Origin of the sequence: Methanolacinia paynteri (assembly GCF_000784355.1) — an archaeon.
Classification (GTDB): Archaea; Halobacteriota; Methanomicrobia; order Methanomicrobiales; family Methanomicrobiaceae; genus Methanolacinia; species Methanolacinia paynteri.
This window is the reverse complement of the sequence record NZ_KN360930.1, coordinates 57,672-112,469: the sequence shown is the minus strand read 5'-3', so window position 1 is coordinate 112,469 and position 54,798 is coordinate 57,672. Positions and strand designations below refer to the sequence as shown.

At 45.6% G+C, this 54,798-nt stretch carries 66 protein-coding genes and 2 tRNA genes (2 of these 68 running past the window's edge); 48 read left to right on the top strand and 20 right to left on the bottom strand.

The window, feature by feature from the left end:
• A protein-coding gene (locus METPAY_RS06780) for a hypothetical protein (protein ID WP_048150537.1) crosses the window boundary here: on the bottom strand, positions 1 to 780 show its 5' portion. The gene continues 228 nt to the left of window position 1, outside the view; the window shows 780 of its 1,008 coding nt (coding positions 1–780); it begins with the start codon at positions 778 to 780; its stop codon lies beyond the left edge, outside the window.
• A gap of 101 nt (positions 781 to 881) precedes the next feature.
• Here METPAY_RS06780 and METPAY_RS06775 point away from each other — a divergent pair, with 101 nt between their 5' ends.
• A complete protein-coding gene (locus METPAY_RS06775; protein ID WP_048150534.1) occupies positions 882 to 1,238 on the top strand; it encodes a hypothetical protein in 357 nt (118 codons plus the stop codon).
• Positions 1,239 to 1,269: 31 nt separating this feature from the next.
• Here the strand turns inward: METPAY_RS06775 and METPAY_RS06770 are convergent, their stop codons facing one another.
• Both METPAY_RS06770 and METPAY_RS06765 read right to left on the bottom strand, forming a co-directional pair.
• A complete protein-coding gene (locus METPAY_RS06770; protein WP_048150532.1) occupies positions 1,270 to 2,253 on the bottom strand; it encodes a hypothetical protein in 984 nt (327 codons plus the stop codon).
• A 109-nt stretch (positions 2,254 to 2,362) separates the two neighbouring features.
• Positions 2,363 to 2,434 (bottom strand) — tRNA-His (locus METPAY_RS06765).
• 177 nt (positions 2,435 to 2,611) lie between these two features.
• Between METPAY_RS06765 and infB the strand changes: the two genes are divergently transcribed.
• A complete protein-coding gene (gene infB / locus METPAY_RS06760; protein WP_048150529.1) occupies positions 2,612 to 4,426 on the top strand; it encodes a translation initiation factor IF-2 in 1,815 nt (604 codons plus the stop codon).
• A 54-nt stretch (positions 4,427 to 4,480) separates the two neighbouring features.
• Complete coding sequence (locus tag METPAY_RS06755) at positions 4,481 to 4,888, top strand: 30S ribosomal protein S6e (protein ID WP_048150526.1); 408 nt, start codon at positions 4,481 to 4,483, stop codon at positions 4,886 to 4,888.
• A gap of 6 nt (positions 4,889 to 4,894) precedes the next feature.
• Here the strand turns inward: METPAY_RS06755 and METPAY_RS06750 are convergent, their stop codons facing one another.
• From METPAY_RS06750 to hypB, 4 genes are all read right to left on the bottom strand, one after another.
• Complete coding sequence (locus METPAY_RS06750; protein WP_048150523.1) at positions 4,895 to 5,359, bottom strand: DUF2240 family protein; 465 nt, start codon at positions 5,357 to 5,359, stop codon at positions 4,895 to 4,897.
• 3 nt (positions 5,360 to 5,362) lie between these two features.
• The gene (locus tag METPAY_RS06745; protein WP_245611551.1) at positions 5,363 to 5,731 is read right to left on the bottom strand and encodes a hypothetical protein; all 369 of its coding nucleotides are present in this window, start codon (positions 5,729 to 5,731) and stop codon (positions 5,363 to 5,365) included.
• Between the two features lie 214 nt (positions 5,732 to 5,945).
• Positions 5,946 to 6,323, bottom strand: coding sequence for a 30S ribosomal protein S8e (locus METPAY_RS06740; protein ID WP_013330098.1), 378 nt, complete (start codon positions 6,321 to 6,323; stop codon positions 5,946 to 5,948).
• Positions 6,324 to 6,453: 130 nt separating this feature from the next.
• Positions 6,454 to 7,101: a hydrogenase nickel incorporation protein HypB gene (hypB, locus tag METPAY_RS06735; protein WP_048150518.1), complete on the bottom strand. Its 648-nt coding sequence runs from the start codon at positions 7,099 to 7,101 to the stop codon at positions 6,454 to 6,456.
• A 10-nt stretch (positions 7,102 to 7,111) separates the two neighbouring features.
• Here hypB and METPAY_RS06730 point away from each other — a divergent pair, with 10 nt between their 5' ends.
• From METPAY_RS06730 to METPAY_RS06710, 4 genes are all read left to right on the top strand, one after another.
• Complete coding sequence (locus tag METPAY_RS06730) at positions 7,112 to 7,426, top strand: signal recognition particle subunit SRP19/SEC65 family protein (protein WP_013330100.1); 315 nt, start codon at positions 7,112 to 7,114, stop codon at positions 7,424 to 7,426.
• A 6-nt stretch (positions 7,427 to 7,432) separates the two neighbouring features.
• Positions 7,433 to 8,080 carry a histidinol phosphate phosphatase domain-containing protein gene (locus tag METPAY_RS06725; RefSeq protein WP_048150516.1) on the top strand — a complete coding sequence of 216 codons (648 nt, stop codon included), beginning with the start codon at positions 7,433 to 7,435 and terminating at the stop codon, positions 8,078 to 8,080.
• Positions 8,081 to 8,415: 335 nt separating this feature from the next.
• On the top strand, positions 8,416 to 9,423 hold the full coding sequence (locus tag METPAY_RS06715) for a transcription initiation factor IIB (protein ID WP_013330103.1): 1,008 nt from the start codon (positions 8,416 to 8,418) through the stop codon (positions 9,421 to 9,423).
• A gap of 26 nt (positions 9,424 to 9,449) precedes the next feature.
• Positions 9,450 to 9,521: transfer RNA gene (locus METPAY_RS06710), tRNA-Ala, on the top strand.
• Here the strand turns inward: METPAY_RS06710 and METPAY_RS14650 are convergent.
• Complete coding sequence (locus METPAY_RS14650; protein WP_157199021.1) at positions 9,503 to 9,718, bottom strand: hypothetical protein; 216 nt, start codon at positions 9,716 to 9,718, stop codon at positions 9,503 to 9,505. The genes METPAY_RS06710 and METPAY_RS14650 overlap by 19 nt on opposite strands.
• Positions 9,719 to 10,322: 604 nt before the next feature.
• On the opposite strand from METPAY_RS14650, the gene METPAY_RS06705 reads away from it, so the two are divergent.
• The 6 genes from METPAY_RS06705 to METPAY_RS06680 all read left to right on the top strand — a co-directional run bounded on the left by METPAY_RS06705 (position 10,323) and on the right by METPAY_RS06680 (position 16,813).
• A complete protein-coding gene (locus tag METPAY_RS06705) occupies positions 10,323 to 11,501 on the top strand; it encodes a radical SAM protein (RefSeq protein WP_211251522.1) in 1,179 nt (392 codons plus the stop codon).
• Positions 11,458 to 12,366 (top strand): SPL family radical SAM protein, encoded by a 909-nt coding sequence (locus tag METPAY_RS06700; RefSeq protein WP_084600716.1) that lies wholly within the window; start codon positions 11,458 to 11,460, stop codon positions 12,364 to 12,366. Before METPAY_RS06705 ends, METPAY_RS06700 begins: the two co-directional genes overlap by 44 nt.
• Positions 12,363 to 13,802, top strand: a complete 1,440-nt coding sequence (locus tag METPAY_RS06695; protein WP_048150508.1) for a B12-binding domain-containing radical SAM protein — start codon at positions 12,363 to 12,365, stop codon at positions 13,800 to 13,802. Before METPAY_RS06700 ends, METPAY_RS06695 begins: the two co-directional genes overlap by 4 nt.
• A gap of 52 nt (positions 13,803 to 13,854) precedes the next feature.
• On the top strand, positions 13,855 to 14,658 hold the full coding sequence (locus METPAY_RS06690; RefSeq protein ID WP_157199020.1) for a hypothetical protein: 804 nt from the start codon (positions 13,855 to 13,857) through the stop codon (positions 14,656 to 14,658).
• Positions 14,659 to 15,585: a radical SAM protein gene (locus METPAY_RS06685; RefSeq protein ID WP_084600715.1), complete on the top strand. Its 927-nt coding sequence runs from the start codon at positions 14,659 to 14,661 to the stop codon at positions 15,583 to 15,585.
• Positions 15,586 to 15,661: 76 nt separating this feature from the next.
• On the top strand, positions 15,662 to 16,813 hold the full coding sequence (locus METPAY_RS06680) for a radical SAM/SPASM domain-containing protein (protein ID WP_211251521.1): 1,152 nt from the start codon (positions 15,662 to 15,664) through the stop codon (positions 16,811 to 16,813).
• Here METPAY_RS06680 and METPAY_RS06675 read toward each other — a convergent pair.
• Positions 16,810 to 17,670 carry a hypothetical protein gene (locus METPAY_RS06675; protein WP_048150495.1) on the bottom strand — a complete coding sequence of 287 codons (861 nt, stop codon included), beginning with the start codon at positions 17,668 to 17,670 and terminating at the stop codon, positions 16,810 to 16,812. The genes METPAY_RS06680 and METPAY_RS06675 overlap by 4 nt on opposite strands.
• Positions 17,671 to 18,011: 341 nt before the next feature.
• On the opposite strand from METPAY_RS06675, the gene METPAY_RS06670 reads away from it, so the two are divergent.
• Positions 18,012 to 18,410, top strand: a complete 399-nt coding sequence (locus METPAY_RS06670) for a hypothetical protein (protein WP_048150492.1) — start codon at positions 18,012 to 18,014, stop codon at positions 18,408 to 18,410.
• Positions 18,411 to 19,226: 816 nt separating this feature from the next.
• Here the strand turns inward: METPAY_RS06670 and METPAY_RS14190 are convergent.
• On the bottom strand, positions 19,227 to 21,863 hold the full coding sequence (locus METPAY_RS14190; protein ID WP_052418711.1) for a tubulin/FtsZ family protein: 2,637 nt from the start codon (positions 21,861 to 21,863) through the stop codon (positions 19,227 to 19,229).
• Between the two features lie 328 nt (positions 21,864 to 22,191).
• On the opposite strand from METPAY_RS14190, the gene METPAY_RS06655 reads away from it, so the two are divergent.
• The 3 genes from METPAY_RS06655 to METPAY_RS06645 all read left to right on the top strand — a co-directional run bounded on the left by METPAY_RS06655 (position 22,192) and on the right by METPAY_RS06645 (position 25,776).
• Positions 22,192 to 23,190: a 5,10-methylenetetrahydromethanopterin reductase gene (locus tag METPAY_RS06655; protein ID WP_048150490.1), complete on the top strand. Its 999-nt coding sequence runs from the start codon at positions 22,192 to 22,194 to the stop codon at positions 23,188 to 23,190.
• Between the two features lie 96 nt (positions 23,191 to 23,286).
• A complete protein-coding gene (locus METPAY_RS06650) occupies positions 23,287 to 24,225 on the top strand; it encodes a galactose-1-phosphate uridylyltransferase (RefSeq protein WP_048150486.1) in 939 nt (312 codons plus the stop codon).
• 90 nt (positions 24,226 to 24,315) lie between these two features.
• Positions 24,316 to 25,776: a DHA2 family efflux MFS transporter permease subunit gene (locus METPAY_RS06645; RefSeq protein ID WP_048150485.1), complete on the top strand. Its 1,461-nt coding sequence runs from the start codon at positions 24,316 to 24,318 to the stop codon at positions 25,774 to 25,776.
• 535 nt (positions 25,777 to 26,311) lie between these two features.
• On the opposite strand, the gene METPAY_RS06640 is transcribed toward METPAY_RS06645, so the two are convergent.
• The 3 genes from METPAY_RS06640 to METPAY_RS06630 all read right to left on the bottom strand — a co-directional run bounded on the left by METPAY_RS06640 (position 26,312) and on the right by METPAY_RS06630 (position 28,800).
• Positions 26,312 to 26,821 (bottom strand): HDIG domain-containing metalloprotein, encoded by a 510-nt coding sequence (locus tag METPAY_RS06640; RefSeq protein WP_245611549.1) that lies wholly within the window; start codon positions 26,819 to 26,821, stop codon positions 26,312 to 26,314.
• Positions 26,822 to 26,902: 81 nt separating this feature from the next.
• Positions 26,903 to 27,691, bottom strand: coding sequence for a cache domain-containing protein (locus METPAY_RS06635; RefSeq protein ID WP_169743644.1), 789 nt, complete (start codon positions 27,689 to 27,691; stop codon positions 26,903 to 26,905).
• A gap of 266 nt (positions 27,692 to 27,957) precedes the next feature.
• Complete coding sequence (locus METPAY_RS06630) at positions 27,958 to 28,800, bottom strand: F420-dependent methylenetetrahydromethanopterin dehydrogenase (RefSeq protein ID WP_048150481.1); 843 nt, start codon at positions 28,798 to 28,800, stop codon at positions 27,958 to 27,960.
• 140 nt (positions 28,801 to 28,940) lie between these two features.
• On the opposite strand from METPAY_RS06630, the gene METPAY_RS06625 reads away from it, so the two are divergent.
• The 28 genes from METPAY_RS06625 (at position 28,941) to cmk (ending at position 44,463) form a co-directional block, all read left to right on the top strand.
• Positions 28,941 to 29,345 carry a Tfx family DNA-binding protein gene (locus METPAY_RS06625; protein ID WP_013330111.1) on the top strand — a complete coding sequence of 135 codons (405 nt, stop codon included), beginning with the start codon at positions 28,941 to 28,943 and terminating at the stop codon, positions 29,343 to 29,345.
• A 614-nt stretch (positions 29,346 to 29,959) separates the two neighbouring features.
• Positions 29,960 to 30,973 (top strand): 50S ribosomal protein L3, encoded by a 1,014-nt coding sequence (locus METPAY_RS06615; protein ID WP_013330113.1) that lies wholly within the window; start codon positions 29,960 to 29,962, stop codon positions 30,971 to 30,973.
• 8 nt (positions 30,974 to 30,981) lie between these two features.
• Positions 30,982 to 31,728 (top strand): 50S ribosomal protein L4, encoded by a 747-nt coding sequence (gene rpl4p, locus METPAY_RS06610; RefSeq protein WP_048150475.1) that lies wholly within the window; start codon positions 30,982 to 30,984, stop codon positions 31,726 to 31,728.
• 1 nt (position 31,729) lies between these two features.
• Positions 31,730 to 31,978: a 50S ribosomal protein L23 gene (locus METPAY_RS06605; RefSeq protein ID WP_013330115.1), complete on the top strand. Its 249-nt coding sequence runs from the start codon at positions 31,730 to 31,732 to the stop codon at positions 31,976 to 31,978.
• 10 nt (positions 31,979 to 31,988) lie between these two features.
• Complete coding sequence (locus tag METPAY_RS06600) at positions 31,989 to 32,702, top strand: 50S ribosomal protein L2 (protein WP_013330116.1); 714 nt, start codon at positions 31,989 to 31,991, stop codon at positions 32,700 to 32,702.
• Between the two features lie 17 nt (positions 32,703 to 32,719).
• Positions 32,720 to 33,133, top strand: a complete 414-nt coding sequence (locus tag METPAY_RS06595; RefSeq protein ID WP_013330117.1) for a 30S ribosomal protein S19 — start codon at positions 32,720 to 32,722, stop codon at positions 33,131 to 33,133.
• Between the two features lie 5 nt (positions 33,134 to 33,138).
• Positions 33,139 to 33,600, top strand: a complete 462-nt coding sequence (locus tag METPAY_RS06590; RefSeq protein ID WP_048150639.1) for a 50S ribosomal protein L22 — start codon at positions 33,139 to 33,141, stop codon at positions 33,598 to 33,600.
• On the top strand, positions 33,600 to 34,325 hold the full coding sequence (locus tag METPAY_RS06585; RefSeq protein ID WP_048150472.1) for a 30S ribosomal protein S3: 726 nt from the start codon (positions 33,600 to 33,602) through the stop codon (positions 34,323 to 34,325). Before METPAY_RS06590 ends, METPAY_RS06585 begins: the two co-directional genes overlap by 1 nt.
• On the top strand, positions 34,326 to 34,532 hold the full coding sequence (gene rpmC, locus METPAY_RS06580) for a 50S ribosomal protein L29 (protein WP_048150470.1): 207 nt from the start codon (positions 34,326 to 34,328) through the stop codon (positions 34,530 to 34,532).
• A complete protein-coding gene (locus tag METPAY_RS06575) occupies positions 34,529 to 34,810 on the top strand; it encodes a ribonuclease P protein component 1 (RefSeq protein WP_048150467.1) in 282 nt (93 codons plus the stop codon). The genes rpmC and METPAY_RS06575 overlap by 4 nt, the downstream gene beginning before the upstream one ends.
• A 3-nt stretch (positions 34,811 to 34,813) precedes the next feature.
• Positions 34,814 to 35,140: a 30S ribosomal protein S17 gene (locus tag METPAY_RS06570; protein ID WP_013330122.1), complete on the top strand. Its 327-nt coding sequence runs from the start codon at positions 34,814 to 34,816 to the stop codon at positions 35,138 to 35,140.
• Positions 35,137 to 35,535: a 50S ribosomal protein L14 gene (locus tag METPAY_RS06565; RefSeq protein ID WP_048150466.1), complete on the top strand. Its 399-nt coding sequence runs from the start codon at positions 35,137 to 35,139 to the stop codon at positions 35,533 to 35,535. Before METPAY_RS06570 ends, METPAY_RS06565 begins: the two co-directional genes overlap by 4 nt.
• A gap of 11 nt (positions 35,536 to 35,546) precedes the next feature.
• A complete protein-coding gene (gene rplX, locus METPAY_RS06560; protein ID WP_048150463.1) occupies positions 35,547 to 35,912 on the top strand; it encodes a 50S ribosomal protein L24 in 366 nt (121 codons plus the stop codon).
• Positions 35,912 to 36,640: a 30S ribosomal protein S4e gene (locus METPAY_RS06555; RefSeq protein WP_048150461.1), complete on the top strand. Its 729-nt coding sequence runs from the start codon at positions 35,912 to 35,914 to the stop codon at positions 36,638 to 36,640. The genes rplX and METPAY_RS06555 overlap by 1 nt, the downstream gene beginning before the upstream one ends.
• Complete coding sequence (locus tag METPAY_RS06550; protein WP_048150460.1) at positions 36,637 to 37,143, top strand: 50S ribosomal protein L5; 507 nt, start codon at positions 36,637 to 36,639, stop codon at positions 37,141 to 37,143. Before METPAY_RS06555 ends, METPAY_RS06550 begins: the two co-directional genes overlap by 4 nt.
• Position 37,144: 1 nt before the next feature.
• Positions 37,145 to 37,321 carry a 30S ribosomal protein S14 gene (locus tag METPAY_RS06545; RefSeq protein WP_013330127.1) on the top strand — a complete coding sequence of 59 codons (177 nt, stop codon included), beginning with the start codon at positions 37,145 to 37,147 and terminating at the stop codon, positions 37,319 to 37,321.
• A gap of 13 nt (positions 37,322 to 37,334) precedes the next feature.
• Positions 37,335 to 37,727, top strand: a complete 393-nt coding sequence (locus METPAY_RS06540) for a 30S ribosomal protein S8 (RefSeq protein ID WP_048150458.1) — start codon at positions 37,335 to 37,337, stop codon at positions 37,725 to 37,727.
• 16 nt (positions 37,728 to 37,743) lie between these two features.
• Positions 37,744 to 38,268, top strand: a complete 525-nt coding sequence (gene rpl6p / locus METPAY_RS06535) for a 50S ribosomal protein L6 (RefSeq protein ID WP_048150455.1) — start codon at positions 37,744 to 37,746, stop codon at positions 38,266 to 38,268.
• A 6-nt stretch (positions 38,269 to 38,274) separates the two neighbouring features.
• A complete protein-coding gene (locus METPAY_RS06530; protein ID WP_048150452.1) occupies positions 38,275 to 38,808 on the top strand; it encodes a 50S ribosomal protein L32e in 534 nt (177 codons plus the stop codon).
• Complete coding sequence (locus tag METPAY_RS06525) at positions 38,801 to 39,253, top strand: 50S ribosomal protein L19e (RefSeq protein WP_013330131.1); 453 nt, start codon at positions 38,801 to 38,803, stop codon at positions 39,251 to 39,253. The genes METPAY_RS06530 and METPAY_RS06525 overlap by 8 nt, the downstream gene beginning before the upstream one ends.
• Positions 39,254 to 39,781: a 50S ribosomal protein L18 gene (locus METPAY_RS06520; protein ID WP_013330132.1), complete on the top strand. Its 528-nt coding sequence runs from the start codon at positions 39,254 to 39,256 to the stop codon at positions 39,779 to 39,781. It begins immediately after the preceding gene.
• Positions 39,781 to 40,398, top strand: a complete 618-nt coding sequence (locus tag METPAY_RS06515; protein ID WP_048150450.1) for a 30S ribosomal protein S5 — start codon at positions 39,781 to 39,783, stop codon at positions 40,396 to 40,398. Before METPAY_RS06520 ends, METPAY_RS06515 begins: the two co-directional genes overlap by 1 nt.
• Positions 40,398 to 40,859 carry a 50S ribosomal protein L30 gene (locus METPAY_RS06510; protein ID WP_013330134.1) on the top strand — a complete coding sequence of 154 codons (462 nt, stop codon included), beginning with the start codon at positions 40,398 to 40,400 and terminating at the stop codon, positions 40,857 to 40,859. Before METPAY_RS06515 ends, METPAY_RS06510 begins: the two co-directional genes overlap by 1 nt.
• Positions 40,860 to 40,866: 7 nt before the next feature.
• Positions 40,867 to 41,292, top strand: coding sequence for an uL15m family ribosomal protein (locus METPAY_RS06505; protein ID WP_013330135.1), 426 nt, complete (start codon positions 40,867 to 40,869; stop codon positions 41,290 to 41,292).
• Between the two features lie 15 nt (positions 41,293 to 41,307).
• On the top strand, positions 41,308 to 42,741 hold the full coding sequence (gene secY / locus METPAY_RS06500; protein ID WP_048150448.1) for a preprotein translocase subunit SecY: 1,434 nt from the start codon (positions 41,308 to 41,310) through the stop codon (positions 42,739 to 42,741).
• Positions 42,742 to 42,756: 15 nt separating this feature from the next.
• Positions 42,757 to 43,326 (top strand): adenylate kinase, encoded by a 570-nt coding sequence (locus tag METPAY_RS06495; protein WP_048150446.1) that lies wholly within the window; start codon positions 42,757 to 42,759, stop codon positions 43,324 to 43,326.
• 10 nt (positions 43,327 to 43,336) lie between these two features.
• Positions 43,337 to 43,936, top strand: coding sequence for a DUF106 domain-containing protein (locus METPAY_RS06490; protein WP_048150444.1), 600 nt, complete (start codon positions 43,337 to 43,339; stop codon positions 43,934 to 43,936).
• Positions 43,936 to 44,463, top strand: coding sequence for a (d)CMP kinase (cmk, locus tag METPAY_RS06485; protein ID WP_048150442.1), 528 nt, complete (start codon positions 43,936 to 43,938; stop codon positions 44,461 to 44,463). Before METPAY_RS06490 ends, cmk begins: the two co-directional genes overlap by 1 nt.
• Positions 44,464 to 44,772: 309 nt before the next feature.
• On the opposite strand, the gene METPAY_RS06480 is transcribed toward cmk, so the two are convergent.
• The 7 genes from METPAY_RS06480 to METPAY_RS06450 are packed head-to-tail and all read right to left on the bottom strand — an operon-like array spanning position 44,773 to position 52,857.
• A complete protein-coding gene (locus METPAY_RS06480) occupies positions 44,773 to 45,243 on the bottom strand; it encodes a type IV pilin (protein WP_048150440.1) in 471 nt (156 codons plus the stop codon).
• Positions 45,240 to 45,713, bottom strand: coding sequence for a type IV pilin N-terminal domain-containing protein (locus tag METPAY_RS06475; RefSeq protein WP_048150438.1), 474 nt, complete (start codon positions 45,711 to 45,713; stop codon positions 45,240 to 45,242). Before METPAY_RS06475 ends, METPAY_RS06480 begins: the two co-directional genes overlap by 4 nt.
• A complete protein-coding gene (locus tag METPAY_RS06470) occupies positions 45,710 to 46,522 on the bottom strand; it encodes a hypothetical protein (protein WP_048150436.1) in 813 nt (270 codons plus the stop codon). The genes METPAY_RS06475 and METPAY_RS06470 overlap by 4 nt, the downstream gene beginning before the upstream one ends.
• Positions 46,519 to 47,016 (bottom strand): type IV pilin, encoded by a 498-nt coding sequence (locus METPAY_RS06465; protein WP_048150435.1) that lies wholly within the window; start codon positions 47,014 to 47,016, stop codon positions 46,519 to 46,521. The genes METPAY_RS06470 and METPAY_RS06465 overlap by 4 nt, the downstream gene beginning before the upstream one ends.
• Positions 47,017 to 47,024: 8 nt before the next feature.
• A complete protein-coding gene (locus tag METPAY_RS06460) occupies positions 47,025 to 48,872 on the bottom strand; it encodes a type II secretion system F family protein (RefSeq protein WP_048150434.1) in 1,848 nt (615 codons plus the stop codon).
• 22 nt (positions 48,873 to 48,894) lie between these two features.
• Positions 48,895 to 50,307: a hypothetical protein gene (locus METPAY_RS06455; protein WP_048150432.1), complete on the bottom strand. Its 1,413-nt coding sequence runs from the start codon at positions 50,305 to 50,307 to the stop codon at positions 48,895 to 48,897.
• A gap of 3 nt (positions 50,308 to 50,310) precedes the next feature.
• Entirely contained in the window at positions 50,311 to 52,857 is a 2,547-nt protein-coding gene (locus METPAY_RS06450) for a hypothetical protein (protein ID WP_048150429.1), read from the bottom strand.
• Positions 52,858 to 53,232: 375 nt separating this feature from the next.
• Here METPAY_RS06450 and METPAY_RS06445 point away from each other — a divergent pair, with 375 nt between their 5' ends.
• The 3 genes in view from METPAY_RS06445 to METPAY_RS06435 are tightly spaced (each overlapping or abutting the next) and all read left to right on the top strand, a layout consistent with a single transcriptional unit that may run on beyond the window.
• Complete coding sequence (locus tag METPAY_RS06445; protein ID WP_048150428.1) at positions 53,233 to 53,898, top strand: type IV pilin N-terminal domain-containing protein; 666 nt, start codon at positions 53,233 to 53,235, stop codon at positions 53,896 to 53,898.
• The gene (locus METPAY_RS15285) at positions 53,892 to 54,638 is read left to right on the top strand and encodes a type IV pilin N-terminal domain-containing protein (RefSeq protein WP_052418709.1); all 747 of its coding nucleotides are present in this window, start codon (positions 53,892 to 53,894) and stop codon (positions 54,636 to 54,638) included. Before METPAY_RS06445 ends, METPAY_RS15285 begins: the two co-directional genes overlap by 7 nt.
• Positions 54,635 to 54,798, top strand: partial view of a type IV pilin N-terminal domain-containing protein gene (locus METPAY_RS06435; RefSeq protein WP_048150426.1) — the 5' end (the start) only. It continues 508 nt past the right edge of the window; the window shows 164 of its 672 coding nt (coding positions 1–164); its start codon is at positions 54,635 to 54,637; its stop codon lies off the right edge, out of view. Before METPAY_RS15285 ends, METPAY_RS06435 begins: the two co-directional genes overlap by 4 nt.

Below are 54,798 nucleotides of genomic sequence, written 5' to 3'. Positions count from 1 at the left end.
GGATGCTTCAAAATATTCTATCAAAGGTCTAAAATACAAATCCTTCAAGCTTGCACTATTACTTAATGCATTATCTATAACTAAAGAAAATGCTTCTATAAATTCTTCTGTTGGAGAAAAGGATTCAAATTCGTTCTCAGCATAATCTATAAATTGTCTTTCAGACACTCTGTCTGATTTTTTCATTACATCTAATAAAACATCAATAAATTTACTATATTCACTATATGATTCTTTTAATTTTTCTAACCCTTCCATAAAAGAAAAAATAAATTTTTCAATTGCATTTTGAATATCTTTTGGTAATTCAAATTTAACTTCACTTCCTTCTTCAGTATTAATATCTATAAATACAGTTGTTGAACCTTTTAATTGGATATTTATCGGTTTTTCATTAAATGGTATATGTATTATTTCCGGAATTTTTGATATCTCTAAAATAGTTGAATATAATATGCGTTTTTCTTCATTTATAATAGAAGAACCGTCAGATTTTACTAAATGAACTCTTAAATTTGCAGGTTGAAAGGGATCTTCAGAAGATACTGTATTCAATATTCCTCCTAAATAATTTTTTGTCTTTAAATCAGTAATATCTAATTTATTACTTTCAGAATTAAAACCATCACGTACATTATGAAATTCACTAATTTCAGTAAAACCATCAATATCTAATTCAATTTTTGAAACATCATTACAATCCCATAAAATATAAAAAGGAACTTTTTCTCCTTGGACGATGTCTTTTGATAAGTATAATTCAAAATCATCACTTTGCATTATTTAATTGACTTATTTTATAATCTAATATATCTTTTGAGAATTCTACAATATGAATTATCACAAATTATTATCTATTCAAAAGGCTCTTCCATTTTATTATGGAATCCTTCATCTGTCATCCACTAAGTGGAAACGGATCTCAGATTTATGTAAGACTGACTGAACAGCATTATTACGTCGATTGGGGATCGACTCCGCTAGCATTTCCAAAAATCCTAATTGATGATATTCGTGATAATTTCTTTAAAACATCTGATTGGTACCCCTTAGGTGCAAAATGGGATGATCCTATTGAGGGTGGCCTTGGAGAATATATCCAGAAGTATCAAACGATATCTTCTCTACATAGTCCAAAGTATGCATCTATGATAGCCTCAATTATGTTTCATTTAAAAATGGTTGAATATAGAAGAAACAAAAATCAGCACAATCGGATAGAATTAAAGAAAAAATAATGGAATTTCGTATTTTTTTAGCATCTATTAATTATTTAATTACAACGAAAATTCCATCAGATCCTAGGGAAATATCTGGTTCATAATCTTTTTCTTGTTCTTTTGAATTTAGTTGAAAATGATCGGCAAGTTCATTTTTTAAAATTTGAATATCTTCTATCTGTAAATTTTTTACGACTTTTTCACTTAGAACCTGCTCATATATTCCTTTTACAATTCCGATGAAGCACTCTTTTTTAATATAACAAAGACATGGAATCTTCTTGTATATGAACGGGTATTTTTGATCGGAGCTATTATTTTTTTCATTTTTTTTAAGGAAGGTTATTATATTTTTATAGTAATAATTCTGTAAATTTTTAAGCTCAAAATCTAGCTTTAATATGACTTCAGGATCTTTTTTAGGATCTACCAGTTCAATTTCAATAGCGGATTGAAGATGGGTTATACAGTAGTTTCGTGTTTTTGGCTTTTTACCTTTTATTGTTGCTATGGACTCAGTCTGTTCTTTATATTTTTTTCTTTTTTCTTTTAAGGGATTATTTCGAAGACCTTTGGCTTCAATAATATGCCAATTATCAGTATTATTATCCTTTCCAATAAAATCTGGTAATAAGTTAGAATCGGAAGAATTGAATACAATGTCTTCAGGACATTCTTTTTGCATCATTCGCACATGTGTGGGCCAAGATACGTCAAGAATTCTTTCTGCCACAATTTTTGCAAAGATCATACCTGTCCAAAAGGATAGTACGACTTTTTCACTTTGTTCTAAATTATTACAGGCCGGGTTTTGAATTATTTCATCATTTTGGCAATCTAATGATGTTAAAATCGCAAAAATTTTGTGATATCCAAATTCGGGTATTTCGAGGAATTTATTTCTAGCTGCTTCATATGATGGTTCGCCAATGGTAATACACGCATGAATTAAATCAGAATATTTGATGTCAAGATGATCTACTTCACTAATATCCTGCCCTTTATCATCAAAACGTCTATAATTGACTTTCATAAATTATTTTTTAAACTGATCTAGTTGATAATGTGATCTATTAAAATTACAAATTTTAATGAAAAATCCAAAAAAAGCAGTTCTTCTTGCAAAATAAAATAATCAAAAAGGCCGGGGCCGAGATTTGAACCCGAGTCCAGGGAGCCACAATCCCTGAGGATAACCACTACCCTACCCCGGCAAATGGCTTATTTATTTTGATGGACATTATAGATTAAGATTATCTTTTAGTCCTGGATTTGGTTAAATGCAGGGCTTTATAAGATAGGATAATAATCATCTGTATCTAATAGTATAGGACAGTCTGGTAATAAGATTCTGAATTATCCCTTCCCGCGGCTTTTTTGGAGAGAGAACAATGGCAAAGAAAAAGAGTCAGAAGAAATCCAACACAGGTTCCGCATCTTCCTCGCTCAGAACGCCAATCGCATGCGTACTTGGGCACGTAGACCACGGCAAGACCTCCCTGCTCGACAAGATCAGGGGATCGTCGGTCGTGGCAAAGGAGGAGGGTGCAATCACACAGCATATCGGTGCGACAATAATACCCCTCGAAGCCATTGAAAAGATGAGCGGAACGGAAGGCAAAATGCACTTCGATATCCCCGGCCTCCTTTTTATCGACACTCCCGGCCACCACGCGTTCACCACCCTCAGGGCAAGAGGCGGAGCGCTGGCCGACATGGCAATCCTCGTCGTCGACATAAACGAAGGGTTCCAGCCGCAGACTATCGAAGCGCTGCACATACTCAAAAACTTCAAGACCCCGTTCGTCGTAGCCGCAACAAAGATCGACAGGATTCACGGGTGGAGAGTAAACGAAAATGCCCCCTTCCTCAAGTGCTACAAGGCGCAGAACGAAAGGGTCCAGACCGATATAGAGAACAAGACCTACGAGATAGTCGGGAAACTCTCCGAAGAAGGCATCAACAGCGAGAGATACGACAGGATAAAGGATTTTTCCAAGAATGTAGCAATCGTTCCCGTAAGCGGAGTCACCGGCGAAGGCGTCCCCGATCTCCTCATGGTCATGATCGGGCTTGCACAACGTTACATGACCGAAGGCCTCTCTTTATCGGTCGAAGGCCCCGGTATCGGAACCGTCCTCGAAGTAAAGGAGGAGAAGGGCCTCGGAACGACACTCGACGTCATCCTCTATGACGGAACGCTCAATGTCGGCGACGAGATCGCGGTCGGCGGAACAAACGGCGTAATCGAGACCAAGGTCAGGTCCCTTCTCCAGCCCCGCCCGATGCAGGAGATCCTCACGGAAGACAAGTTCGAGAGGGTCAAATCCGTAACCGCAGCAAGGGGAATCAAGGTCGCCGCACCAAATCTCGACGATGCAGTCGCAGGCTCGCCCATAAAAGTGATCAAAGGCGACAGGGACGAGATCGTCGACAGCATCATCCACGAGATGGAGGATATAGAGGTCAAACTCTCCGACGAAGGAATCTACATCAAGGCAGACACCATCGGTGCCCTCGAAGCCCTTTCCAAGGAGCTTGAAGAGCATAACATCCCGATTATGCGTGCGGAGGTAGGACCTGTCAGCAGGCATGACATCATAGAGGTCGGTACGGTCAGAAATCCCCTGCTCTCGATCCTCCTCGCCTTCAACACCCAGCTTCTTCCCGACGCCATAGATACGCTGCTCGACAACTCAATGAAGCACGTGAAGGTCTTCCAGGGCGGAGTTATATACCACCTCATCGACGACTATCTCGAGTGGGAGGAGAACACCCGTCGCGAGATCGAGAAACAGACATTTGAAAAGCTGATAATGCCTGCAAAGATCATCCTTCTCCCCGATTGCATATTCAGGCAGAGCAACCCGGCAGTTGTCGGCGTTCGCGTACTCGGCGGCAAACTCCAGAGCGGAATCAACCTTGTTCACCTCGACGGAAGAAAGGTCGGCAGGATCAAACAGATAAAGTCCGGGCAGGACAACATAGCCGAAGCAGGAGAAGGTAAGGAGGTGGCGATATCGATTGAAGGGCCAACAGTTGGAAGGCAGATCGATGTCGGCGACCAGCTCTTTGTCGACATTCCGGAAAACCACGTAAAGGTAATCGAAAAAGAGATGCTTGGACGGCTGGACCCCGGAATGAAAGAAGTTTTGGAGGAATTCACCTCCATGAAAAGAAAGGACGAACCCTTCTGGGGTAAGTAGTTTTTTTAAGGTTACAGCTCAAAATTATAAAGACCTAAATATTGGAGATTCACAATGGCAGATTTCAAAGTAGTATTGTCCGACCCCAAAAACGGCATGGCTTACAATATCGAGGCTACCGGCGGGATGGCAGGATCATTAATGGGTAAGAGCGTTGGCGACGTAATAAAGGGAGACCTTCTCGGTTTCGAGGGCTACTCGATCGAGATCACCGGCGCAACAGACAGAACAGGAATTCCGGCAAGAAAGGATCTTCCCGGTGCAGGCAAAAGAAGACTCCTTCTCTCCGAGAGTACAGGGTTCCACCCCACATACGACGGTCAGCGCATGAGAAAGACCATCAGGGCATCCGAGATCACCGGAGACTTCGTCCAGATCAATGCAAAGGTCGTTGAATACGGTTCAAAGGATCTCAAGTCCTACTTCGAGCCCGAAGAACAGCCCGCAGAAGCTGCGGAGTAAAAAAGATTAATCTATTTTCCCAATACTTTTCTTCAATTCATCAAGATATTCTTCAAAGCCGACCCCGTATTCTCTTGCAAGTATGACTATCGCAGCCTCGGGAAGGAGGTTGCCGTCGAACTCATCCTCCATGAGTACATTCATCTCCGAGATTACTGCATTTATCTCGATCCCGTTCTTTTCCGCAATGGCGGCGGCAAGGGATTCGACAGGGTCCTTTTTTTCAAATATCTCGGACGACGGTTTATAGCCGAGAGGTATGTCTATTTTTGAAAACTCCTCAGGTATCGAATAATAGTCTCCCTCTTTCCTGATCAGGCCCTCTGCATCCGCCATAGAGATCACCTTCTCCGCCTGCTCGCGATTCATCCAGTGGCGATCGATAGCGAGATAAAAAACGATTTCGGACTTCTTCAGACGGTTACGGCCCATGTTCCTGAACGGTGCGGCAATCGTCATTTGAAGAGTCAAAGTCTACCTCCCGAGAATCAGGTTCTTCAGGTCGAGTGCATCGACATTGCCGGCAACCCCTTCCTTTGCGATATAGCAGTCGCAGGCCATCCCCTTCTCTTCAACCTTTACCAGAAATGAAGTTGTTGAGCGTGGGATTCTCCTCTCACCGGTGAGGATCGTCTCGTTGAACATAATCCTGAAATCCACAGTATCAGTTGTCGTGTCATAGAATCCGGGAATATTTTCAATCTTATCGAAACCCGTCTTATCCTTTGCAACAAAAACCTGCAGATCGAGTTTTACCAGTTCGTCCCCGACTTTTTTCGTTATGTGTTCTCCGTCGAAAGATCCGATTCTGCTGATGACAGTCATAAAAGGCTCTTCTGCCACAAAATCAAGATCACACCTGAGAGGAAAGCGGAAGTATACTCTACGCATAAGTACAGAATTGTTTGGTTCCTATAAAAATGTGCAGGAATCGAATGATTCCTGTACTGTTTTGAGGATAAATCACGAAGTGATTTTACGATGAAACGTTCATGAAACGTATGTTTCGAGCACGTACAGAATTTAAAATTGATAAAAGAAAAACGACACAAAAAAATTATTCAGTCAGAACGGCATTGATTGTGCCGTCCTGGCCGGGCCTTGACAGGATCCTTGCATTTCCAAGCTCTGTCTTGATGATTGCGCCCTTCGTCAAAAGGTTACGACGGACGTAGTTCGGGTTTGCCGGGTTTTCGACCACGGTCTCAATCATAACCTTCTTTGTCTCGCCGGTCTTCGGGTTTGAAACACTTGCAAACTGTGCACGAAGAGCCCTCATCTTGTAGTTTCCGCCATGGGTCCTGATCACCTTGTAGCGAACCTCGCCGATGTGAGTGTCTGCCGGAGCCCTGCCTACTTCAATTCTTCTCTTACCACGAACGAGACGGACACGACCGCCCGTTACTTTCCTTACGGATCTTCCTTGCCAAAGCATTGATACACCTATATCTATTACTATCTCGTCAACAGGAAAAAGCTGATAACGCTTTTCCCGCAGTCAACTGAAGTGCTATATATATTCAATTTTTAGTTATTTAACTCCACCGCAAAACACCGGATGGAGATCATTTCAGGATCTCTTCGGTGAGTTCCGAAATCCCGTCCCCTGTCTTAAGATTTGTCTTAAATACAGGCATTACAGGATTATATTTCGCGATGTCATCAACCATTCTCTCGACATTGCATCCGACGTATTCCGCCAGATCCACCTTGTTGATTACAGCGATATCGCACCCGCGAAACATCATGGGATGTTTGTTGACGACATCGTCGCCCTCTGTCGTGCTCACAACCACTATACGTTTCTCTGCACCGAGGGCGAAATCGGTTGGGCACACCATGTTTCCGACATTTTCAATAAAAAGGATGTCAATCTCATCGAGGGGGAGATGCTCGAGTGCATGCTCTACGATATGGGCATCAAGATGGCACTCCTTACCCGTATTAGCATTAACAGCCTTTGCACCGGTCGCCACAATCCGCTGGAAGTCGTCGTCACCCCAGACGTCTCCTGCAATCGCACCTGTTTTAAGCCCACGCTTTACGAGTTCGGGCACAATTCTTTCTATAAGGGAGGTTTTCCCCGAACCGATCGCCCCCAAAAGGTCAAACCCGCGAATTCCGTGATCCTTTAAAAGATGGTGGTTTTTATGTGCGAGTCTGTTGTTTGCCTCAAAAATATCCTTTTCAATACTCACGTCAACGTGATGCATGGATAGAGGTATGATCATACCTGTTATTAGGTTCACTGATCAAACAGTAATCATGGAAGATGAACGAATCCTTTATCCCTGCTATTTCAATAAGGAACTGAAGAGAAGCGAAGGGAGGAGGGTGCCGGTATCCGCCGGAATCACCAAACCGGATACCCAGAACATCTATAAAGCAGCAAAAAAGGCGGGTCTTTCGGCAAGAACCGAGGAGAGCAAACATCCGGCCCACTGGACAGAAAAAGGCGGACGGATCATTGTATCTTGGAAAGGTTCAAAAGAAATACTGATAAAAAAAATAGCAGAGAAATTGTCGGAAGGTAACTGAGCGGACATGTACGATCTTCACACGCATACCATTCATTCAGACGGGGAGCTCCTTCCGACCGAACTTATCCGGAGGGCTTCTGTTTTGGGATATGATATCATAGGGATTACCGATCATGCCGACAGGTCGAACATTTCCCAGATCATAAAAATGACGGAATCCGTCAGGAGGTCAGCTGACGAGTACGGAATAAGGCTGGTCACGGGTGTGGAGATTACCCACGTCCCCCCCAGAGAGATCCCTGAACTTGCAAAACTTGCAAAGGAAGAAGGTGCGGAGATAGTGATAGTCCACGGCGAGACAGTAGTCGAACCTGTGATGAAAGGTACGAATTCAGCTGCATGCAGCTGTGAATATGTCGATATTCTTGCCCACCCCGGCCTGATATCTGAGCAGGATGCAGAACTCGCAAAGGTCAGCGGGGTCTTTCTGGAGATCACTTCCAGGGGAGGGCACAACAGGACGAACGGTCATGTCTGCAGGATCGCCGAAAGAACAGGATGCAGAATGGTAGTAGATTCGGACACTCACGATCCGGGAGATCTTATGACTGAAGAAGCGCGCAAAGCCGTAGCGCTTGGCGCAGGAATGAACAGGGACACTGCAGATAAGATTTTATCAGATCATGAAATCAGAGATCTCTTGAAAAGATAACAATTATTTAAAAGTTGCCGGAAAATTTATATAAAATTTAATCTAACATATATAGGTTACGAAAAAAATCGACCAGTTTTTCAGGAATGAGCCTATTGAAATTAGCCGGAATTGTCCAGTTTATAATAAATGAGCATATGATCGTTGCAAAATGCGATGCGGCGCAACTGCCCCCCCTGCATGCAAACATCATAGACAGGCGGAACAGAAAAGCTGGAAAACTGGTTGAAATTTTTGGAAATATCAAATCACCGTATGCTGTAATATGGTGCGAAAGGTCGGATAACCGAACAACCGGAGAGAAACTTTACACGAAATAATTCACTGGTGAAACTATGCAGGAAATAGAGAAACTTAAACAACTTCAGAGCCAGAGAGAGGCTCTTAAAAAGCGTACATCGCAGGTAGAGAAAGAGCAGAAGAAAAAGGAGGAATCCTCAAAGACGGTCTGTCCCGAGTGTGGAAGCAGGCAGCTCATCCACGACTACGAGCGTGCGGAACTTACCTGCCAGAACTGCGGTCTCGTACTTGAAGAGGAGTTCATAGACAGGGGTCCAGAGTGGCGTGCATTCGACCACGACCAGCGCATGAAGCGTTCCCGTGTCGGTGCACCGATGACCTTCACGATCCACGACAAGGGTCTCTCGACTATGATCGACTGGAGAAACCGTGACTCATACGGAAGAGCGATCTCTTCGAAGAACCGTGCACAGCTCTACAGGCTCCGCAAGTGGCAGAGAAGGATTCGTGTCTCGAACGCTACCGAGAGAAACCTTGCATTTGCACTCTCCGAACTCGACCGTATGGCATCGGCTCTCGGTCTTCCGAGAAATGTCCGTGAGACTGCTGCGGTCGTATACCGTGATGCGGTAGACAAGAACCTCATCCGCGGAAGAAGTATCGAAGGAGTAGCTGCAGCCGCACTCTACGCAGCCTGCCGCCAGTGCAGCGTCCCGAGAACACTCGACGAGATTGCCGAGGTATCCCGTGTATCGAGGAAAGAGATCGGAAGGACATACAGGTTCATCTCAAGAGAGCTCGGATTGAAACTCCTGCCCACGTCCCCGATCGATTACGTTCCGCGCTTCTGCTCCGGACTTAACCTCAAAGGAGAGGTTCAGTCAAGGGCGGTCGAGATCCTCCGCCAAGCGGGAGAAAGGGAGCTTACAAGCGGCAGAGGACCAACAGGGGTCGCAGCGGCCGCAATTTACATATCCTCGATCCTCGGTGGCGAACGCCGTACACAGCGTGAAGTTGCCGAGGTTGCAGGCGTAACCGAGGTTACGATTAGGAACAGGTATAAAGAGCTGGCAGAGAAATTAGATATAGAAATTATTCTCTGATTAAACAATTTTTAATACATTAATTCGGGCTTGTAGATCAGGGGGAGATCGCTACGTTCGCAACGTAGAGGCCGCGGGTTCAAATCCCGCCAAGTCCATTTTTGGTTTTTTGCAAAATTAAGACCGAATTGTGCGGCGTTAACTCTCTAAACCAAATTATCAACATATCGACTAATTTGGACGTGTTTAGGGAGTTTTCTTTCAAATCCTCGTAGTTTTCAAGGTCGATAGAAATTTCGAGCGGCTTCCGGATCCTATGCATAACGATTGTTTTCGGTTTTCTCTCTTTTTCCACGTTTATTATCTCCTGTGACCGGGGGGGGCGCACCCCCTTCCCACTCCCTCCCCACATGACGATATCCAATGGAAAGCCGTTTCGCCATTTTTTCCATTCTTGCCCATGATCTGGCTTGGAAAGGAGAAATCTCTGGCGTAAATGCTCTGATCAGGGTGTATCGAAGGTTCAAAGATCTTTTATCTTTTTGGGACGAACTCTTCGTTACATCACCAAAAGGACAGAGAGAGTAAAATATAGACGAAATACACGCGAAAAAGTTCGTTTCGCTGACGTGAGTTCTGTTTGGTTCCTTAAATTACCGGACGTTTTCACAAGTCTCGCCATTCACGAGATTCCTTGATAAGACAACACACTTTCTATAACCACAGGATTAAATAGTACAATTTCCAATTTCGAGTGACATCACATGGTTCATTTTAACCCAATAAATTATCCCAGAAGACGTTACTCTGATTCTCTGACTCCAAATGATGTTATGAATGGTGATCAAACACTATGGGAAGTTCTATCTGTCGATGAAAATCAGATTTTTATAGTTAAAGAGAACGGAAATATATGCAAAATATCAGATTATGCGTATGAGTGTTTAACAAAACACATTATGTACGAAGATATCGAAAAAGAGATAGAGTCTCTCATTAAATTCGGATTTTTTTCTAAATCAGAATTGAAAACTTCTGACAATGTAACTAGAATTAATATCAACATACAGAACTCTTGCAACTTAAGGTGCAAATATTGTTTTGCCGACGATGGCGACACCCATAATAAAAAGACGAGCCGAGAGATGAGTGCCCACGTACTCTGTGATATCATAGATACCTTCGTAGGGCAACTTAAGGATGATCAAAAATCCAATGTTGTGTTTTTTGGAGGGGAACCCATGTTGAATATAGATCTACTAAAGTATGCAATATCTTATCTTCGACAGAAATCCGCTGATAATTTTTCAAAAATATGTGTGGATATATTCACAAATGGAACACTTATAACAGACGATTTCGTAGAGTTTGTTCGTCAATATGGAAACATACGTTTCATGGTAAGCTTAGACGGCCAACCATGCATAAATGATTCTGCCAGAGTTTTCAAAGATGGAGGGCCAACTTCAAAGGAAATTGTCCGTGGTATTGAGCGCCTGAAAAAAATAGGTCTGCATAGAATTCTTGTACGATCTACAATATACGGATTACCAATTGATTTAAAGGGCAGACTTGAATATTTCAAGGCACTAGGCTTAAAAAATATTGTTTTCGACGTTGCCATCAAAGATGGTATATGTATTGATGATCTATATGCCAGGATTGAAACTGAAATCTCCGATGTTTCGCAGTTCATTTCCGATAATCTTGGAAAGAAAATGAACATAAATCTCATCACAGAGCCAGTGACAAAGATTCTGGCGGGTGATAATTTTTTTGACGGAGTTCCATTCAACTGCCCGGCTGGTAAAAGTTACATGTCATTTGATGTTAAAGGCGATTGTTATACATGTCATTTTTTCAACGGCGATTCCTCCCATCAAGTTCTCAATCCTTGGGAGGAAAAAACCGATCCAAACATCGATAGTTGTGATGGTTGTTGGGCGAGATGGATCTGTGACAAACCCTGTGAATATAAATTTTTGCATATAAAAAGTTGTGGGGGCAGAACCGAAACATACTGTATCTATCAGAAAAGAAGAATCGTCGAAGCAATAAAATTAATATTAAAAGTCTTCCCAGATAACTTGCCATATGAAGAGTATTGGAAAAAGATGTTGTACCATGAAGGTAAATAGGATAAAAATTACCGACCATTCCTCAATAGATCCAATGTCCGATAGAGTTTTATTAAGTCCTTACCAGGGTTGTACACATCGCTGTCTTTTTTGTCCTGCCAATGATAATTTTTTGGAAAAAAAGGCGTTCCTGTTATTCAATGAATCAAATGAATTGACAGTTGTAGAAAATATTGTGGAAATTTTGGATGAATCCCTGTTGAAGTTCAATAAAAAAGTCAGGGTTCATCTCTCCCCCGTGGCAGATCCATTTCAACCCATTAACGACTGTTTGAAAATAACTCAAAGAATAATAAATGTATGTAACAAGCACAATTGTCCAGTGACAATTTCAACGAAGGCGATATTGCCAAAATCGGCCATACTATTACTAAAAAAAAATGTAGATCCAATAATCGAATTAACGATAGTCTCCATCGATGAGAATATAAGAAAATATATAGTCCGAGGAGGAGGCGCGCCAGTGTATGAGATGTTAGAACAAGTAAGAAGACTCTCGTCCATGGGTTTCAGAATTGTTGTCAGGATAGATCCTATTTTCCCGCTGATAAATGATAATCCTGAAAAAATAGAAGAGCTCATTAAAAATGTTAAAGGATGTGGTGCGGAGTTTATTGTTACGAGTGTAGCAGATATCGTAGAGGGGGCACTAGAGAAAGAAAAAGAATATCTCGATTCTTTTTCACCTGGGTTGTATGAAAAATATAAGGAATTGTATGTATATAAGAATGGAAGAATGTTTCATGCCTCGAGAGAATACCGATTAGGAATACTCGGCAAAATGTTGAAGATTTGTAGAGCGCATGGCATAATGTTAGAAGTCAGTGGAGAATCAGATCTAAAAAATTTTGAGGTGGAGGCATGACACGTGTTGCATGTGTTTTGCCATATAGTCAATCTATTTATCGTAACAAAAATGTGAAGGACTCTATCCATCTTTCTGATTTGATATATCTATCTGAATATATCAGATTCAAAGGATATGATGTTAGAGTTTTTGATTATCTTTCCAATGAGTCTGTAGATAAAGATCTTTTGAATTCCGAATTTGAAAAATTTAATCCAGCCATTGTCATCATAAATCCAATTCATAGACTTGAAGACATGAATTTGTTCTTTGATGAAGTAGATATTAGTGACATGGTGAAAATCGGCATCGGAGGGCTACTGGCAGGGATTGAAGGTCTGAAAGAGTTCGAAGAATTAAACTATATCATTCCATTAAATTCTGAAAAAATGATATTAGATATCCTATCTGATTTGAAGTACAAGCCAGTAAATGATACGAACCGCGAAAGACATCTGGACGTCCATAATCCAATCGCACTCGATGAAATAATCAGTTTGGTGGATCCGAAAAAGATGATATCCAAAGTAGATAATGACCTAGCATTTTTGCACTCCAGCAGAGGTTGTTGGTATATGGAATGTTCATTTTGTATGATTGGCGCTGCATCAAAAAAATGCAAAATCGCCTGGAATCCAATAGATCCAGCGGTTTTCGCATCCGTTATGAAATCACTTATGTTGATCGGTGTGAAAAGAGTCCAGCTTCTGGATTCAGATTTTATTGGACCGCCAAAAGGCAGAATCGACAGACTCAAAAATATATATGCCCAATTCGATGCACAGGGGGTAGATTTGGAGCTATATGGTGAAACGAGGGCAGATTCGTTGACATGCGAAGAGACTGTTATCTTGTTAAAGAAAATTGGCATCAAAACAGTGTTTGTAGGAGTGGACTCACCATCGAATTCAGCTCTTCGTAGAACAAAAAAAGGCATAACTTTCAATGATGTTGAGAAATCTTTAAAACTTCTTGAAAAACATGGAATCTCTGTAAAAATCGGGTGGTTGATCGCAGATCCTGAGTCAACAATTTCTGACTTGAAAGAGGGAATACAGAACATTCGAAACCTCAGGTTGTATGATTTTCTCGGGATTGCGGGACTAGGAAATCATTCTGGAGCCGGTACTATTTTTTATGAAATGCACGCCCATAGGGGAACAAAAATATATAAACATTCAAAAGCCAGCCTCAGTGAAGAGAAAGTGGAGTATGTTTGCGAAGATGTAAACAGGATTCTTCTCGAATTCAAAAAAGTTAGGCAGGAATTATGGAAACTTTTCTGTGCTAAGATTTTGGAGATGAAAGATGCTTCCAACAGAAGGTCTTACACGGAATCGTTTAAAATATTCTTGCTAGATGTATTTGATGCATACCTTGATAGTGGTGGAGCCATATGTTTATCTGAAATGGTAGAAGAACACTATAAAAGATGGGCTGGCGTCTATGATTAATAGGTCTATTTTCACAGAACAAGAAAATGCACGAATCATCGTACCAGATAACATGGTTGATGTTTTCAATACGAAATTTATTAGAGATGGCATTAGTCAGATGGGTGTTAAATCCCTACATTTCGCATCGTCAGATATTGACAACATCAAGATTTTTTTCAAAGTTGCCGATTCGATGCCAAGTACTGTTTTTGTTTGCTCGGTGGACGACTACAATTTGATTGAAAAAATAGCTAAAATCCCAAAAAATGTGGTATCTTTGTTAAGAATAAACGCATCAGCGCTTGGAGATCTTGAAAAAATTAATTCCCACGTTTCCGCACTTAAAGTGTCTGTTGACTATGAAGAGAAAGACATTTTGCTGAAATTTATTGGTGACAATGTAACTAATTCTCAAATTATAATATCACCAAACATTTCAATAAATTGTAAAACTGGCATGTCTTTGTCTCAGTTGACTGAATTGTATGGTGATTTAATATCTGTCAAAAGCAATCATACAAAAATAGGCGTCGATTATGGGATTCTACCGTCTGATTTTATCAGAAAACATCCATGTAATGCCTATGTAACAGACCCTTGCACATGTCACTCAAAGAAAAGCAATGTGCCCAGATGTATGGTTTTTTCTGATTCTGGTGATATTTTTCCATTCTGTTCAAAAATCGACGGAAAATACAAAATGGGGTCATTTTCGGATGATGGTATTTTGAATGAAATCGTGCGCTATATTGGAAGTGAAAGCCACAATTATTTTTTAAAAACTTGTGAAAATATATTTTTGGAGGATCTGATTCCATATCCATATCCCATATTTCCATGGATTGATTATTTTATTAATCATGCGGAGGGATAGATCCTGACCATTTCGATCGAAAATGTCAATGTAGAAATAACATCGAAATGCAATCTACGGTGTGCGTTTTGTTACGCATGCTGTCCTATGAAAGAGGGTATAGATGTACCATTCAAAAAGTTGAACAAATTTTTCAGTAATTTTTCAAAAGATGGTAGGCGATTAATGCTTACTGGAGGGGAAATCTTCATGAGGGGAGATGTACTCAAGATTATCGAAAATGCACACGACCTAGGCTTGCTTGTTGACATATTCACAAACGGAACTCTACTAACAGACAAGCATATATCGTTCGTCTCGGAAAAGGTGGACAAAGTGTTTATAACACATGATGGATCTGAAAAGATACACAATGCTTTGAGAGGCAAAGATATGTTCAAAAAAACACAGATTTCCCTTAAAAAGTTGATCTCTGCCAACTGTAACGTAAATGTTCAATGCACCATCGTTCCACAAAGTTTTCAATTCGAAGATGAAATCATACAAAACTTTTTGGATCTTTCCCCACAATCAGTCAAATTCTCTCACATTTCCAAAGTTGGAATGGGCAAAACGTGTAGAAATTTATGGTTGAGTGACGAAGAAGTTTTGAGTCAAATTGATATAGTGAGGCGTCTCTCTAAAGAATCTAATTATAGGATTATGTCAGTGCCCGATTTTGTAAACAATAAAAAATATTCCATATCAGAAAGTCAGATTTTCCCTAAGATAATGCCATGGATTATGTGTAATGGGGATTTGGTACCATACAGAGATGACTCAAGCAGAACTAAAATCTCGTCAATTAGTACGTATCCGAAACTATCTGTTAATGTTGATGAATTAGTAGAGAAGTTGCACAGTATAATGAGAAGGAATATCCGCCACAAGGAGTATTTTGACTATATGGAGGTTGTTTCCGATGCAATCGGTGAACTCGCTAAATGATTCGGAGGATAATCTGTACCCGAATGGGGACGTTTTGGTTGTTGGTGGGAAAAATCCATTCATATATTCATTTAGTATGTCACTGAGAAGACATATCAACCAAGACATGTACACTTTCATCCAATCGCAATCATGTTCTAAGGGAATCAAGCTGGATTATGAGAGCAAGGTGTTTGAACTGTCGAAAATTAAACAGGCAGAGCGACAACTAATTGAATCTAATTTTTTTACACATGATGTATCCCAAACCGGAAAAATCTCTGTCCGAAATCAAAAGAGTGGTTTATATTTGAGGCGTGTTTTCGTTGAGATAACAAGTTCGTGCAATCTCTTGTGTAAGCATTGCTATAATGGATCGGCAAAAGTCCGTCACATCTCTTTGGATGGAATAAAAGATATTGTGGCCGAAGCACTTGCTATGGGATCATATAGATTAGATGTGACTGGTGGAGAACCGATGTTACATCCAAATTTTTTGGAGATAATGGCGATTTTAAGAGATAAGTTGTTTTTAACTTCTATCTTTACAAATGGAACTCTGATTACAAAGCCAATTGTCGAGCGAATAAAAAAACTCGGCAATGTGGAAAGAGTATATGTCAGTCTAGATGATTCTGAACCACACAGTCATGATTGTTTTAGGGGAGTAGAGGGGTCATTTGACAAAACCATGAATGGAATAAAATTGTTGCGTCAAAGTAGGATCCCCGTCGTGATAAATACCACACTAACTCCCCAAAATGTCGAAAAGATTGAAGATATTTACAAAATCGGGAAGGAGCTGGACGTAGGCGTAAGGGTCGCACCTGTACTCAATCAGGGGAGGGCAATGAAAAATGTTTTTCATATTTCAGATGAAAAAATTGCAAAGATATATAAAGATAACATCATCAGATATGGTTTAAAACCCAATAATTCTAAGTATCCACTATGTGGCGTGGCGACCAGTATGATTTTTATTAAGTCGGATGGAGAGATATGTCTGTGTCCGACCTTATCTTCAGCCCAGTCGAATTTGTTTTCGTTGGGAAATATATGCAATGAAAGTATATCTGACATATGGGACAGCGATGAGTTGAACGATATACGACAAAATATCTTATGTAAAGAAAAAAGTTGCAAATTTATAAAAATCTGTGGAGGAGGGTGTAGGAGTCGTGCCTATCTAAAAACTGGAGCTATCTCAGAGCCAGACACATTATCTTGTAAGATACTTGATGTGGTTTAGGTTCTATCTACTGAAATAAAACCAGAAATTGGAATTATTGGGATTCCCTTTCTTCTAACGGCATCCAAGGCTAGATTCATACCCAGGGAGTCAATTGCAATATGATCCAGAGATATAACATTAATACCACATTTCTTTGCGGTTTCTATATCACTATTTGAGAAATATTGGGCCGCAATAGTCTCTACCCCAGAATCCGATAGATTTTCATATAGTTCGTTTGGTAGTGATGTTCCGCCAGTGACCATGAAAAATATTTTTCCAGCCTTGTCATCTCCACTTCCGAATAATATTTCTGATTTTGTACCACAGAACTTTTCTGAGATTTTACACTCAGGAATCAAGTTTATCCTGCTGATGATGCTTCCAAGTGTCAAATCATGATTTTCGAACAACGAATCAAGGTATTCCTTTGCAAGAGTATCAGCAGGAGTATGCAGACACATCATTTGCGTTTCTAGCATTTCACAAAAAGACTCTATTCTCAAAAGATTACAACTATTGTAATGCGCTATCAGTTCCGTTTTTAATTTGTCAATTACCGCGTCTATTTTTTTTTGTTGCAGGCCCATAGACAACAGCAAAGTCCGTTGACAATCAATCACGTTTAGAATGCCTCGTGCAAATCTACCCTCTGGATGGTGTGAAAGTAATAAGTCAGAACATGCGTTTGTCTTGAATCTATCTGTGGTTATAATCTCTTCAGCTCCAACATCTATTCCACAAATTATTCTGCTAATTTCAGCATCCAAGTTTCCATACAATATTCCAGAATCAAAAAAATAACCATCAGTAAAACTGTTCCTATGCCCAGACTCACCGTGAAGCAACAGCGTGCTTATCTCAGCTAAATTCATCAGTGTAGCTCATTAGTCGCCACACTTCGAACAATGACATGAAAGCAACGTAAAGGAGAAAACATCATCAGCGACTATCTCTCCTAAAATCGGATCAAAGGCGCCATCCTCTTTCTCTTCAGATGTGCCGCATTTTTCATCATATTTCTCATTGCACATAGTGTAATATACTGCATAGCAATATTTAATCATATCGAGCATTCGACTGATGTGTTGCATTAAGCAGTTCTTCTGACAGCATTGACGAACCGTTCTTCAGTCTTCGTCTTCAACTTGGCTTCGGAATGGTTCGTGACAGAAAATTGTAATGAAGAGTGGTTTCCGTACGGAGATTCGATAAAATGACCAAAAAGGAAACCGATAAGAGAAACAAGAGACGGATTGATAAACGTAATAACCGTAAAGAAGAGTCACGCAGGGCTGAGGTCCTCCTCGATGCAGATTCGGTGATTCCAGTCAGAACTTGGCAAGGGGGGATCCGATCCAGGACCCATTTACAGAAGATGTACACAGACTTCAATCCGTTGCAGTGCTGGGAACGAAACAAAGTCGAAACAGCCTTTTCAGTGCTCAAAGGGAGATTCCGAGAGGAATTGAAGACGAGAAAATACAGTTTCCAAGTCAAGGAGATCAAGAGTACGGCGATCCTCCACGACCTGACGAAAGCAGGTCAAGCAGTCATCATTGTTTCGTCGGGGAGGAATTCAACAGAGCGCGCTGAGCCTTCGGCTCATAGATGAGCATGAAAACCAAGGAGGATAGCTGACCCATATCTTTTTTGCTTCTGGGAGAATTGTTACGCGGTTATAGACAGGTTAGACCAATTTCGACTTAGGTCCCCGAACCTGTAACAGAGTCTGGTCGGGGTGGTTACGAATGGATGAGTGTGCTCTGAGCACGGATACCGGTCTGTCTCAATCGCACCACTTTGCCTACAATCATTAAACATTTCTCCTCAATTTTGTTTTCCTCGCAGATCAGGGGGAGATCGCTACGTTCGCAACGTAGAGGCCGCGGGGTCAAATCCCGCCAAGTCCATTTTTGGGTTTCATCTTTTCTTTTGGGTTAACAGGTGACCGAAGGTCACCCTCGGGGTTTCGAAAAGTGTCGAGGACCACTTCGATTGCCTCGGTAAGGAAGAATAATTTTAGTAGATCAGATGTGATCTCATTCATTCAGGTGTACATAATTTATGGAGCATGAGGGGATGCCCGCCCATCCCCGAATGCGACCTATCGCGATTAGGGGGAGGGTCATAGGGAGGGGGAACTTACCCCTCCCTCTATAACAATAAAAAAAAGCCCTAGTTTTGAAAAGGGCATAAGCCCCTCCGGGGCAACCCGGACGCAGGTTTCTGCGAAACCTGCTTAATCATGATAACCCGGCCTAGACACTACCCAGAGGGTATCTCTCAAAATAATTTCATGAAATGAACCGGTGACCGAAGGTCACCCTCGGTATCGAAAGGGCGACAGCCCTTCGGTTGCCTCGGCCGGGAAGACAAAGAGATCCCTTTTTCACAAAAATCAAAAAAAAGGTTTAGAATTTAATTCTATTCATGCCCAGAAGAGATCTTCGTCCTTCGAATCCGATCCTTTCTTGGCATTTTTCTTCTGACCGGATGCAGATATGAGATCCCCCGTTCCTGAAAATGAAGATTTTCCGGGATTTCCTTTTGAGGGTCCGGCGGGTTTTTTGCTTGTCACCGACTTGGCAAATATATCATCTTTCGGTTTCGAAGCCCCCCCTCTCATTTTAATATTATCGGAAAGAAGTTCCTTCGGCCCTTTGCCGCCGCCCTGCCTCATACCGATATTGTCAGAAAGGAGTTCTTTGGGCTTCTTCACCTTGCCCTTCACCGATATCCTGTCACTATCTTTGGGAAGGATATTCGGTTTCATATTCACTTTCCCACCGGAGAAGGTGCTGTCGTTGACCGACATATTCTTTCCAACCGAAACTCCCGAACCGGTAAACGTACTGTCATTCGGATGGATCGCCTTTCCGGCAGAGACCGATCCTCCCCCGAATACATTGTCCTTCGGCCTCATCTTCGAGCCTGCAGAGAAGTTGCCTGCCGAAAGAGTCTTGTCGGTCGCATGGAATGAATTTCTCCCGATACTGATCTTCTCACCGACCATCGCAACATCGCTCTTCTCTTTTGGCATCATCGGGCCCTTTATCCTCGCGCCTGCCCCGAAGATTGTATCTTTAGGTGCGTTTCCCATATTGACAGACGTCATCCTCGTCATATCGGAAACATTGCGTTCCGACCTGCCGGGAAGGATGATTCCGTTATTGTCTACCTTCTTCTCTTTCTTTCCCGATATCGAGATCTGGTCGTCCTTCACGGCAGGTTTGGCAGGTATTAAGGAATCATTCTCGCGTTTTTCAGCAGAATACTCCTGAAATTCCTGCTCCATAACATACTCTCTCGATGTAAGCGGAATCTCCTCCGGTTCGGGGTGCCGATGCCGTATGACCGGTGTCCTTTCCTCATCCATCCAGCCGCTGTCAAACGGATCTGTTGAAGGCTCAGGTTCGCTGTCATCCTCCAGGAGTGCGGAGAATGAATACTGTTTCTTATATTCTATAAATCGCGGGTCATTTGTCAACTCATGGGTTTGGGGTTCTTCTTCAGGCTCATCCTCAAGGAAATCCTTCAGATCGAGAGACCCTTCCGAATCCTCCGTATATTCCGAATCCATATATCTGTCATCTCCTACCTCAATAATTGGTGCAACATTTAAGTTTCTCTTCGCCTCTGCCCTCGGCGGTTTTGAAGAATAACCACCTATAAACTCCAGCGCTTCCTGTTCAAGGGCCTCATCGTTCCGGCTGTACTGATCGTAATCCGGGGCATAGTAATTCTGCAGAGGCTGTGCTATCTCTGGCTCATAACTCTGCACTCGCCTGACCGCCTCAGCCGGTTCATCTGCAGGTGTAAACCCGGAATCTATCTGAGAATGACCCATTCCTGATAAAAGAAGCATCTCCTCCTCGAGCAGGCTCTGGTCCTCCTCAATTGCTTTCTTCTCATCCTGTTCACGGAGAAAATCATCCCTGAGCCTTTTTATCTCTTCCAGCCGCGGGATGTTATGGATTCCCGAGAGCATTATAATAATCCCGACAAACTTCGTATTGGTAACAGGATAATCTCCCGCCCTCATTTCCAGGCCGGCGATACTCGAATCTATCCATTTCCTGACGGTTTGAAAACCCTTCATCGACAGTTCCCTAGAAGGACCTGCAATAAGAATAAGGGCCTTTTCTGCGCTTGTCAGGTCGCATGGAACTGAGATATCCTCATAGACGGCTTTCTTTGCAAGAGCAACAATTCTCGTCGCCCTCTTCTGTGACTCCTCACTGAAATTATTCAGCTGTTTTTCAGGAAGCCACTTATCAAATATATCGGTCCAGTTTGTCGGAAGAGGCTCCACCGCATAGCCGACAGCAGTAATTCCGTTGCCTTTCAGCGTATTCAGGATCTCGCCGGCATCAAGGACCACCTCGGCTGAATCGAAACCGTCTTCGTTGAACTCTCCCGCTCTCAGCAAAAGTCCGATCTGGCGGGATATTTTCTCATTCAGCATCCTGTACATGTCCCTCGGGTTTTCGGGGAACGATTTACCGTAGGGTGACGGGGTACTTACCGGATTTCCCGCTTCATCGATCGTGACTTCAAAGGAGGCTTTTATCTTCCTGTACCAGGTTTCGTTGTCGAAAAGAAATATCCCGTCGACAGATTCTTCGATCTTTTCAAGATCGTCGGCCGCCTTTGCCGCCTGTCGCCTGCCTTCCCTCAGATAAGGGAGTGTACAGACTACAAAAACAGGCTCGAAATACGACTTGCGGATCTCTTTGGTCAGATCAGGGATGATATCACTGAGATTCCCGCCCAGACCGGTGAATATCATTATCGCATCGATATCGATATTGTCCATCCTTTTGATCTGTGTCATCACTTCGTTCAGATCGACAGTGGAGCGTACATCGAAATGGACCTCGGGATCAATTGCAGGAAAGAATATCTTGGCCTCATCGGGAAGGTAACGGAGCTGCGACAGGAAATTTCCGTCAGTATCCACTACTACAGCAGATATACAGCTTATACTGCTGCGCTGGTCCTGATAATATAGCTGGTCGACGATCCTCGACCCCGCTCCTCCTACGCCTATTGTAAGGATCCTCATATCAGTGAAAGGCTTCCGAAGTCAGAAATCCCTGACAGGGATTATTCCGCTTTTATCCCATATTCGCTTTATAAAACATGTACACTCGGAAACTCATGATATACTTTCCGGTGAACCCAATCTGCCGTACGAGCGACATATGTAATAAGAATAATATGTAAGTACATATCAATAAATTCTCGTGATAAAACAGGCTGAAAATACAGTTATTACAACAGCCGGAATCCATATTTTTCTTATTTTTTTACAAAATCCAAAAGATAATGCAACAAAATGGCAATGTTTTTAAATCTCCCGGAATTAATACTCTATTTGAGGTGAATAGACCTTGAGTTATGGAATAGAATTTGTACCAGGAAACATCAGCGTTAAGCAGGTTGTAAAGTACTGTAAACTCGCAGAGAACAAAGATATTGACTTTGCGTGGATTACAAACCACTATAACAACCGCCACTGCTACCCCACCCTTGCAGCAATTGCACAGGCAACAGACAGCCTCAAGATGGGACCGGGTATCATGAACACATTCACGGACACTCCGGCAGCAATTGCATCCTTTATGTGCACACTGAACGAGATCTCCGAAGGGCGCGCAGTTCTCGGTATCGGACCGGGCGACCTATCGACACTCCCGAAGCTCGCAATCGACCCCGTAAAGCCCGTTGCACGCCTGAAGGAAGGTGTCCAGCAGATCAAGGCACTCTGCTCAGGTAACGAAGTCAAAAAGAGCGGAAACATGGAATTCTTCGACTACGACGGTGCAAAGCTTACCGGTGTCCAGCTTCCGGGCAAGAAGGGAATCCCCGTATACATTGGTGCCCAGGGTCCCAAGATGCTCGAACTTGCAGGTGAGATCGGAGAGGGAGCACTCATCAACGCATCAAACTCCAAGGACTTCGACATCGCAATCCCGCTGATCAAAGCGGCATGCGACAAGGTTGACGACAAGAAGTTCAAGAAGTTCGATGTCGGTGCATACACCGCAATGTCGATCGACCAGAGCGAGAAGAAGGCACGCAATGCAGCAAAGATCGTTGCAGCATTCATTGCAGCAGGTTCACCACCGGCACTTCTCGAACGCCACGGCCTTGACCTTTCAAACGTAGCGAAGATCAAAGATGCACTTTCACGTTTCGACTTTGGTGCAGTCGGAGGACTTGTCGGAGACGGCGAGATCGATGCATTCACAATCGCAGGAACACCTGAGATGGTAAAAGAGAAGTGCGAGAACCTTACCGCATCAGGAGTTACACAGATCATCTTCGGTTCACCACTCGGACCCGACATGACAAACTCCATCCGCCTTCTCGGAAAGTACATTGTCTAAGTAAAACAGGACAATATACCAAAATTTTTTTGTTTTCAGCACCTTTTTTAAATTAGTACTGTTCAGGCAGGACAATGTACAGATTCCGGAGTTCTCATGTTTTCAAAGGCTCTTCTTGATATAAACGGACGAAAGATCGAGTACAGGGAAGAAACACTGACGGGAATCAGGTGCAGGATATGCCCGTCAAGAGAAGAAAGGGGTTTAAATGATCTCAGGATACCTGAGGCATTAGAAATGAATGAGTCCTGCCCGTTCTGCCCTGAAAATATCGAAAAAGACACACCCTGTTTTGAAACCGGCGAAAGAATACATGTTGGAGAAAGCACTACTTTTCCAAACATCTACCCCTTCGGTGAGAACCATATAGTGACGGTAATCACAAGGGAGCATTGCCCACATGAGATTACCGAAAACCAGATCCTCGATTCACTTAAAGGCCAGTTTCTGGGCCTTAAGGAAAAAGAAGGATTTGCCACGATAAACTGGAATTATCTTTCCTCTGCAGGCGCAAGCATGATCCATCCCCATCTGCAGGGATTCTCGGAAGGGATTCCTACATACCTGACATCTCTTTACATAAACAGGTCAAAGGAATATTTTGATAGAACAGGATCGAATTACTGGCTTTCAGTAGCCGAATCGGAAAAAGAATCCGAGAGGTATCTGTTTGGCGACGAGATAACGTGGTGTGCAAACCCGGTACCGACAGGAGAAAAGGAGATCAGGGGATATCTTCCTTTTTGCTCGTTCAACGATTTTGAAGAGTTCATTCCTGAGATCGCCGGAGGGATCAGGAGAGTAATGGAGATCTATAAAAATGCCGGCAATCATGCCCTCAATATGGCGATCAGGTTCGGAAAAGACGAGCATGAAAGGTATTTCAGGGCGTTCGTATCGATCATTGCAAGGATAAACCCAAACCCGGAGTCGATCTCCGATTCGGCATTCATGGAGAGACTGCACTTTGAACCTGTCGTCATGACCGTTCCCGAAGATCTAAAAAGGATAGACAGTAGATTCCAGAAGTATTAATCCGGCAGAACTTCGGCATACAGATGCAGGATAGACCCGCCAGACTGATAAAGAATCATTTCAAACAATATAGCACAGGCAGAGAAATTTATGAATGCGGAACAGGGAGAAAAGGATGGACAGTATGGCCACTGGCCAGTGCTCTTTCTCCTCTCCCTTGCAACTGCAATAGAACTTATTGACGGAACCGCCCTCAATATCTCTCTCCCTACAATCGCATCCGACTTCAATATCAACCTGGGGACCGCGTCATGGATCCCGATGGTCTATTTTTTGACGATAAGCTGCCTGCTCCTTCCATTCGCAAAAGTTATTGAGAAAACGGGGACCAGAAAGATCCTTTTTGCAGGACTACTCCTGTTTACCGTAAGCTCATATTTTTGCGCAATATCAGGAAGAATAGAACTGCTCATATTCTTCCGGTTCCTGCAGGCCACGGGCGGAGCGATGATGGCCGCAGCCGTTCCTGCACAGGTCGCAATAGGATTTACCCCGGAGACAAGAGGGCGTGCACTTGGAATTATTATGGGCGCCGGGGGATTCGGCCTTGCAGCAGGACCGGCAATCGGAGGATACATAACCCATTTCATCTCCTGGCACTGGATATTTTACATCAACATACCTATCGGCATCATCGGGATGGCCCTGACGTACTTCTGCCTGAAACCATATAGCCCGGCAGAAAGATCAAATGGCTTCGATTACAGCGGGCTCGTATTCATGTCGCTCTTCATGGTATCGTTTCTGTTTCTGCTCACGAAAGGAAGCGAATACGGGTGGAGTTCACCGGAGACCATAATAACGGCAGCAGTCTCCATACTGGCCCTTGTAATATTCATTATCCAGGAGAAGAGATCCAAAGACCCTATACTGGATATGTCCATATTCCTGTCCTGGGCCTTTCTGCTCTCTACAGCCTTCCTGCTCGTATTCGAGATAGTACTAGGTGGAATAGAACTTATTCTTCCTTTCTACCTGGAGAAGGTTCTCGAATTCACTCCCGACATATCAGGACTCTACATGCTCATCCCGCCTATGATAATGATCATCGCAGGGCCTGCCGGAGGATTCCTCTCCGACTACGAGGGCAACAGAATGGTCTGTTCGATATCTGCCCTGATCGGAACCATAGCATTTGTAATCTTCTTAATATCCCTGACTAGCCCGGGCATGATAATTTACATGGTCATCGCCCTAATCCTCTTCGGAATGGCGATAGGAGCGGTTGCAAGTTCCGGTGCAAGCAGAATTATCGAACACAGCCCGAAAGGACTTGAGATCACGGGCTCAGCCATAAGCAACCTCGTTTTTTACATAGGGATGAGCCTTGGAACAGCAATTTATACGCTGATACTCCAGTCGGGAATGGCGAGTACAACAGTTAACAGCGGAGGAATCTCCATAAACGACGTCTCGGCATATGTCTTCTCGTCCGCGATGCCTTATATCTATATATTCTCGATTGTACTCATGGCAGCGGCACTGTTGTTCGCACTGCTGGTACCCGATAAAAAAAGGGCGGCAGAAGCAGGGAACAGCACGGAAAGATAAAATAAAAGGCTCTTCGCTAATCTGCGTGGGTACAAAATACAGGTTTCACTACTTTTGGCAACCCCTCGCCGCGAGCCGCAAAGCAGGCCCGCGGATCGGCCCCGACCTCGGGGCCTCTTATCATGATAGGCCACTCAGGGGATAGACGAGTATCCCCTGAGCAGCAGGATGTGAAAAACTCATGGCGTGTACGGAACGGAATATGCCAAAGAAGGCTAAATTCAACAGCTCAGGGGACCCTCGCCGGTCCCCTGGGCGTGCCATGGAAAAGCTATCTTAAAGGCAAGGTCCCTGGGCAGGGGCCGTCCGGCGGTCTTTGACCGCCGGTGCCGGGGTTGCCTGAGTAAGATCTGTAAGCAATACGGAAGTGCCATGTATGTAATATCCGAACGTATATGAGGATGAGGAAATGCGAAGTATTTTCGAACAATTACTTACCTATATGAAACAGCGAAGAGCCAAATAAAATCCAAACCCTTTCTCTTCTTTCCGGCTACAGGGAGTGAAAGTTTTCAGATATAACAAAATTCGCGGATTATACAAGACCAATCTCATCTTTAACGGTCTTTAATCCCTCAATAGAGATCTCATAAAATTCAGGAAGCTCAATGCAATCTTCGATCATCCTTACTCTCTCCCTGCTGCATCCCGCCGCAAACGAACAATCCTTCATCTTTTTCATAACGGTTTTCACTGAAACAGCAGATAAATCTCCGCCTTTGACCATGGCACAGGCGATTATCAGCCCCGATATATTGTCGGCTGCAGTGAGTGCAGTATCCACAGGAGTTTTCGAATCCCCGTACATCTCATAATTGTGTCTCTTCACAGGCCCTGCAATCTCTTCCGGAACCCCGGTTTCGGCGAGTATCCTGTAGCCTTCTGCACCGTGAAGAGTCATGTCACCGCCTGTGTATTCGAAATCTATGTCATGAAGAATCCCGATAATCTCCCATTTATCCTGATCTTCTCCAAGTCTTGCAGCAACAGCCTTCATTACTGCCGCAGTTGCAATACAGTGATTTATCAGACCTTTACCGCTCACGCGAGACTTCAAAAGGGCCAAGGCTTCATCGCGCCGCATAATGATAAGAATGAACTCTATGTAAAAAAAGGGTTGGGATAATCAATACTGGAGCAGATCCCTGGAAATACCCGAACTGATTATCCAGTAGTCGTCCTTTTCGACAGGCATGACATAATTCAGGTTCTGCTTAATTGTGCCGTCGGTTCCATCATAACTGTAAATTATGAATCCTCCGCCATTACGAGCGATTTCTGCTGCTCTTTGGATACTTTTGACACCGAATTTCATCTCACGATCATAGATATTCTCACCTATGATCTCCGGGTATGCAGGATGGGCAAGGATATTTCCATCATAATCCAGCGCAAGGACATACATCCCGTTGTCAAGATCAAAATAATCTCCGCTTTGGTTGTTGAACACCGAGATTGCTTCATCCATGGATACGTTCTCGGCAAATAAGGCCGCACCGGTCATAAAATCCTTCACGTATCCAAGATAAAGGGGTGTGCTATTGGTTTTATCCACAAGATCGTCAAGATATATTCCTGAGCCTATCCACCATTCATCATCGACTGGATACACATACCCGAGCTTTTCCTCGTATGTCATATTATCCGACGGGTTCGGATAGGTATAAAGAACCTCTCCTCCTCCCGATTCTGCCACATCACGGCACGCCTCGACAAACCTCATACCATTGGTGTCTGTCGCGGACAATCCGTTCGTTCCGACAAGGCTCTGGTTGAAAGGCTGGGCGATATAAGTTCCGTTATAATAAAGTGCATATATATACATGGTCCCGTCAACAAATTTGCCGGAAGGATCATTGAACTCTGCGGCAGCCTCTTCCATACCTACTTCTTTTGCATATTCGGATGCGTTCATGACAAATTCCTCGAGCCCGGATAAAGTATAGTTCCGAGTCTCAACATGTAACACCGGCACTTGCGGCGTATCATTGACCTGAGGAGAATCAGAATCTGAGTCTGTGCATCCGCAGGATATGCAGATCAATATTAATACCAAAAATACCGGTATGTATAATATTTTCATCGGTTAAGTTTTCTCAATATTTCATTATCAGGTTAACGGATGTGAACACTGTTACAAGATAATAATTTGTGAACTAAAAAAAAAGATGGTATTTTAATTTACCAGGGTTTGTCGATTAATTTGACCTTTTCGACACGTGTTCCGTCGCCCTTGTGTGGCTTGCGGATTACACCGTCGCAGGACTTCTCGAGTTCGCGTGCCTCGTCGCAGAGGAGCATTGCCTGGCGCATGACTTCGTGTGCGGATGCAACGATCGGGGTGTAGTTCTCGTGTCCCTTTGTCATGAAGCAGCCCTTTACATTGATTCCTGCAACAGACTGTGCCATCTCGTATGCTGCGCGTGCCTTTGCATATGCGTAGGGGTTTGTGAACTCGCCCTCGACAGCCTTGTCCGAGCTCATTACTATCTTCGGGAGAGCAAGGTCTGCGCCCTTCTTTCCTTCCTTTACCTGGTCGATGACTTCATCGAGTGCAATCTGGAGTTTGCGGAATGCACCGGTTATTGCGAGAACCTTTACAAGGTTTCCGTTGTAGTCCGCCATCTCGATCGGGTCGAGGAATTCACGGCGTGCACCGATCATTGCGTCGGCCTTCATGATGATGTAACCGAAGCTTGTTTCCTTCAGTGCTGCAAATTCGTCCTTTTTGGTTGTGATGTCGTCGGTAATTACGACACAGGGAATGCCTGCCGCTGCAAGTGCCTCACGTGCACCTTTAGGTCCGGGGAGAACACCGTTCGGCGAGACTACGACACAGAAGTCAGGGCCGTATGCCTTCATGTTCTCGACGACGCGGTCAATATCTTTTTCCTGGAGCTTCGTTCCGCTTGTGGCCATGAATGTTTCCATGTCCTCGCGGTCTGCACGCTCATCAAGGAGAAGTTCGGCCATTACACCGCTTGCGATGTTACCGAGTTTTGCAATTCCTACTTTTACTACCATATTCTATACCTCTCAAATTTGAGAACATTCTAAGATTCATCTGGTCTGATAATAAAGATTTTGAAATATTTGCAAATATCAGCAATATTTGATCGGTTAACGAAAAGTGTTTAAATTAATCAAAACATATAACCATAGTGATGAAAGACACTCTACTGACTGACAGGCAAAAAGAAGTGTTGAGGTACAGGAAGCAGGGCCTGACGCAGCAGCAGATAGCTGATATCATACACACGTCCAAGGCGAATATCTGCACTATTGAAAAGGCTGCGATGGAGAATATTAAAAAAGCCCGCGAAACTCTCGATTTTCTCTACACACTCGATACGACCCATCTCTGTACAATAGAGAAAGGGATGGATTCGCTCGATGCCGTAAAGAAGATATTTGCGGAAGCCGAAAAGCCCGGCATCAAGATCCAGTACGATACGATTTCACTGATAAACAAGATGCGCGAATCGAATCCTGAAAAATTCAGAGGAAGATACATAAAAGAGGACCTGGAGATCTATATCAACGAAGACGGGGACATCTTCATCAGTTAAACGAATATCATATTGTTTTTTGCCAATCTACAAACGCAATCGCATAATATATAGATCCGCCTTCAGACCAGTTATGGTGAACCACTTTTACATTCCTCACGGAATGTTTTAAATAGATTTATATTATCTCAGAAAAAATATTTAGGAACCCATTATGGGATTTTATGGATCGCCTGAAAAACGAGAGCCGGACCGGCCCTCAAAACAGCGAAACCTAAATCCCGGTGGTTGCCCGGACAACGTAATCGCTGTCCGGAGATTGCCGAGAAAGGACAAAAAGCCTATGAAGGCTTTCTGTTCGGCTGACAAAGTAGGATCTGATAAATGCGCTTTTGAGGGTGGACGAAATTTTCGGCCCTTTATCCGACGGGATAGCGCACAAATAGGTCAGAATCTTTAGAGAGAGATTTCCGATAACAGGAAAGACAAGGCAGAGGAAAAACGTCCTGTAACAACAGGCAGGTTCCCGGCCGAATGCAGACAGCATTACAGTCTGCCGCAGTTATGGTTATTCTCAGATTCAACAGACCGAAAATCCTTTTTGGTCCGGCCGAAATCCGTAAACACGGATTTCTCGGAAAAAAGTTCAAAGAATAAACAGGACTGATTGATAAATGCCTGGAACAACCAGACCACGCAGAGGATCACTTGCATACAGCCCGCGCAAAAGGGCGAAGAGTCAGGTACCGAAGTACCACTCATGGCCTTCGTACAACGGAGAGCCAGCCTTCCAGGGATATGCAGGTTATAAAGTGGGTATGACTCATGTCATTATGATCGATGACCACAAGAACAGTCCATCGGAAGGAAAAGAGATCTCGGTACCGGTTACGGTAATTGAGATTCCGCCGATGAAAGTCATCGCGATTCGTGCCTATACAAACGACACATACGGCAGGAAAGCATTCGCCGAAGTTTGGTCAGAAAACATCGACGAGAGCATCTCCCGTGCTACACAGATCCCAAAGAAGCACAATGCCGAAGAACAGAAAGAGAAAATTCTTAAGGGCATCGAAGACGGCTTCGTAACCGACATTTTTGCAATAATGTACACGCAGCCCGAACAGCTCACAGGTGTCCCGAAGAAAGTTCCGGAACTGATGGAGATCCGCATCGCAGGCGGAGACCTCAGCACACGCCTCGACTTCGGAATCTCCAAGCTGGGAGAGGAAGTCGAGATTGAAAATGTCGCAAACGCCGGACAGTACATCGATGTAACTGCCGTTACAACCGGAAAGGGAACCCAGGGTGCAGTAAAACGCTGGGGCATTCAGGTAAGAAAGCGCAAGCACTCACGCGGAAAGAAGAAGCGCCATATCGGAAACCTCGGACCGTGGACACCTCACCACGTAAGGTGGCAGGTACCGCAGATGGGCCAGATGGGATACCAGCAGAGGACCGAATTCAACAAGCGCATCCTCAGGATCGGCAACAACCCCGAAGAGATCAACCCGGACGGAGGATTCCTCCACTACGGACTTGTCAGAGGAAAATACGTCCTGATCAAAGGCTCGATCCCCGGACCCACAAAGCGTCTCATAAGGATTCGCCCGGCAATACGCCAGGGAGAGCATGTCTTCCGCGAACCGTCGATTAACTTTGTCAGCACAATGAGTAAGCAGGGGTGAAATAGGCGATGAAAACACAGATAAAAACAATTGACGGAAAGGATGCAGGCGAGATCGAGCTTCCGGTTCTTTTCGAAGAGGAATATCGTCCCGACCTCATTAAAAAGGCTGTAATCTCGATCCAGAGCATGCGCTACCAGCCTCACGGAACAAACCCATATGCAGGAATAAAAACTTCCGCAGCGTCATGGGGAAGTGGACGCGGTGTTGCACAGGTCCCGAGGATTAAGAACGGTTCACGTGTAGCAAGAATCCCGCAGGCTGTAGGCGGACGTGCGGCACACCCACCGAAGGTTGAAAAGATCCTTGTAAAGAAGATCAACAAGCAGGAAAAGAGAAAAGCGATGAGATCGGCAATCGCTGCAACCACAAACGAGGAACTTGTTCTTGCAAGGGGTCATATCTTTGAAGGGGCCGTACCGGTAGTATTCGAGGAAGCCTTTGAAGACCTGAAATCAACGAAAGAAGTAGCAGACGCACTCAGGGCAGCAGGACTCTACGAGGACGTAGTCCGTGCAAGGAACTCAAGGAAGGTTCGTGCAGGACGCGGAAAACTCCGTGGAAGACGCTACAAACAGAGAAAAAGTCTCCTTATCGTTACAGGCGACAAGCAGCTTCGCGCCGGCAAGAACCTTGCAGGTGTAGACATTACAACAGTCGAACAGCTGAATGTAGAACTCCTTGCACCCGGAACACAGGCAGGAAGACTTACTGTATGGACAGTGCCTGCCATAAACAGACTGGGGGAGATGTGAAATGATAATCAAGCACCCGTATGTTTCGGAAAAGGCTTCAATGGACATGGAATATGAAGGCAAACTTCAGTTCATCGTCGACAACAAGGCTTCGAAAAAACAGATCGCTGCAGAGCTTGAGAAAATGTTCGGCCAGAACGTCAAATCAGTCAGAACCCTGATGACGATGAAAGGCCAGAAGAAAGCGATCGTATGCTTCGAGAACGAGAAGGCCGGCGAGGAGATCCTCAGCAGGCTCGGAATCATGTAAGGTGGTCTAAATGGGAAAACGAATTATCTCACAGAACCGCGGACGCGGAGGACCGACATACCGTGCACCCTCGCACAAGTATAAGGCGTCGCTCAAGCACCCCGGCAATGTCAAAGAGACAATAAAGGGACAGATCATTGACATCGAGCATGATCCCGCACGACACGCACCTATTGCAAAGGTCGAACTCGAAGACGGAAAGAAGATGTTCATGCTCGTCACTGAAGGAATGGGCGTCTCCGAGAAGGTCGCATGGGGACCTGAAGCAGGAATCAGCAACGGAAACACCCTCAGCCTTAAGGACATCCCCGTAGGAGCATACGTCTGCAACGTCGAGGCAAGGCCCAACGACGGCGGGAAGTTTATTCGCGCAAGCGGTGTTCAGGCACAGGTTATCGGAAAATCCGATGACGGACGTGTCGGTATCAAAATGCCGAGCGGAAAGAACAAGTGGTTCAACGAAGACTGCCGTGCAACAATCGGAATCGTCGCAGGCGGAGGACGCAGCGAGAAACCGTTCGTCAAGGCAGGAAAGAAGTACCACAAGGTCAAGTCACAGGCACAGAAGTGGCCGAGAGTCAAGGGTGTCTGCATGAACGTCATCGACCACCCGTTCGGTGGCGGTGGACACCAGCACTGCGGAAGGCCGAAGACTGTTTCAAGAGGCACTTCACCCGGAAGAAAGGTCGGTCATATTGCGGCCAAACGCACAGGAAGGAAATAATCAAGGGGTGAAAAAATATGGCAAAGAAAACTCAGAAGCGCTTGCCGAGGCGAAAAGAAGAATTTACGTACCACGGCTACAAAATCGAAGAACTTCAGCAGATGAGCCTTACAGAGCTTCTCCCCATCATGCCTTCAAGGGCACGCCGCAAATACAACCGCGGACTTTCACCGGGGCAGGAAAAGCTGATTTCTGACATGAGAGAGGGCAAGGAGCGTGTAAGGACACACCTCCGTGACATGGTAATCATGCCCGAGATGATAGGAAAGACGATCGAAGTGCACAACGGAAAGGAGTTTGTAAAAGTAGAGCTCCAGCCCGAAGCGGTGTTCCACTACCTTGGAGAGTTCGCCCTTACAAGAAGACGCGTTACCCACGGAAGTGCAGGTATCGGTGCAACAAGATCCAGTAAATACGTACCGCTGAAGTGATGGCAATGGCAAGGACAGATTATTCACTAAACATCAAAGGCGATGAAGTTGCCCGTGCGAAAGCAAACGAACTTCCGATCTCGCCCAAGCACGCCATCGAGATTGCCGCATTCATCAAAGGCAAGACCACATCAGAGGCCATAGATTATCTTGAAAACGTAGTTGCACTCAAAAAGGCAATCCCGTTCAAGAAGTTCAACTGCAATGTTGCACACAAGAAAGGCCTTGACAAGTGGGACGCCGGAAGATACCCGGTAAAGGCTTCAGAGGAGTACCTCAGGCTCTTAAGATCGGTCGAAAAGAACGCCGAATACATAGGTCTCGACACAGAGAACCTCGAGATATTCCATGTATCGGCAAACAGAGGCCGCAGGCAGAGAGGTATCTTCCCCCGTGCAATGGGAAGAGCTACACCGAAATTTGCAGAATCGGTCAACATTGAAATTCTAGTAAAGGAGGCCCAGTAATGGCAGTTGAAAGAAGATTCGTAGAAGACGGCGTACGTGCTGCACGTGTGGAAAAATATCTCCGTAAAGAGCTCAAGAGAGCCGGATACGGCGGAACCGAAATCGTCCGCACACCTCTCGGAACACAGATAACGATCTACGCTGAAAAGCCCGGTATCGTTATCGGTAAAGGCGGAAAGGTAGTCCGCGAAATCACGTCAACACTCCAGAATGATTACAACATTGAAACACCCCAGATTGAGGTTCAGCAGGTGGAAAACCCTGCATTCAATGCACAGATCATGGCAGAGCGCCTTGCAAACTCACTTGAGAGAGGCTGGTACTTCCGTAAGGCAGGAAGCAGCATTATCAGGCGCATAATGGAATCCGGAGCTCTTGGGTGTGAGGTCGTCATATCCGGAAAACTCACCGGAGCAAGATCGCGTGTCCAGAAATTTACCGAAGGCTACATCAAGCATGCCGGCGAGCCAAGCGAGACAATTGTCGAGCACGGCTTTGCAATCGCAATTAAGAAGCTGGGCACTATCGGATGCCAGGTAAAGATCGTTCCGCCGGGAGCACAGCTTCCGGACCATTTCGAAGTTTTAGAACCTGAAGCGGTAGTCAAATCGGAACCTGCCAGGGCAGAACCCGAAGAAGATATCCCCGAAGAAGATATCATCGGACAGGAGATCGACGCCGAGATGGAAGCTGTTGAAGATGTTCCTGAAGAGGAGGACTTCTGAATGGCTATATTCCGTGCATCCGAAGTCAGCCAGTTCAGTGATTCCGAACTGACAGAACAGCTCTCGAAACTGGAGCTTGAGCTCGTTCAGGATCTTGGCAAGGTAAGCGCAGGAGGAGCACCGGAAAATCCCGGCCGCATCCACGAAGTAAAGCGCACAATCGCCAGGATCAAAACGGAGCAGACAAAGAGGAGTCGCGAGGCGTGATAACACCGGGGAATATCTGCAGGCATGAACTCATAGGTCTTAAGGCAGCGGTAGAGAGATCCACAAATCCTACACAGGTTGGGATCTCGGGAATCGTTGCAGACGAGACTAAGAACATGCTTGTAATATTCTCAGGTGACCGCCTCAAAGCAGTGCAGAAGAAAGGGGCTGTATTCAGGATGCATCTCCCAGATGATACTCTTATAAGAGTTGATGGATCGGTGCTTGTTGCGCAGCCTGAAAAAAGAATCAGCATGCGAATTAGAAAACCGAGGTAAATAATGGCTAAAAATATAGGGTTAAACGTTAACATTCCCGAAAAGGAATGCGACGACGTAAACTGTCCATTTCATGGCAATTTGCCGGTACGCGGCCAGGTGATTACCGGCAAAGTCGTGAGTGACCGAATGCAGGGATCTGTTGTTGTTGCAAGAGATTACCTGCACTACGTGAAGAAGTACAAGCGTTATGAAAAACGCTCGTCGAAGCTTCACGCACACAACCCTCCGTGTCTTGGAGCCAAGGTCGGCGACACTGTAAAGATTGCAGAGTGCAGACCGCTCTCCAAGACAAAGACCTTCGTAGTAGTGGAGGTGACTGAGGAATGAAAGCAAAACAGTCCAGGACTCCGAGAGCGCTTGCAACAGGTTCGAAACTTACCTGTGCAGACAACACCGGTGCAAGGCAGGTCCAGATCGTATCTGTCAATCAGTATCACGGTGTAAGAAAGCGCCAGCCGAAGCTCGGCCTTGGAGATATGGCAACAGTATCAGTAAAGAAAGGAACTCCCGATATGCGCCGCAAACTTGAAAAAGCGGTAGTTATCAGGCAGAAAAAAGAGATCAGAAGGATCAACGGCCTGCGCCTTTCCTTTGAGGACAACGCAATGGTCATCACAAACGAGCGTGGCGAACCGAAGGGCACCGAGATCAAAGGACCGGTTGCAAGAGAGGTTGCCGAGCGTTTCCCGAAGATCGGCTCCATGGCGACGATCATTGTATGAGGTGAGCTGAAATGGTTAGAATTGCAAGTACACAGCCAAGAAAACAGCGCAAAGCGCGCTACAACGCACCTCTGCATGCACGCGGCAAGTTCCTGAACGCTGCTCTCACATCGGATTTACAGGAAAAATACGGCAAAAAGAGCTGCCGTATTGTAGTCGGTGACACTGTAAAGGTCCAGAGAGGAGACTTCAGGGGCGAAGAAGGAGTCGTCGACGGTGTCGACACCGAGAAGGGAACAGTCATCGTTCACGGCGTATCCGTTACAAAAGTCGACGGAACCGAGGTCCCGAGACCCGTATACGCATCGAACGTGACGATTACAAAGCTCAAACTCGATGATAAAAAGCGTGAAGAGAGACTGGAGGCCGGAAACTAATGTCAAATCATATGAAGAGACTCACTTCGCCTACGGGATGGCGTATCGCGAAGAAAGAGAATAAGTTCGTCATCAAGACCGCACCGGGCCCCCACAACAGGAACTCGATGCCGATGGCAGTCTGGTTAAGGGACCACATGGGCTTAGCTCTCAACATGAAGGAAGTAAAGAAGATCCTCAAGGACCGTTCGGTAATCCTCAACGGAATCCCGTGCACGGACCCGAAGCTTGGAATAGGCGTCTTCGACATCATCTCGATCCCGAAAGTCGACAAGTATTACAGGATTCTCCGTGACAAGAAGGGAGACTACGTATCAGTACCCATCTCGGCAGAGGATGCAAAGACACGCCTCTGCAAGATCGAGAACAAGACGATTGTTTCGGGTGGGAAGATCCAGCTCAATCTTCGCTACGGTGCGAACCTGATAGTGGATTCACAGGATTACAAACCCAAAGACTCGATAGTCATCGGACTTGAAGGCGACAATCGCTTTAAAGTGACCGATCACTACCCGTTCGCAGAGGGAAGCGTTGCAATGATCATCGGAGGAAGCCACTCAGGAAAGATCGGCAGAATCTCAAAGATCGATACAATCCCCGGAAGCATCTCGAACAGGGTCTACCTCAAAGACGAAAAGTCGGGCGAGGACTTCGACACCATTGAAGAATACATCTTCGTTATCGGTACGACAGAGCCTGCAGTAAAGGAATGGGGGATTGAGGCATGAACCCAATGCAGGACGTTCATATCGACAAGGTTGTCGTCCACATGAGCGTCGGTGAGTCAGGTGACAAGCTTGTAAAGGCTGAAAATATCATCAGCGAGATTACAGGCCAGAAACCTGTCCGCACGATTGCAAAGAGAACACAGCCTGCCTTCGGAATCAGGAAGGGTCAGCCCATTGGCTGCAAGGTATATCTCAGGGGAAAGACCGCAGAGGATTTCGTCGAGACTTCCTTAAGCATTCTTGAGAACAAGATCTTTGAATCCCAGTTCGACCGCTCGGGAAACCTCTCATACGGAGTAGAGGAGCACACTGACTTCCCGGGACAGTCATATGATCCGATGATCGGTATCTACGGCATGGACGTAAACGTAATCCTTGAAAAGAAAGGAATACGGATCGCACGGCGGAACATTGAGAGAAAGAAGCTCCCGTCAAAGCAGATAGTAACACGTGAAGATGCCGTCAAATTCATGACAGAAAAATACCAGGTGGAGGTGCTCTGAAATGGCACAGAAAAAATCGAAGAACCAGAAGACACCTGAGAAGATCTACGGCCGCGGTGCGAACGAGTGCCAGATGTGCGGAAGAAAGCAGGGCCTTGTAAGAAGATACAAGATAATGCTTTGCCGCCAGTGTTTCCGTGAATCTGCCCAGAAGATCGGGTTTAAGAAGATGAATTAGAGGTGTATGCAAGATGACAAGATTAAATCCTATTGCAGATGCAATGAGCGCCATCAAGAACGCCTCTGATACAGGCAAGATCTCCTGCATCGTAGAGCCCGCAGGAAAACTTCTCGGCTCGATGCTCGGAATCATGAAAGAGGAAGGCTACATCGAAGGCTTCGAACTGATTGACGACGGAAGGGGCGGACAGTTTAAGGTCAGCCTCAACGGAAACATCAACAAATGTGGTGTTATTTCGCCAAGATTTGCAGTGAAGACCGACGAGATCGAGAAATGGGAAAACCAGTACCTTCCTGCAAAGAACTTCGGACTGCTGATAATGACCACCTCTCACGGGGTCATTTCGCACGAGAACGCACGCCAGAAAGGTATCGGCGGCGAACTTCTCGCGTATGTATACTGAGGAGTGACACAGAAGAATGATTACAGAGAACAGAATTGAAATCCCTGAAGGAGTTAATGCAGAGATAGCCGGCGGAAAACTGGTTGTCTCAGGAAAGAAAGGGACTCTGGAGCGTTTAATGCGTTACCCCGGCATCACAGTCAGAATCGAAGACGGAGAGCTGATAATCTCAACCGAATCACAGAGAAAGAAGATCTATGCAATGCTCGGAACATATGCGTCACATGCGAAGAACATGTTCCGCGGCGTCAACGAGGAATACGTATACGGCATGAAGGTCGTATACAGCCACTTCCCTATTCAGTTAAAGGAAATCGGCGGAAAACTCGAGATCGTAAACTTCCTCGGGGAGAAGGAACCGAGATATGCAGAAATTCCTGAAAGTGTCAAGATGAAGATCGCCGGAGACGAGATCACACTCACAGGCATCGATAAGGAACTTGTAGGAACCACAGCTTCAAGAATTGAGAAAGCCACCAAAGTCAGGGGTCGTGACACCCGTGTATTCCAGGATGGCATATATATTGTGAGCAAGGCGTGATTTGAGATGGCTGAAGATAAAATAAGATTAATCAGGGCCAGAAACGCCCAGCGTGGGTCCTTTAAGCGCCAGGGTCTTTCCAGGAAGAAGAAACTGGAGGACACATGGAGAAGGCCACGTGGTCTCCAGAGCAAACAGAGGAAAGGGTACCGTGCAAAGGGAGCACACCCGCAGCCGGGCTACGGAAGCCCGAAGGCTGTCCGTGGAATGCACCCGAGCGGCTTTGAGGATGTACTCGTATACAACCTTGCCGACCTGGAAAACCTGAACCCTGAAATACAGGCAATTCGGATCGCCTCGACAGTAGGAAACAAGAAGAGAGAGGAGATCCAGAAAAAAGCTGAAGAGCTCGGATTCAGGGTCCTGAACCAGAAAGAAGTAATCAAACCTTCAGAAAAGAAAGCGGCAAAGGCCGAAGAGAAATCTGAAGAGGAAGTTTCCGAAGAGGAGGAAGCCGCCGAAGAGACCGAACCTGAAGAGGAAGAGGTCGTCGAAGAGGCCGAAACCGCAGAGGAAGAAGAGGTGAAGAGCGATGAGTGACCTCAAGAACCAGAAGAGGATAGCAGCAGCAGTTCTTAAATGCGGTGTACACAGGGTCAAACTCAGTGAAGACCGCGGCGAGGACATAGCAAATGCAATCTCACGCGAAGATATCAGGGGCCTCATCGAAGATGGTGCAATCAGCGCAAAACCTGTCCAGGGTGTAAGCCGCGGAAGAGCAAGAGAACTCGCTAAAAAACGCGGATACGGACACCGTAAGGGACAGGGAAGCAGGAAAGGTGCAAAGGGAGCACGCACACCGTCCAAGAGGACATGGATCAAAAAGATCCGTGCAATCAGGAGAGAGCTCCGTGCACTGCGTGACTCCGGCGAGATCGACGCACACTTATACAGGATCATGTACAGGAAGGCAGCAGGCGGTCAGTTCAGGAGCGTAGCCCACATGAAGGCTCAGCTCGAGCAGATCTCAGGGAGGATGGAATAAATGGCAACCGGACCAAGGTACTTCGTCTCGTTCCGCAGGAGAAGAGAAGGGAAGACCAACTACTACAGCCGTTTAAAGCTTCTCCTCTCTGGAAAACCCAGAATGGTTGTCAGGAAGACAAACAGGCACATCATATGCCAGCTTGTCGAAGCAAAGATGGAAGGCGACAGGACACTTGTTGCCGCAAACTCGAGTGAACTTGTAAAATACGGTTACAAGGGTTCGCTTGCAAACACCCCCGCAGCATACCTCACCGGAATGCTCTTTGCCGTAAAGGCATTCAACGCGGGATACGAAACGGCGATTCTCGATATCGGACTGCACCGTGCAACATACGGGGCAAAGGTCTTTGCAGCACTCAGGGGAGCGGTTGACGCAGGATTAGATATTCCGCACAATCCGGATATCCTCCCTGCCGATGAGAGAGTAAAGGGCTCTCACATTGCAGAGTACGCTCCCGAGAGAGCAGGAGATCTCGTGGAGAATGTCGAAGCCGTTCAGGATGCAATAATGAAGGAGCTGAAATAATGGCCTTTGAACAGGAAGAATGGATTCCTCTCACCGGTCTTGGAAAACAGGTGGCAGCGGGAGAGATCTCCGGACTTGATGAAGTTCTCGAGAGCGGAAGGCCTATCAAGGAACCACAGATCGTCGATTACTTCCTCCCCGACCTCGAGGACGACGTACTTGACATCAATATGGTACAGAGGATGACAGACAGCGGAAGGCGTGTAAAATTCCGCTGTGTCGTAGTTGTAGGAAACCGCAACGGCTACATCGGTTTCGGCCAGGGCAAGGACGTCCAGGTCGGAAACGCCATCAAGAAGGCGATAGATAACGCCAAGATCAATATCATCAAGGTAAAGAGAGGCTGCGGCAGCTGGGAATGTGCATGCGGAGAAGGACACTCGCTCCCGTTCCGTGTAACAGGAAAGGCAGGCAGTGTCAAGGTTACTCTCATGCCTGCACCCCAGGGAATTGGCCTTGTTACCGGTGACATCGGAAAGAAGGTACTCGAACTTGCAGGTGTAAAGGACATCTGGTCAGCAGCAGACGGCCAGACAAGGACCACGATCAACTATGCGAAGGCAACCTTCAACGCACTCAAGGAATCTAATCTTGTGAGAACCGGAGGGTCGAAGTAATGTACTTTGTAGTTCAGGTCAGGGGTGTTGTCAACACCCGTAAAGAGATCAAGGACACCCTCAAGATGCTCCGCCTTCACCACGTCAACCACTGCGTAATAATCCCCGACACACCGGCATACACAGGTATGATAAGGAAAGTCAAGGATTACGTGGCATACGGCGAGGCAACACCCGAGATCCTCTCGACGCTCCTTGAGACACGCGGACGTCTTACCGGCGATGAGAAGCTCACCGATGAATACATCAAAGAGAACTCGAAATACGACGGCATCGAATCTTTCGCAGGCGCCGTATGCAGCGGGGAAGCTCAGTTCAACGACATCCCCCGATTAAAACCGGTTCTCAGGCTTCACCCGCCGAGAAAAGGATACAAGTCAATCAAGCGCACGTACCAGCAGGGCGGCGCTCTTGGTAACTACGGTAGCGATATCGGGAATCTTCTCTACAGGATGAGGTGAATCGGAGATGCCTGTTAACAAGAGATCAAAATACCGCGGATCACGCACATGCGGCGGCGGAACACACAAAAACCGCAGAGGTGCAGGAAACAGGGGCGGAAAAGGCCGTGCAGGACACAGGGACCACAGGTTTACCCACTTCCTGCTCGCTGATGAGGTTCATAACGGAAAGCACGGGTTCTTCCAGCAGAATGCCTCCAAAGTAAAGGCAATCGATGTTGGAAAACTCGACCAGATGGCAGATGACCTTGTGGCTTGCGGCGCAGCAACCCTTGAAGGTGATTCAATCACCATCGATGCAGAACAGATCGGAATTGATAAAATACTTGGAGGGGGAAAAATTACTCATAAACTGATAATTACCGCCAAGGAATTTTCCGAATCTGCTAGATCGAAGATCGAGGAGAGCGGCGGTCAGGCTCTAACCGCCTAAAATTTTTGGTGAACCATGGGACAATTGCTGGATCGAATGGAGCCTTTACTTGCGGCCATGCCCGCTGTAAAGGCACCCGAAGGACACGTCCACTTCAAGAACAAGATGTTGTGGACCGCTGCAGTACTAATACTGTATTTTATTCTGACCAATGTACAGATCTTCGGGCTGAGTCCCGACTCTCAGGATCTGCTTGGTATGTATCGAACACTGCTCGCAGGAGCATACGGGTCTTTACTCCACCTGGGTATCGGACCTATAGTTACAGCATCAATCGTCCTCCAGCTTTTAAACGGTGCCGACCTTCTCGGCATCAATACCTCTGAAACACGCGGGCAGGTCATGTACATGGGCCTGCAGAAACTGCTTATCTTCGTGATGATCGTTCTCGAAGCGGCACCGAACGTTATAGGTGGATTCCTTCAGCCGAGCACTCAGGTTGCAATGGATTTCTTCGGTGGCAGCACGACTATGGTCACTCTGCTTATATTCCTCCAGTTGTGCATAGGCGGCGTCCTCATATTCCTTATGGACGAAGTCGTCACAAAATGGGGAGTAGGCTCGGGAGTCGGACTTTTCATTGTAGCCGGCATATCCCAGGGGCTGATGAACGGTTTCCTCAACTGGGACAAAGCAACCGATAACTTTTCAGAGGGTTTCTTCCCCAGACTCTTTGAAGTTCTTACACAGGGGGCGAACTTCATCGATTATTTCGGTCTGGATCTTCTTGCATTATTTACGACATTACTGATATTCGGAATCGTCGTATATGCAGAATCCACAAGGATCGAGATCCCGCTTGCACATTCTGCAGTAAGAGGCGCACGCGGAAGATTCCCTGTAAAGCTCATCTATGCCAGTGTTCTGCCTATGATTCTCGTAAGGGTTCTTCAGGCCAACTGGCAGATGTTCGGACTTTTCCTTAACAACATAGGAATTACCATACTTGGAGAATTTGACGGTCAGAACCCGGTCAACGGTATAATGTATGTCACCGCTCCGATCAACAGTCCTGAAAACTGGATGTGGTGGCTGTCCGACCTTGGCCATCCCGTATGGGAAGTCATCCTCAGGATGGGAATCGATTTCTTCGTAATGGTCATCGGAGGTGCAATATTCGCATTGTTCTGGGTCAAGACCGCCGGTCTCGACTCATCGCATGTCGCAAAGCAGATCCAGAGAAGCGGAATGCACATTCCGGGATATAGGCGCAACGAGCAGGTTCTTGTAAAATACCTCGACAGGTACATCCCAAGGGTTACCGTCATAGGCGGAGTTGCAGTGGGATTCCTCAGTGTTCTCGCCAACTATCTCGGTGTCATAGGCTCTGTCGGCGGAACAGGACTGCTTCTGACCGTAAGTATAGTATACAGGCTGTATGAAGAGATTGCAAACGAACAGATCATGGAAATGTATCCGTTTATGCGCGGATTCTTCGGAAAAGAATAAAGGAAAGGTCTTAAAATGGGGAAAAGAGTGGTTATCACCGGTGTACCCGGTGTAGGAAAGACGACTGTAATCGACGGTACAAAAGAAAAACTAAAAGAAGAGAATATAGACTATACCTCCATCAACTTCGGCACATGTATGTTCGAGGTTGCATGCGAACAGGGCAAGGTCAAGAACCGCGATGAAATGCGTAAACTGGAACAGGCGGAACAGAAAGAGCTGCAGAAGACTGCGGCCCAGCTGATCGCCAAGATCCAGGACAACGTAATTGTCGACACACACTGCACGGTCAGCACACCGGGCGGATACCTGCCCGGACTCCCCTCTTGGGTCCTCCAGGAGATGAAACCCGACATGGTCATTCTTGTTGAAACCGATGTGGATCAGATTCTTATGCGAAGAATGAAAGATGATACACGCGAGAGAGACATGGAAGGATATATCTCCATCAAGGATCACCAGGACTATAACCGCTTTATGGCAGCTGCATATTCCATGTATACCGGATGCACTGTCAAGATAATAAAGAACCAGGACTTCCTCCTGGAAAAATCCATCGAAGAAATGATGGGTATTCTGAGGTGAATCAGACTCCATGGCACAGTCAAAAACCGGCGGCGGAATGTTTACATTCCTGATAATAATGGTCGTTGTAATGATAATCTACAGCGTCCAGACCTTAAGAGATGGAGTGGCTGCCGGAGCAGGCCTCATTCTCGAACCTATTACAAGCCTGCTCGGTTTCAACTGGCTCGTCACGATTCTTGTTCTTGCAGCGATTACAGGATGCTACTCATCGCTTCTCCAGAAGTACACTATCGATTACGAGAAGATGCAGCGTGTACAGAAGAAGATGAAAGAATTCCAGAAGGATTTCAGGGAAGCCCAGCTGGCCGGTGATGAGAAGAGAATCCGCAAGATGAAGGATAAGCAGCAAAAGATGATGGAAGAACAGATGCAGATGTCACAGGAGCAGTTCAAGCCTATGGCATGGATAATGATTATTACCATCCCGATATTCCTGTGGCTCCTCAGCAAGGCATCAGAGATGGGCGATGCTACATTCGCTATCGGCGGGACTATTAATCTCGCAGATCCGCTCTTCTTCCTGCCGGCATGGATCATTTGGTATATGCTCTGCTCTCTTGCGCTCAGCCAGATTATCAGGAAGACTCTTGATATCGGGGGGCTGTGATGCGGATAACCGTAAGCGGACCGCCCGGAAGCGGAACAACATCATTATCAAAACAACTTTCTGAAAAACTTTCTTTTGAACTTATCTCGGCAGGAGAGGTATTCCGATCTCTCGCGGCAGAGAGAGGTATGGGCCTGATCGAATTCGGAAGCCTGTGCGAAAGCGATCCTTCGGTAGACCGTCTTATCGACGAGAGACAGAAGGAGAGAGGCGAGGCCGGAGACGACATCATCGTCGAAGGCAGACTTGCAGGACACATGATCGATAATGCCGATCTCAGGATCTGGATCGCGGCCTCGGTAGAATGCCGTACACAGAGGATCTCAGAACGGGAAAGTATCGATTTCGAAGCATCAAAGGCCGAGACTATAGTCCGCGAGAAATCGGAGGCCGAAAGATACCGTAAATACTACGGGATCGAGATCAATGACCTGTCGATCTACGATCTGGTTATCAATTCCGAGAAGTGGGGCAGGGAAGAACTTGCCTTCGTCGTAAATACGGCGATTGAAAACATTAAACTTTAAACACTCGATTTTCAACAGCTCGGATTTTACCGATTGTTTTTTACTCACTTCCTTCGCATCGAGTATTATTTCTCAGTATATCTTCAGTCGGCGTTGAAATGCACCGGCTCACTTTTTGGATGCTGTGAAACAGAGAAGGTATTATGAAATTTTCTGTTAGCATGCCGGACAATTCAATACTTCAGATATTGTGCATGAACCTTCCATTAAAACGTTGAAGAGTTTATCAGGGTCAAAATCCGTTTAGTCACTGCCTGTATATGATATACAATATCGACAGGAAAAAAATGAGTCTTACTTAGGTAAATATCAGGGAACCAGAATAGAGCCTGTTGACATCAGAGTATTCGTCCTGTGATCGTAAACCGCGTAATCCAGGTGCTCCCCGGAGGAGATTACAAATGAACCCCATCCCAAACTGTTCGTATAATCCGAGATCAGTTTGAACCTGCCCCCGACGACTACGGTGCCGTCACCGGAATAACTCTCAAATTGTATGTCGTTCGAACCATAGACCTGTATTCCTTCACCCGGACTTTCCTGGACGCCGAGGCTTATCATAATTCTCTCAAGCGGAACAGAATCCCCTTGGGTATTATCGAAGACGATATAGTTGTCCGATATGTCCGAAACGGCGATAGATGCCTTGATCGGCTTCGTCTGACTGCTATTCAGGCCGCTTGCTGCTACCACAACAAGGCCTGCGATAAGAAGGGTAATCGTAAGCATCAGGAGAACGCCTACCACTTCCGAAACTGCTGAATCTTCAGATTTCTTCATTTTTCCTCCAGGATTATATTAGATCTGTATATTACCGAACCGGACGGCAGATCATAAACGGATATCTCCACGGGTGTCCGATTTGCGATATAGCCTGCAAGCTCTCCCGTGGTCAGGCCCATAAGTTTTGCGGTTTCGGCCAGATCCGGGGTTGTAATCTTTGATCCGGCAGAAAATTTCTCACTCTGAATATCGGACAACATGAATATGCCTTCTTTATCGTCCACAAAAGTGACGATCTGGGTGTTTTTGGGACTAAGGGCCTCGCCGCTCCTGTGTTCGAAGATTATTGAAAAATCCGGGCCGCTGCCCACAGTATAAACCGAAAGTTCTGCTGACGGGGCATGTGCGGGCGCTCTTACAAGCCCTCCTGCATATGCAGAAAGAAGAGCGGCGACTACAATCAGTAAAGAGAGCATAACCATGACGCCGACGACTGCCGATACTGCATGGCAGGGATTACATCTCATACGACGCTCACCTCAATTTCAAGAAAATCGATCTCCAGTTGTTCACCGCTCGATACAGGGAAACTCATGGAATATCCGTTCTCTCCGGTCAGAACGATCGTGCCGTCGTCCGAAAAAGTATGCTCGTAAAGAGGAGTCGCGCTGTTCCGGGCATCGAGACTCAATGCAGCAGAACCTGAACCACTTACGGAAACGGCCCCCGAATGGGTCATTGTAATGATCTGCATAGTAATTCTCCCGCCATTCTCTTCGTATGTTCCTGCCATGTATGACAGACGATCTTCGATCTTTTTCCTTTCATTATCCATTCCGTCGCCAACAGAGTTCAGGCTCAAAGAAGCGGGTGCAATCTTGTCGGTACCGTCTTTCGTAACCCAGACCGTACCGTTCTCATAGCGGTATCCCTGCAGCTCCCACGAAGAAAAATATGGAGTATAACTGACACATACCGTTTTGATAGGAATTTCCCCGGCAAGAATATTATTTTCATATATGGACAGTGTTCCTACTGCCAGACTTTCCAGATCTATTCTGCCTCCCGACTCGGAAGCGCTCAGAAGAATATCCCCACCCCCGAGAATCAACGGCTCGCTGAACTGCGCAGGCCTTCCGATGCTGTATATGTTTTCTACATCGGCGGAGAACCTGAGGAAGGAATACCTGACGTCCTTGTTATGGAGAATCTCGGACTGCTGCTTCAGGCCGGGAACATATGTCGAAGTATAAACCGCTACGCAGGTTGCAAGAATCGCCAGTATAAGCATCATTGCAACGACGGTGGATACGGCCCTTTCATTGTTTTCTTTCATGATAAGGTCACTCCATCATACGCTGCGATGACTTTTTCAGAGCACCTGAAGCGAATATCGTATACTCCCGGATCAATGGACGGAGGCAGTTCAGCCTCGATTCTGCATCCGAGATCGAAAACATTTGAAAGGTCGCTATAATCACCTGTTGTTGAATTGTACGCGTGGATTATGAGATCGTCATGCTTTATGGTCACAGTCGTTCCATCCCACTCGGATTTCATTATGTAAACGCTAAGGTCTCTTTTATCGATCCAGTCTCCCCCGTGATGCCAGAAAAAGATGCAGTTCGGGTCCGTGCTTGTGTTCATTGAAATATCAATAGACGTTTCACGCTCTCCCGGAAGCAGGTTAAAAGCGGATGCCGACATGATCGATACGAGAATGACGACAAGAACGAGTAAGAGCATCTCGCCTACAACTGATGTTATTGCATCATCCCACCCTCCGCCGGCCACAGACCATTTTCTTACTTTTGAAATATTTGATCTCATGAATCGCCTCAGATAATGTAAATGAACATGATTATTGTCGCCGTCAGCAGTACAACCGAATGTTTAAGTCCCGCATATATGCTGTTTGAAGAAAGCTGCCCTGCCATAATACCCGAAAAAAAAGCCAGGATGATCCCTATATGAAACATGCTGGCCTTGCTGGAGCTGATATCGAGCGTAATGTTGAAATCGGTGAAACTCGATATGAATGCGACATTCATCTGGTATGCCGAGTAGAGGTAGATACCGAACGAAAGATAGATTACCGCAAGATAGACGAACGAGACATTCAGACGTTTTGATTTCATCCTCAGGTAATGTTCGAGATCGGATATTGCAATTGCAAGTATCTCTCGTATCGCATCGGTTACTTCGCTTGCCTTGACCAGAAGGGATATCGCTCTCTTTACGGAAACAAGGCCTACACGCTCTTCCATCCTCACAAGAGCACCTGAAAGGGATGACCCGTACTTCATTTCGTCTGAGACTATTTTGATTTCGGATGAAAGGACGCTGTTTTTACTGGACGAGATCATCGTAATTGCACTTTGGAGCGTCATACCAATATCACGCATATCAGAGATCTCGCGGAGAAGTTCAGGCAGCTGCTTTTCCACATTCCTGACGTAACGGCTGCGTATTTCATAGGCAAGCATCACAGGGAGCATCCCAGTTATCAGCATTATGCAGATAAGCGCCTCTGTCGTGTTCTCGGGCATAAGCTGCGAGAAAGACCCGGTATAATAAGTGGAAAAGACCAGACCGGCGGCGATGAACCCGAATACGATACCGATGTTGTAATTCGAAATATAATACCTGACGGGATGCCTGATTATATCGAGAATTTTAAGAACCTGTTTACGGTTATTGAATTTCCTGATAAAATCCTTGTCAAGCTCCATGTTCGCGTCAGGCTCAAGCATGTCGGGACCAAATTCGCTGTCATGGATCTCTTTCCTGGATATCGCAAGATTGTCGGGGGGAAGAAGGATATAAAGCACAAAAATCAGGGCAATTGCACCGAGCGGAAGACCCAGGTACAGAAGGGGTATTATTCCGTCAAGCTGGTTCTGGCCGGAGAGATTCTGTGCGACGAGCATTATGATGATGGCAATAGGGCCTGCAACGAATGCGGTGACATAGATCTCGGCGATCATCTCAAGGAACTGCAGAAGTGCCTCCAGTTCCTGCCTTGCGATCTCACGATAAGATTCGGATTTGGCATTGAAAAAATTCGTAAGGTTTCCGCCGGAGCGATAGACGAGGATAAGGTCGCCTATGAGTTCCTTAAATCTCTCGGAGGGTGTTATGGTAACGACATAGTTCATTGCGCTGAGAAGATCTTCGCCGAATAATTCCACGTCGCGGACGATGATCCCACACTCCCTCGATACCTCTCCATAGAGATCCTCGGCCTCGTAGACGCTCCTGAATATATCATACAGGACTATCGTCGAGGAGAGGGCCTGCATGTAAGTTATCGCATAAGGCAGGTCCATGTCAATCCTGTTCTTACGACCGGATACCTCGAGCTGCGGATAAAAATACATTCCCAGGAAGACTATAAGCGAGATAAGCACTGCACCGCCCATAAGAACTGCAATGTCGGGAACTCCGGGTATCAGCCCGATGCTTATATCGAAAACGTAGAAGAGCACGCCTATCATCATCATTGCAAAAAAAGGCAGGATGCTGAAAAGGACTGAGGCCATCATATACTGGCTGACCTGCGTCTGGATATGTGCCGACCTGAGCAAAAGCTCCATCTGTTTGTTGTTCAGGAAAGAATCCAAAAAATCCTGTTTCCCTTCGGCTTCAGATCCGTTTTTGCTTCGATTAAGTCGTATCGTGGCCATAGATCATAAACCCCCGGTCCGCTCAGATCGGTCCCTGGTAATTCGTCGTCGTCACTTTGCCGCTGTATTCGATCGATATATCGACTCCTGCATTTTTTACAAATATCCCCAATACATATTCTCCCGGCGGGTACGGGCCGGCGATCCTGTACAGATCCGAGTCATAGAGCGTCTGCCACCCGGTTTTATCTACCAAGATCAATTTCCCCGTATCCTGATCTGTTTTATAAAGAACAAGAAGGACATCGCTATAAGGCGTCATCTCCTTATCGGACCTCAACGGGTCCATTTCTGTAATCCGAAAGGTTATCCTCCAGGGAGTCGAAGTATTGGCTTCGGCAAAACCCCAGGGAGTATAGAGCACCCGCGATTGTCCGGTTATATCAAGCAATTTATCGTAAAGACGCCATTTGTCTTCCAGTTCCCAGGAAACTCCTGAGGGATACCAGACCGTCTGGTAGTAGTTAGATGTCTGCTCAAGCCAGTCGGGATATGTTATAGGACGGCTCCTGATAATGTCAGAATAAAGCAGCCCGGACTGACAATCCATGTCTTTTCCGAAATCCGCCCTTAATTTGGCACCCGGATTGTATGACAGGCCGACCCACAATGATTCGTCCGGGTAGATCTCCGGTGAAATCGAATAAAAAGCCGATGAAGGGTAACCTTTTTCCGTTGTATCGACAGTCCAGAAAGGAGACACCGTAAAAATTTCTGTACCGTTCTCATTTGCAACCTGATATACCGGTCTTTGTCTGCTGTCGTTTGAAATCAGGCCGAGAGCAACAGCTTCGGGAATCACTGTCTGTTCATCGAAGGATTCCGGCGGATAATATACGAGTGCCACACCGTATCCCAATTCCCGTAGAAGTGCTGCGGCAAGGATTGAATGATCTCCCGAATCGCCGGTCCCGTCGTTCAGGGTTACTGCCGGGGCTCTCGGATATTCGGAATCGTGCCCGGATTCGTAATCGGTTTCATAAGGTATCGAACTTACGAAAGAAAACACGAGGCCTGATACGTCTTCTTCATCGTTGTAGCCTTTCGACTTGATTATTTCCGAAAGCTGTTCAGCCGCATCCGAAACAACACCGCCGTCCCCGGATGAAATGATGTATTCCGTAATATTATCTGGATAGATCGTTCCGTCGATCCCGTATGCGTAATTCAGGTAATCCTCTTCAGGGATGTTTACAGCAATAGAAAATTCCTCATCGGAATACGTCCAGTTGAATTCTTTATAACCCCAGAAACCGTCGCATTTTTCAGTATACCCTGACGAAGGATAATATTCCTGCTCTCCATTATTCTCAAAATTGAGGAAAGCAAAACCACCGGTGAATTTGTACAATATCCCCGCACCACTGACAACACACATCAGGATTATTGCTATGACAACCCATTTGAAGAGATTTCGATCGATTTCGAGTGCCATCTTTCATTTTCTCCTGATAAGTGCAACAACTACGAGGAAACACAACATGCCTGAAACCGTAATCAAAGCGAAATCCGGTCCTGATGACTGTTTTTGAGAGCCTGAAGGAGTGGCGACGGCAGTTTGTTGTGACGTTATCGCTGAAGAAGGCACCCTGGTCGGTGAAGGAGTGGAAGGGTCGGATTTCAGGAACGACGGATCACTGCCGGGAGAAAGGTTTTCAGAATCGGAAGATGTTTTCTCACCGACAAGTTCAAAAGCGAAGCTTTTTTTGACATCGATATCTTTGCAGTTCACCGTCACCTGGTACATCCCTTCATCCCAAGAGGAGGTATCGATACCTTCATATCTGAAACTTCGATAGAAATCGGAAGAATCCGAAGGGGTTGCATCATCGACCGGAATTTTCATAGCTGTATTCGATTCGGAACCGACATCGAGATCCAGCCGGTTTATGGAAAGATGAAGGGTGTCTTTCGTCTGGGTTTTGTCGGGGGTAGTACCGGAAGGAGCAAGATTGGTCATTCCCGATATGCTGAGTTCGTCTCCGACAACAATCTCACCCGCCGAATCTATCCTGATCCACGGATCTTCGATTATGAATTGCGTCATCACATAGATATCATCGGAAAAAGGGTTCTCCAGTAAGTCCACAAGTGCATCGGCAGCGTTCCTGCTCTGGAGAGAACTTAGATCGACGCTATCCCCGAACGTCGTCGTAATTCTTCTGAGGTCCGAGCCGTATGAGTCAGCACTTACCTCGAAGGCTTTGTTCGGCCCAGGGTGCTGGCAGACCATATAGTAGATTCCCGGGTATAAATTGTAAGTAAAACTGCGGTTGTATGTAAACCCGTATTCATTCCACAGGGGTCTTTCATCATCGTCATATGGCTCGCCGGTGGATGTAATGCCTGGAGACATTTTCGACATGTTGTCTGCATACCTGAAGTTTGAACCGAATATATACCAGCGAAGTTCGGAGGCGCTTCCCCTGGAAAGCCACCAGCCGTAAAATATGTCCCCTTTGGCAAAGTAGCCGTTGTTGTTGTCATCGAATTTGATATTGAGGGTCGGTTCGCTCAGTGGGAAATCATAAGACGGAGGCACATTTCCTTTGATGTCGGTTCCCGGGCCGCCCGGATAACTGCTTGAAAGATACCCGTATGGCTTAAGGCTGGCATAAATCGTGTATGTTCCCGGTTCGAGGTCCTTCGTGTTCCATTCATAGGCCCATTCGCCCAGGATCAGGCTGTATTTAGTGCAGGTGAATGTGCTTTCTTCTTCATCAACGACCTCTGCCCCGAAATCTTCAAGTTTCGCTCCGTTCTCAGGGAGATTCGGGCCTGTGATATATAGATAGATATCTACGGGTTTTGTTGCACCGGTCACGTAGCCTTTAAGTAGAATTGAATCGCCAATCGCGAACAAACCTGATTCTATCGCTTCGGTGGGTTCGTTAAATACCAGGCTCATTGCACCGGAAGTTACTATAAAAGATTGTTTTTTTGTGTTTCCTTCGTTGTCCGTCATTGTTATTTCGTACGAGTTGGTCGGAGCAGACTCGGGAACAAACACCTGAAATGTTTTAGTGCCGGTCCATTCGGTATGAGCTGAGATCTCCTGGTCTGAGATCAGGTCGTCCCATTCTCCGCTCTCGAAACGAGGAGCATCTGAACCGTATAAACTTCCCGATATCGTAATATTGTAACTTGTAAAAGGGACGCCGGTTATAGCAAGATCAAAATACGCATTTTGGCTGACTTCCGAATCAAATGATAATGAAGGAGAGAAAGAAGAGGCCGTAAACGAATAGGATACGGATTTTTCAAGTCCGTTCAGGTTATTGGTAGAGAAAACCGCAGTTAATGGGACATCGCCCGTCTGAGACGATACAATACTTTGAGCTATCAAATCAAAAACCGGAGCATCTGCAAGTGTTTCGTCCGGTCTATCTCTCGGATCTATTAAGAGGTCATTAAGTGCAACGGAATTCTGATGAATATTTTTAATGGTGGATGTGGTAAGGCTGTCTCGCGACAGTGAATATTTATACCAGTTTCCTGAAAGATTCGCACCGTCAATATTTGCAGATTTTATAGCAAACGCTATGTCGGTAGTCTTTGCTATGCCTCCCGGCTGTTGGGGAAGATATTGGGGTTCGAAATCTGTATTGTATGTATATATCCCAATTTCACCGAGATTCAGCTCCGCAACTGTACATTTAGCCGAACCCGAACTTCCGTCGGTATAATAAGGAATATATACTCCGGGCGTGATGTCGTTGCCCGTCAGGGAGCCTGTACCGCCGGAGAGCACTATGACACCGAAACGGGTTCCGTCGCTATGAACAAACTGAACTGGCAAAGCTCCTGAAGAATTTGTAAATAAAGAAAAATCCAGATTTTTCTCGCCAATAAAAACGACATCCCCCACATTGATTCCTGCATTATCTCCTGAACCTGTTGCATATCGTGCCGAAGCCGTGCCTATATTGATTAAACAGAGCAGCAGGATTATAAAAATAATGCCGGATTTTTTTTGTATGTCCATATCTTTCTCTCTAAAGCTTTTTTTAGTTCATTTGGTGCAACGAGTTTTGAATTAACTAAACTTATTTTGATATATTTTGAAAGAAGATCTACCTGATTAGTCATCTCTCAAAAATCACTCTTAATTTTAACTCGATAGTATAAAAAAGCCCGATATGAGCTCCTTTTGCTGTGCAAACGTATTGTGCAGATCATTTGCGCACATATAGTGATCAGAACATATTAAACAATGCAATGAGCATAATTTTAAAAACAAGCTTTAAAATAAGCGATTTGCGACGGATTAATATTTGAGAATTACAAAACCTATTCACCCAATTTTTTAAGAATTTAACTCAATTTAATTTGAGTTGTCTCATGGGTGGAGTTTGAGTTTATGAAAAAAATAAGCAGGAAAGCAGAATTGCCTGCATGCAATGAAGAAGCTGTTTCTCCGGTGGTCGGTGTGATGCTGATGCTGGTCGTAACGATCATAATTGCTGCAGTTGTCAGTGGTTTTGCGGGAGGTATTGTCAGTTCGACACAGACAGCCCCCTCGACATCACTTGACGTTTCGATTTCGGCATCCTCCACAGGTACTTCGAAGTATGCTGTAATTGAGAATCTCGGGGGGGAAAGTCTGAAAACAAAAGATCTGAAGATCATCAGTTCATTCACCTGTCCCGATGTAGTGATGAAAACAAGCGTTGCTAATGCGGGGAAGATCATCAAACATACGATTGACGGTTCCCTTGATCCAATAGACGCGAACGATCTCATTACAAACACAACAATCATCCCGGATTATCCGTTTACTCCGCAGACAACAAACAATGGTGATGTCGTCAGCACGAAAACGGCAGACAGAACTTTTGGTACTGCAGTTTTGAGTGCGGGAAGCAGCATCCAGTTCGACAGATCCTATTTCCTCGGATTCGATACTGATGGAGATGACTATATCTCGGAGTATGGTTTCGCAGGCGATGAGATAGTTCATGTAACTATTATACACGTCCCCAGCGGGAAGACGATCTATGATAAAGACGTGGTGGCTACATGGTGAAAACGATTCGAACAAATGAAAACGCGGTATCTCCTGTTGTAGGTGTAATGCTCATGCTTGTCGTTACGATCATCATTGCAGCAGTCGTTTCGGGTTTCGGGATGGGCATGCTCTCGGACACGAAATCCGCTCCGGCGGTTCAGATAGGATACGCAGGAGTTATGGCCGGAGATATGGGAGAATCAGGCAAGATCGGGCTTGTTTTCGAGAATCTCGGAGGAGACACAATCAGGCTGGATGAGATCAGCCTGAATCTCAGAGAATCAGGCATATCGAATGTAACTGATTCATCTGGAGTTGTTATTGGCACGTCTAAAGGGCATGAAGCAGCGGTTTCATACAGGGATCTTCCGTCAGAGTCGATCATTGATGATGGTCCTACGGCTACAACAGCCGTCTTAGAACATTCAGAGAAGAAGGAATACAAGAATTACCGCTTTGCAAAGCTTCCGGCACGATCGGCCGGCGTAGGTGAGATAGGTGAAACTTCAGTAATTGTCAGATCCGCATCAAATCTCATAATTGAACCAGGACAGAAATTCATCGTTCTCGCTGACAAGTACTCCGTCGAAGACGGGGATAAATTCGGAAGCGTTTATTACGTTGCAGAACGTGGCAACGCGGCAAATCCATACTCCAGCGGATGGTTCGAGGTCAGCTCGAAGACCACTTACTCGATAGTGGATGATGCATCAGGCTCGATTATATCGACAGGAAATCTTGTGGGAAGTGTAATATGAAAAAAAGAATTGAAAAAAACAACAATCAAAAAGATATTTCATATAATGATTTTGCAGTATCGCCGGTAATCGGGGTGATGCTAATGCTTGTGGTTACAATTATTATTGCCTCATTTGTGGCGGTATTCGCAGGAAGTGCGGCTGATTCAACTACATCTGC

What these genes read in the sequence shown, in the direction of transcription:
- METPAY_RS06555 (WP_048150461.1), top strand. Translation starts at nt 35,912, where the DNA reads ATGTCAAATCATATGAAGAGACTCACTTCGCCTACGGGATGGCGTATC.
- METPAY_RS06585 (WP_048150472.1), top strand. Translation starts at nt 33,600, where the DNA reads ATGGCAGTTGAAAGAAGATTCGTAGAAGACGGCGTACGTGCTGCACGT.
- rpl4p (WP_048150475.1), top strand. Translation starts at nt 30,982, where the DNA reads ATGAAAACACAGATAAAAACAATTGACGGAAAGGATGCAGGCGAGATC.
- METPAY_RS06540 (WP_048150458.1), top strand. Translation starts at nt 37,335, where the DNA reads ATGACAAGATTAAATCCTATTGCAGATGCAATGAGCGCCATCAAGAAC.
- METPAY_RS06705 (WP_211251522.1), top strand. Translation starts at nt 10,323, where the DNA reads ATGTACGAAGATATCGAAAAAGAGATAGAGTCTCTCATTAAATTCGGA.
- METPAY_RS06480 (WP_048150440.1), bottom strand. Translation starts at nt 45,243, where the DNA reads ATGAAGAAATCTGAAGATTCAGCAGTTTCGGAAGTGGTAGGCGTTCTC.
- METPAY_RS06445 (WP_048150428.1), top strand. Translation starts at nt 53,233, where the DNA reads ATGAAAAAAATAAGCAGGAAAGCAGAATTGCCTGCATGCAATGAAGAA.
- METPAY_RS06605 (WP_013330115.1), top strand. Translation starts at nt 31,730, where the DNA reads ATGATAATCAAGCACCCGTATGTTTCGGAAAAGGCTTCAATGGACATG.
- METPAY_RS06600 (WP_013330116.1), top strand. Translation starts at nt 31,989, where the DNA reads ATGGGAAAACGAATTATCTCACAGAACCGCGGACGCGGAGGACCGACA.
- METPAY_RS06495 (WP_048150446.1), top strand. Translation starts at nt 42,757, where the DNA reads ATGGGGAAAAGAGTGGTTATCACCGGTGTACCCGGTGTAGGAAAGACG.
- METPAY_RS06550 (WP_048150460.1), top strand. Translation starts at nt 36,637, where the DNA reads ATGAACCCAATGCAGGACGTTCATATCGACAAGGTTGTCGTCCACATG.
- METPAY_RS06565 (WP_048150466.1), top strand. Translation starts at nt 35,137, where the DNA reads ATGAAAGCAAAACAGTCCAGGACTCCGAGAGCGCTTGCAACAGGTTCG.
- METPAY_RS14190 (WP_052418711.1), bottom strand. Translation starts at nt 21,863, where the DNA reads ATGAGGATCCTTACAATAGGCGTAGGAGGAGCGGGGTCGAGGATCGTC.
- METPAY_RS06595 (WP_013330117.1), top strand. Translation starts at nt 32,720, where the DNA reads ATGGCAAAGAAAACTCAGAAGCGCTTGCCGAGGCGAAAAGAAGAATTT.
- cmk (WP_048150442.1), top strand. Translation starts at nt 43,936, where the DNA reads ATGCGGATAACCGTAAGCGGACCGCCCGGAAGCGGAACAACATCATTA.
- METPAY_RS06680 (WP_211251521.1), top strand. Translation starts at nt 15,662, where the DNA reads ATGTCACTGAGAAGACATATCAACCAAGACATGTACACTTTCATCCAA.
- METPAY_RS15285 (WP_052418709.1), top strand. Translation starts at nt 53,892, where the DNA reads ATGGTGAAAACGATTCGAACAAATGAAAACGCGGTATCTCCTGTTGTA.
- METPAY_RS06730 (WP_013330100.1), top strand. Translation starts at nt 7,112, where the DNA reads ATGATCATACCTGTTATTAGGTTCACTGATCAAACAGTAATCATGGAA.
- METPAY_RS06450 (WP_048150429.1), bottom strand. Translation starts at nt 52,857, where the DNA reads ATGGACATACAAAAAAAATCCGGCATTATTTTTATAATCCTGCTGCTC.
- hypB (WP_048150518.1), bottom strand. Translation starts at nt 7,101, where the DNA reads ATGCATCACGTTGACGTGAGTATTGAAAAGGATATTTTTGAGGCAAAC.
- METPAY_RS06630 (WP_048150481.1), bottom strand. Translation starts at nt 28,800, where the DNA reads ATGGTAGTAAAAGTAGGAATTGCAAAACTCGGTAACATCGCAAGCGGT.
- METPAY_RS06635 (WP_169743644.1), bottom strand. Translation starts at nt 27,691, where the DNA reads ATGAACGCATCCGAATATGCAAAAGAAGTAGGTATGGAAGAGGCTGCC.
- METPAY_RS06690 (WP_157199020.1), top strand. Translation starts at nt 13,855, where the DNA reads ATGGTTGATGTTTTCAATACGAAATTTATTAGAGATGGCATTAGTCAG.
- METPAY_RS06590 (WP_048150639.1), top strand. Translation starts at nt 33,139, where the DNA reads ATGGCAAGGACAGATTATTCACTAAACATCAAAGGCGATGAAGTTGCC.
- METPAY_RS06455 (WP_048150432.1), bottom strand. Translation starts at nt 50,307, where the DNA reads ATGGCACTCGAAATCGATCGAAATCTCTTCAAATGGGTTGTCATAGCA.
- METPAY_RS06475 (WP_048150438.1), bottom strand. Translation starts at nt 45,713, where the DNA reads ATGAGATGTAATCCCTGCCATGCAGTATCGGCAGTCGTCGGCGTCATG.
- METPAY_RS06715 (WP_013330103.1), top strand. Translation starts at nt 8,416, where the DNA reads ATGCAGGAAATAGAGAAACTTAAACAACTTCAGAGCCAGAGAGAGGCT.
- METPAY_RS06755 (WP_048150526.1), top strand. Translation starts at nt 4,481, where the DNA reads ATGGCAGATTTCAAAGTAGTATTGTCCGACCCCAAAAACGGCATGGCT.
- secY (WP_048150448.1), top strand. Translation starts at nt 41,308, where the DNA reads ATGGGACAATTGCTGGATCGAATGGAGCCTTTACTTGCGGCCATGCCC.
- METPAY_RS06530 (WP_048150452.1), top strand. Translation starts at nt 38,275, where the DNA reads ATGGCTGAAGATAAAATAAGATTAATCAGGGCCAGAAACGCCCAGCGT.
- METPAY_RS06520 (WP_013330132.1), top strand. Translation starts at nt 39,254, where the DNA reads ATGGCAACCGGACCAAGGTACTTCGTCTCGTTCCGCAGGAGAAGAGAA.
- METPAY_RS06490 (WP_048150444.1), top strand. Translation starts at nt 43,337, where the DNA reads ATGGCACAGTCAAAAACCGGCGGCGGAATGTTTACATTCCTGATAATA.
- METPAY_RS06510 (WP_013330134.1), top strand. Translation starts at nt 40,398, where the DNA reads ATGTACTTTGTAGTTCAGGTCAGGGGTGTTGTCAACACCCGTAAAGAG.
- METPAY_RS06740 (WP_013330098.1), bottom strand. Translation starts at nt 6,323, where the DNA reads ATGCTTTGGCAAGGAAGATCCGTAAGGAAAGTAACGGGCGGTCGTGTC.
- METPAY_RS06615 (WP_013330113.1), top strand. Translation starts at nt 29,960, where the DNA reads ATGCCTGGAACAACCAGACCACGCAGAGGATCACTTGCATACAGCCCG.
- METPAY_RS06470 (WP_048150436.1), bottom strand. Translation starts at nt 46,522, where the DNA reads ATGAAAGAAAACAATGAAAGGGCCGTATCCACCGTCGTTGCAATGATG.
- METPAY_RS06770 (WP_048150532.1), bottom strand. Translation starts at nt 2,253, where the DNA reads ATGAAAGTCAATTATAGACGTTTTGATGATAAAGGGCAGGATATTAGT.
- METPAY_RS06525 (WP_013330131.1), top strand. Translation starts at nt 38,801, where the DNA reads ATGAGTGACCTCAAGAACCAGAAGAGGATAGCAGCAGCAGTTCTTAAA.
- METPAY_RS06650 (WP_048150486.1), top strand. Translation starts at nt 23,287, where the DNA reads ATGTTTTCAAAGGCTCTTCTTGATATAAACGGACGAAAGATCGAGTAC.
- METPAY_RS06545 (WP_013330127.1), top strand. Translation starts at nt 37,145, where the DNA reads ATGGCACAGAAAAAATCGAAGAACCAGAAGACACCTGAGAAGATCTAC.
- METPAY_RS06515 (WP_048150450.1), top strand. Translation starts at nt 39,781, where the DNA reads ATGGCCTTTGAACAGGAAGAATGGATTCCTCTCACCGGTCTTGGAAAA.
- METPAY_RS06670 (WP_048150492.1), top strand. Translation starts at nt 18,012, where the DNA reads ATGACCAAAAAGGAAACCGATAAGAGAAACAAGAGACGGATTGATAAA.
- METPAY_RS06695 (WP_048150508.1), top strand. Translation starts at nt 12,363, where the DNA reads ATGACACGTGTTGCATGTGTTTTGCCATATAGTCAATCTATTTATCGT.
- rpl6p (WP_048150455.1), top strand. Translation starts at nt 37,744, where the DNA reads ATGATTACAGAGAACAGAATTGAAATCCCTGAAGGAGTTAATGCAGAG.
- rplX (WP_048150463.1), top strand. Translation starts at nt 35,547, where the DNA reads ATGGTTAGAATTGCAAGTACACAGCCAAGAAAACAGCGCAAAGCGCGC.
- METPAY_RS06570 (WP_013330122.1), top strand. Translation starts at nt 34,814, where the DNA reads ATGGCTAAAAATATAGGGTTAAACGTTAACATTCCCGAAAAGGAATGC.
- METPAY_RS06675 (WP_048150495.1), bottom strand. Translation starts at nt 17,670, where the DNA reads ATGAATTTAGCTGAGATAAGCACGCTGTTGCTTCACGGTGAGTCTGGG.
- METPAY_RS06625 (WP_013330111.1), top strand. Translation starts at nt 28,941, where the DNA reads ATGAAAGACACTCTACTGACTGACAGGCAAAAAGAAGTGTTGAGGTAC.
- METPAY_RS06775 (WP_048150534.1), top strand. Translation starts at nt 882, where the DNA reads ATGGAATCCTTCATCTGTCATCCACTAAGTGGAAACGGATCTCAGATT.
- infB (WP_048150529.1), top strand. Translation starts at nt 2,612, where the DNA reads ATGGCAAAGAAAAAGAGTCAGAAGAAATCCAACACAGGTTCCGCATCT.
- METPAY_RS06505 (WP_013330135.1), top strand. Translation starts at nt 40,867, where the DNA reads ATGCCTGTTAACAAGAGATCAAAATACCGCGGATCACGCACATGCGGC.
- METPAY_RS06700 (WP_084600716.1), top strand. Translation starts at nt 11,458, where the DNA reads ATGAAGAGTATTGGAAAAAGATGTTGTACCATGAAGGTAAATAGGATA.
- rpmC (WP_048150470.1), top strand. Translation starts at nt 34,326, where the DNA reads ATGGCTATATTCCGTGCATCCGAAGTCAGCCAGTTCAGTGATTCCGAA.
- METPAY_RS06645 (WP_048150485.1), top strand. Translation starts at nt 24,316, where the DNA reads ATGAATGCGGAACAGGGAGAAAAGGATGGACAGTATGGCCACTGGCCA.
- METPAY_RS06725 (WP_048150516.1), top strand. Translation starts at nt 7,433, where the DNA reads ATGTACGATCTTCACACGCATACCATTCATTCAGACGGGGAGCTCCTT.
- METPAY_RS06460 (WP_048150434.1), bottom strand. Translation starts at nt 48,872, where the DNA reads ATGGCCACGATACGACTTAATCGAAGCAAAAACGGATCTGAAGCCGAA.
- METPAY_RS06465 (WP_048150435.1), bottom strand. Translation starts at nt 47,016, where the DNA reads ATGAGATCAAATATTTCAAAAGTAAGAAAATGGTCTGTGGCCGGCGGA.